The 55,473-nt window shown below is 48.0% G+C and carries 45 protein-coding genes and 1 pseudogene; 18 read left to right on the top strand and 28 right to left on the bottom strand.

What is annotated here, in order from left to right:
• Positions 1–160 precede the first annotated feature (160 nt).
• The 4 genes from WG89_RS32755 to WG89_RS23630 all read left to right on the top strand — a co-directional run bounded on the left by WG89_RS32755 (position 161) and on the right by WG89_RS23630 (position 3,388).
• Complete coding sequence (locus tag WG89_RS32755) at positions 161–286, top strand: hypothetical protein (RefSeq protein WP_281177669.1); 126 nt, start codon at positions 161–163, stop codon at positions 284–286.
• A gap of 33 nt (positions 287–319) precedes the next feature.
• Entirely contained in the window at positions 320–1,774 is a 1,455-nt protein-coding gene (locus WG89_RS23635; RefSeq protein WP_062270166.1) for an OTU domain-containing protein, read from the top strand.
• 26 nt (positions 1,775–1,800) lie between these two features.
• Positions 1,801–1,965, top strand: a complete 165-nt coding sequence (locus WG89_RS29650) for a DDE-type integrase/transposase/recombinase (RefSeq protein WP_079254010.1) — start codon at positions 1,801–1,803, stop codon at positions 1,963–1,965.
• 1,039 nt (positions 1,966–3,004) lie between these two features.
• Entirely contained in the window at positions 3,005–3,388 is a 384-nt protein-coding gene (locus tag WG89_RS23630; protein ID WP_153301789.1) for a reverse transcriptase family protein, read from the top strand.
• 175 nt (positions 3,389–3,563) lie between these two features.
• Here the strand turns inward: WG89_RS23630 and WG89_RS23625 are convergent, their stop codons facing one another.
• Positions 3,564–4,052 (bottom strand): Hcp family type VI secretion system effector, encoded by a 489-nt coding sequence (locus WG89_RS23625; protein ID WP_062270164.1) that lies wholly within the window; start codon positions 4,050–4,052, stop codon positions 3,564–3,566.
• Positions 4,053–4,884: 832 nt separating this feature from the next.
• Here WG89_RS23625 and WG89_RS23615 point away from each other — a divergent pair.
• The gene (locus WG89_RS23615; protein WP_062270162.1) at positions 4,885–5,097 is read left to right on the top strand and encodes a hypothetical protein; all 213 of its coding nucleotides are present in this window, start codon (positions 4,885–4,887) and stop codon (positions 5,095–5,097) included.
• A 73-nt stretch (positions 5,098–5,170) separates the two neighbouring features.
• Here the strand turns inward: WG89_RS23615 and WG89_RS23610 are convergent, their stop codons facing one another.
• The gene (locus WG89_RS23610; RefSeq protein ID WP_062270161.1) at positions 5,171–5,875 is read right to left on the bottom strand and encodes a transposase; all 705 of its coding nucleotides are present in this window, start codon (positions 5,873–5,875) and stop codon (positions 5,171–5,173) included.
• Between the two features lie 462 nt (positions 5,876–6,337).
• On the opposite strand from WG89_RS23610, the gene WG89_RS23605 reads away from it, so the two are divergent.
• Together WG89_RS23605 and WG89_RS23600 are read left to right on the top strand one after the other, a co-directional pair.
• Positions 6,338–7,291: a glycerophosphodiester phosphodiesterase gene (locus WG89_RS23605; protein ID WP_062270160.1), complete on the top strand. Its 954-nt coding sequence runs from the start codon at positions 6,338–6,340 to the stop codon at positions 7,289–7,291.
• 104 nt (positions 7,292–7,395) lie between these two features.
• A complete protein-coding gene (locus WG89_RS23600) occupies positions 7,396–9,348 on the top strand; it encodes a 7TMR-DISM family protein (RefSeq protein WP_062270159.1) in 1,953 nt (650 codons plus the stop codon).
• A 13-nt stretch (positions 9,349–9,361) separates the two neighbouring features.
• Here WG89_RS23600 and WG89_RS23595 read toward each other — a convergent pair whose 3' ends face one another.
• From WG89_RS23595 to WG89_RS23585, 3 genes are all read right to left on the bottom strand, one after another.
• A complete protein-coding gene (locus WG89_RS23595) occupies positions 9,362–9,640 on the bottom strand; it encodes a 4a-hydroxytetrahydrobiopterin dehydratase (RefSeq protein ID WP_062270158.1) in 279 nt (92 codons plus the stop codon).
• Positions 9,641–9,937: 297 nt separating this feature from the next.
• Positions 9,938–10,336, bottom strand: coding sequence for a hypothetical protein (locus WG89_RS23590; protein ID WP_062270157.1), 399 nt, complete (start codon positions 10,334–10,336; stop codon positions 9,938–9,940).
• Between the two features lie 252 nt (positions 10,337–10,588).
• The gene (locus WG89_RS23585; RefSeq protein ID WP_062270156.1) at positions 10,589–12,043 is read right to left on the bottom strand and encodes an aminoacyl-histidine dipeptidase; all 1,455 of its coding nucleotides are present in this window, start codon (positions 12,041–12,043) and stop codon (positions 10,589–10,591) included.
• 157 nt (positions 12,044–12,200) lie between these two features.
• Here WG89_RS23585 and aat point away from each other — a divergent pair, with 157 nt between their 5' ends.
• The 3 genes from aat (at position 12,201) to infA (ending at position 14,138) form a co-directional block, all read left to right on the top strand.
• Complete coding sequence (gene aat / locus WG89_RS23580; protein WP_062270155.1) at positions 12,201–12,929, top strand: leucyl/phenylalanyl-tRNA--protein transferase; 729 nt, start codon at positions 12,201–12,203, stop codon at positions 12,927–12,929.
• Entirely contained in the window at positions 12,916–13,626 is a 711-nt protein-coding gene (locus WG89_RS23575) for an arginyltransferase (RefSeq protein WP_062270154.1), read from the top strand. Before aat ends, WG89_RS23575 begins: the two co-directional genes overlap by 14 nt.
• A 293-nt stretch (positions 13,627–13,919) precedes the next feature.
• Positions 13,920–14,138 carry a translation initiation factor IF-1 gene (gene infA, locus WG89_RS23570; RefSeq protein ID WP_034842760.1) on the top strand — a complete coding sequence of 73 codons (219 nt, stop codon included), beginning with the start codon at positions 13,920–13,922 and terminating at the stop codon, positions 14,136–14,138.
• A gap of 37 nt (positions 14,139–14,175) precedes the next feature.
• Here infA and clpA read toward each other — a convergent pair whose 3' ends face one another.
• From clpA to WG89_RS23555, 3 genes are all read right to left on the bottom strand, one after another.
• Positions 14,176–16,476, bottom strand: a complete 2,301-nt coding sequence (gene clpA, locus WG89_RS23565; RefSeq protein ID WP_062270153.1) for an ATP-dependent Clp protease ATP-binding subunit ClpA — start codon at positions 16,474–16,476, stop codon at positions 14,176–14,178.
• Positions 16,477–16,496: 20 nt separating this feature from the next.
• Positions 16,497–16,880 carry an ATP-dependent Clp protease adapter ClpS gene (gene clpS / locus WG89_RS23560; protein ID WP_245662968.1) on the bottom strand — a complete coding sequence of 128 codons (384 nt, stop codon included), beginning with the start codon at positions 16,878–16,880 and terminating at the stop codon, positions 16,497–16,499.
• Positions 16,881–17,201: 321 nt separating this feature from the next.
• Entirely contained in the window at positions 17,202–19,433 is a 2,232-nt protein-coding gene (locus tag WG89_RS23555) for an NADP-dependent isocitrate dehydrogenase (protein ID WP_062270152.1), read from the bottom strand.
• A 270-nt stretch (positions 19,434–19,703) separates the two neighbouring features.
• Between WG89_RS23555 and mnmA the strand changes: the two genes are divergently transcribed.
• The 3 genes from mnmA (at position 19,704) to purB (ending at position 23,018) form a co-directional block, all read left to right on the top strand.
• Positions 19,704–20,852 carry a tRNA 2-thiouridine(34) synthase MnmA gene (mnmA, locus tag WG89_RS23550; protein ID WP_062270151.1) on the top strand — a complete coding sequence of 383 codons (1,149 nt, stop codon included), beginning with the start codon at positions 19,704–19,706 and terminating at the stop codon, positions 20,850–20,852.
• A gap of 105 nt (positions 20,853–20,957) precedes the next feature.
• Positions 20,958–21,569: a high frequency lysogenization protein HflD gene (gene hflD, locus WG89_RS23545; protein ID WP_062270150.1), complete on the top strand. Its 612-nt coding sequence runs from the start codon at positions 20,958–20,960 to the stop codon at positions 21,567–21,569.
• 78 nt (positions 21,570–21,647) lie between these two features.
• Positions 21,648–23,018 (top strand): adenylosuccinate lyase, encoded by a 1,371-nt coding sequence (gene purB, locus WG89_RS23540; protein ID WP_062270149.1) that lies wholly within the window; start codon positions 21,648–21,650, stop codon positions 23,016–23,018.
• 73 nt (positions 23,019–23,091) lie between these two features.
• On the opposite strand, the gene WG89_RS23535 is transcribed toward purB, so the two are convergent.
• From WG89_RS23535 to WG89_RS23530, 3 genes are all read right to left on the bottom strand, one after another.
• The gene (locus WG89_RS23535; RefSeq protein WP_062270148.1) at positions 23,092–25,266 is read right to left on the bottom strand and encodes a malate synthase G; all 2,175 of its coding nucleotides are present in this window, start codon (positions 25,264–25,266) and stop codon (positions 23,092–23,094) included.
• A 210-nt stretch (positions 25,267–25,476) separates the two neighbouring features.
• The gene (locus WG89_RS32750) at positions 25,477–25,608 is read right to left on the bottom strand and encodes a hypothetical protein (RefSeq protein ID WP_281177722.1); all 132 of its coding nucleotides are present in this window, start codon (positions 25,606–25,608) and stop codon (positions 25,477–25,479) included.
• A 175-nt stretch (positions 25,609–25,783) separates the two neighbouring features.
• On the bottom strand, positions 25,784–26,746 hold the full coding sequence (locus tag WG89_RS23530; RefSeq protein WP_062270147.1) for a LysR family transcriptional regulator: 963 nt from the start codon (positions 26,744–26,746) through the stop codon (positions 25,784–25,786).
• A gap of 226 nt (positions 26,747–26,972) precedes the next feature.
• Here WG89_RS23530 and aceA point away from each other — a divergent pair, with 226 nt between their 5' ends.
• Both aceA and WG89_RS23520 read left to right on the top strand, forming a co-directional pair.
• On the top strand, positions 26,973–28,244 hold the full coding sequence (aceA, locus tag WG89_RS23525; protein WP_062270146.1) for an isocitrate lyase: 1,272 nt from the start codon (positions 26,973–26,975) through the stop codon (positions 28,242–28,244).
• A gap of 201 nt (positions 28,245–28,445) precedes the next feature.
• Positions 28,446–29,444 (top strand): threonine ammonia-lyase, encoded by a 999-nt coding sequence (locus WG89_RS23520; protein WP_062270145.1) that lies wholly within the window; start codon positions 28,446–28,448, stop codon positions 29,442–29,444.
• A gap of 11 nt (positions 29,445–29,455) precedes the next feature.
• Here WG89_RS23520 and WG89_RS23515 read toward each other — a convergent pair whose 3' ends face one another.
• The 4 genes from WG89_RS23515 to ppsA form a co-directional block, all read right to left on the bottom strand.
• Complete coding sequence (locus WG89_RS23515) at positions 29,456–30,913, bottom strand: ATP-binding protein (RefSeq protein ID WP_062270144.1); 1,458 nt, start codon at positions 30,911–30,913, stop codon at positions 29,456–29,458.
• A 10-nt stretch (positions 30,914–30,923) separates the two neighbouring features.
• A complete protein-coding gene (locus tag WG89_RS23510) occupies positions 30,924–31,472 on the bottom strand; it encodes a heme NO-binding domain-containing protein (protein WP_062270143.1) in 549 nt (182 codons plus the stop codon).
• Positions 31,473–31,581: 109 nt separating this feature from the next.
• On the bottom strand, positions 31,582–32,064 hold the full coding sequence (gene rraA / locus WG89_RS23505) for a ribonuclease E activity regulator RraA (protein WP_062270142.1): 483 nt from the start codon (positions 32,062–32,064) through the stop codon (positions 31,582–31,584).
• Positions 32,065–32,284: 220 nt separating this feature from the next.
• Positions 32,285–34,648: a phosphoenolpyruvate synthase gene (gene ppsA / locus WG89_RS23500; RefSeq protein WP_079254008.1), complete on the bottom strand. Its 2,364-nt coding sequence runs from the start codon at positions 34,646–34,648 to the stop codon at positions 32,285–32,287.
• Positions 34,649–34,876: 228 nt separating this feature from the next.
• Between ppsA and ppsR the strand changes: the two genes are divergently transcribed.
• Positions 34,877–35,698: a posphoenolpyruvate synthetase regulatory kinase/phosphorylase PpsR gene (gene ppsR, locus WG89_RS23495; protein WP_062270170.1), complete on the top strand. Its 822-nt coding sequence runs from the start codon at positions 34,877–34,879 to the stop codon at positions 35,696–35,698.
• A gap of 83 nt (positions 35,699–35,781) precedes the next feature.
• On the opposite strand, the gene WG89_RS23490 is transcribed toward ppsR, so the two are convergent.
• The 11 genes from WG89_RS23490 to WG89_RS23445 all read right to left on the bottom strand — a co-directional run bounded on the left by WG89_RS23490 (position 35,782) and on the right by WG89_RS23445 (position 52,498).
• Entirely contained in the window at positions 35,782–36,513 is a 732-nt protein-coding gene (locus WG89_RS23490; protein WP_172806904.1) for a hypothetical protein, read from the bottom strand.
• Positions 36,514–36,873: 360 nt separating this feature from the next.
• A complete protein-coding gene (locus tag WG89_RS30615) occupies positions 36,874–37,584 on the bottom strand; it encodes a hypothetical protein (RefSeq protein WP_153301787.1) in 711 nt (236 codons plus the stop codon).
• Between the two features lie 475 nt (positions 37,585–38,059).
• Positions 38,060–39,373: an alpha/beta hydrolase family protein gene (locus WG89_RS23480; protein ID WP_062270139.1), complete on the bottom strand. Its 1,314-nt coding sequence runs from the start codon at positions 39,371–39,373 to the stop codon at positions 38,060–38,062.
• A 24-nt stretch (positions 39,374–39,397) separates the two neighbouring features.
• Positions 39,398–40,735 carry a phosphatidylinositol-specific phospholipase C domain-containing protein gene (locus tag WG89_RS23475; RefSeq protein WP_062270138.1) on the bottom strand — a complete coding sequence of 446 codons (1,338 nt, stop codon included), beginning with the start codon at positions 40,733–40,735 and terminating at the stop codon, positions 39,398–39,400.
• A 591-nt stretch (positions 40,736–41,326) separates the two neighbouring features.
• Positions 41,327–44,923, bottom strand: coding sequence for a hypothetical protein (locus WG89_RS23470; protein ID WP_153301786.1), 3,597 nt, complete (start codon positions 44,921–44,923; stop codon positions 41,327–41,329).
• A 474-nt stretch (positions 44,924–45,397) separates the two neighbouring features.
• Positions 45,398–45,559, bottom strand: a complete 162-nt coding sequence (locus tag WG89_RS30610; protein ID WP_153301785.1) for a hypothetical protein — start codon at positions 45,557–45,559, stop codon at positions 45,398–45,400.
• Positions 45,560–45,779: 220 nt separating this feature from the next.
• A complete protein-coding gene (gene prpF / locus WG89_RS23465; protein WP_062270136.1) occupies positions 45,780–46,958 on the bottom strand; it encodes a 2-methylaconitate cis-trans isomerase PrpF in 1,179 nt (392 codons plus the stop codon).
• A gap of 2 nt (positions 46,959–46,960) precedes the next feature.
• Positions 46,961–49,561 (bottom strand): Fe/S-dependent 2-methylisocitrate dehydratase AcnD, encoded by a 2,601-nt coding sequence (acnD, locus tag WG89_RS23460; RefSeq protein WP_062270135.1) that lies wholly within the window; start codon positions 49,559–49,561, stop codon positions 46,961–46,963.
• A 115-nt stretch (positions 49,562–49,676) separates the two neighbouring features.
• Entirely contained in the window at positions 49,677–50,804 is a 1,128-nt protein-coding gene (prpC, locus tag WG89_RS23455) for a bifunctional 2-methylcitrate synthase/citrate synthase (protein WP_062270134.1), read from the bottom strand.
• A gap of 110 nt (positions 50,805–50,914) precedes the next feature.
• Positions 50,915–51,754, bottom strand: coding sequence for an isocitrate lyase/PEP mutase family protein (locus WG89_RS23450; RefSeq protein WP_062270169.1), 840 nt, complete (start codon positions 51,752–51,754; stop codon positions 50,915–50,917).
• 54 nt (positions 51,755–51,808) lie between these two features.
• Positions 51,809–52,498 carry a GntR family transcriptional regulator gene (locus tag WG89_RS23445; RefSeq protein ID WP_062270133.1) on the bottom strand — a complete coding sequence of 230 codons (690 nt, stop codon included), beginning with the start codon at positions 52,496–52,498 and terminating at the stop codon, positions 51,809–51,811.
• Positions 52,499–52,755: 257 nt separating this feature from the next.
• Here WG89_RS23445 and pabB point away from each other — a divergent pair, with 257 nt between their 5' ends.
• Entirely contained in the window at positions 52,756–54,153 is a 1,398-nt protein-coding gene (gene pabB, locus WG89_RS23440; RefSeq protein WP_245662967.1) for an aminodeoxychorismate synthase component I, read from the top strand.
• Between the two features lie 7 nt (positions 54,154–54,160).
• Here pabB and thrH read toward each other — a convergent pair whose 3' ends face one another.
• Complete coding sequence (gene thrH, locus WG89_RS23435) at positions 54,161–54,772, bottom strand: bifunctional phosphoserine phosphatase/homoserine phosphotransferase ThrH (RefSeq protein ID WP_062270132.1); 612 nt, start codon at positions 54,770–54,772, stop codon at positions 54,161–54,163.
• A gap of 181 nt (positions 54,773–54,953) precedes the next feature.
• Here thrH and WG89_RS23430 point away from each other — a divergent pair, with 181 nt between their 5' ends.
• On the top strand, positions 54,954–55,235 hold the full coding sequence (locus WG89_RS23430) for a hypothetical protein (RefSeq protein WP_062270167.1): 282 nt from the start codon (positions 54,954–54,956) through the stop codon (positions 55,233–55,235).
• A 31-nt stretch (positions 55,236–55,266) separates the two neighbouring features.
• Here WG89_RS23430 and cysB read toward each other — a convergent pair.
• Positions 55,267–55,473, bottom strand: a pseudogene (gene cysB, locus WG89_RS31340) (HTH-type transcriptional regulator CysB); the annotation flags it as partial.

Raw genomic sequence — 55,473 nt, 5'->3', positions numbered from 1 at the left:
CTATATGATATTGGCAATGCCAAATGACATGCGTTAACTTTTCAAATCTACTCATGTTACTTCCTATCTCTAGTAGTTGTGGGGACAACTCAGAGATAAGGAGTAGCATGGGTAGTTCATGGCAGGCGAAGCCAACCATTCATGACCACGTCCATAGGACGTGGGTTTTCACGATGCACTAAAGGACAAAGCGGAAGCCATGACCGATAATGAAGCGGCCAGAAAGCTGCAACAAGCCAGAGAAATCCTGTTTCAATTAGTTCATGAGCGACAAGCCGAGGGTTAGGTAGTAGTACCTGCCTTCAGGCTCATTTCAGGATTGGAAAATACTCTGTATGGCGTCATAAATACGAATATTCAATTAACAAGCACACTGACTCCCATATTAAGCAAGGCATTAAAGTATCAGAATGAAGCGGTTGAATCCCTGTTGAACGACAGACATTACAAATGGACAAATTTTGATGCCGACACCCTCGATATCGAGATTGATTTTATCCAAGGTTCCATTGACTACCTTGAATTGATACAAGCTTCACTCCAAGACACTCATAGTATGCTAAACAAAATACTCTCTATACGGCAACAGTGGTGGGGCAGGCGAAAAGCCAACGAATCTTTTTTTGAAAAATCTCAAATATTTCAGTGCTCTATGAGGGGGGCAGGGTCAGGCAGTTTCCCTGTTCATGCCTCAGTCAAAGAATCCAGCCGATTGAGAAAAAAAGAGGCTGCCCAGGTTAGGCAACCGCCACAAAAAAGGAAAACGAAAGATTCTGGTGTATCGTTCAGAGAACTTTTAACCCAATTAAACGACTCAAAAGAAAAGGTCTTTGAAACTGGCTCGCAACTGGCCTTGCTCAATAGAGCCCAAGGCATTTTACGCAATCAGGCGAACAAGCATAAGGCACGCTCCCAATTTGCCGTTCAGAAAAAGGCCGATAACGATCCTGACGGCTGGCAGCTGGTCGGAAAAAAGAAACCCCCACCGAGAAAGCGTCGCTATAAACATTCTTCAGCAAAGCCAACAACCAGCCGGGACTATAACCCACTCCCCCCAGCATTACAGGATCATTATCAATTTCATGAGATAAGGGGCGATGGAAACTGCATGTACTCCGCCTTGGCACAAGGGCTGAGTTTGACAACCGATACACGCATGACCCCTGAGAATCTACGTATAGCTTTGCATAACATCCTTGCGCAAGTTGTGGCACAGATTGCACAGCAACCGAATGATGGTCAGGAGCAATTACTCCGAGAGCTTAACAGCATCACGGGCTGGTCTATAGAACAGATTAAACAAATGCTGGCAGATAATATTGTGGCAAGACCCTCTCAGCAAGCAACGACAAGTGCAGAGTATCTGGCAAGCTATGGGGAAACTGGCTTGATTCCATTGATGTCCTTAATCAGTCATGCACCAATCGGTGTTGTCACATATCATTCATCCACTGCTAACTGGGGAGATGTTGAGCGATACGACCTGAGCGCCTGGCAAAATCATGCTCCAAACCTGTATACACTGTTAAACTCCAATAACGCTTTCCATTCCATTCCTCCAGCAGAGGTGGAACCTGTCATTCCATTCATCCTACTCCACTCGACCGAGGGAAGTCACTTCAACCTGGCAGCCTATCAGCCACCCCCTTCCCCAATGTGTCCAGGAGACTCCTATGGGCTTCTTGACGAGAGTCAAAAGCCTGAAGCACTGACTTCTAATATGTTTATGATGCTCCTGTCCACTATATTATTGGCGACCAGTGCATGTAAATAAACCGATAGCAGGAGGGATTTATCCCAATGTTCAACCTGCTGGAGTTCCATTCAGATAACGGATCCGAGTTTATTAACCACAACGTGGCGGAGCTACTGAACAAGTTGAACATCCAGTTGAGCAAGTCTCGCTCCCGTCATAGCAACGATAACGCCCTGGTAGAAAGCAAGAATGAAAGCCATGACCGATAAAGTGAGTCGGGCTGAGTCGGGGACATCCACAAATTAAATCGAACAATAATGCCATTACACCCCAGTACTGGCACTCGCTCAATATTCTCTCCCGCACCGTGACCAGACCGAAAACCTGAAAAGAATTGAAGCGTTCTACAACCAGATCAAGCTCAAGCTGGGCCAGATCATTGCCAGCGAGAAAGCCGAAGCCCTGACCATTGACCCCAGAAAGATCAATACCGAACAGTTCCAGGAAGCCTGGGAAATCACCCAGATTATCTGGGACGACAAACAATGTAGACACTATTGAGGATTCGTCTGAAATGTTTTCCAGATTTACACAAGGATCTCGTTCACCCCGAGCTAGTCAAAAGGTGGTGGTATTGGGATTCGACAGGACCTACCCGAACGAGATGGGAAGACTTGAACAAGGACGTTATTTCAGGGAGTATCTAAAGACTAAAAGCGCGCAGGGCTAAACAGCCCTGCGCGCTTCTGATTCGTGCGCCGAGTATGGCGCGTAGCGCCATCAGGCGCTGTTCCAGTACGCATGGTGGCGGCTGGATGACTTGGTGGTGAAAGTCCACTATCAGCCCGACAAGGGGAATGATTAGCCGAACGGCAAGGGTGTCCATCGCGAGGTGGAATCTGAAGAAAGTCGAAGGCAAAACACTGACCTGACGTACAGAAATCGCATAGGAGGCGGTCGCAGTGGGTAAGAAGGCGAATATCTTCAAAGCCCGATACTTGTACGGAAACTGCGGTCGTAGATGCGGCGGGTATAAGTGGGAAGGTCACGCGCATTACCTCGGGAGGTCTGTCGCTCTGCCAAAGGCTACCAGTGTCGTGAGACATTGGGATGGGGCGACAGAAGTCAGCCGAAGCCATAGTAGGTTTGTTACCGCAAGCTGAAGGGCTGAACATGTGAAATGGATTGGGAGCCGAACTCTCGATGACGACAGGAGCAGCAGTAAAGTCTGGTGAGACACAGACACTCTGTGCAAAGGGGCGCGGACGGTATCCGTGTGAGTATGTGACAGAGGCAGCAAACGTCACGGTGGGAACGGAGCACTTCCATGAGGAGTCGCCAGATTTACTGGCAGCGGTATTAGACCGATCAAATTTGAAGCGAGCCTACGACCGAGTTCTGCGCAATAAAGGTGTGGCGGGCGTGGATGGAATGACGGTGGACGATCTAAAAGCTCACCTGAGATCACATTGGCTCAAACACAGGGAAGCGATACTCAACGGTTGCTATGAACCACAACCTGTACGCAAGGTAGAAATACCCAAGTCGGGCGGTGGCAAGCGGCAGCTAGGTATTCCAACGGTGCTGGACTCGATCACGGAATACCTTGAGAGCGTACTGAAGCTGAAAGTCAATCGCGACAAGAGCGATGTTGGACGGCCTTGGGAAAGAGTGTTCCAAGAAACTGTTTGATCGAATAGGTTTGATATCGCTGGTTGATTATAATCAGCGGCTCAAGTGTTTAACGTGAACCGCCGTGATACGGAACCGTACGTCCGGTGGTGTGAGAGGACGGCGGGAGCAATCCCGCCTCCTACTCGATCTGAGACACCTCCTGAGGAGGTGAATGCCCAAATGGCAGCAGGAATTATAAAGGCTCGGCAGTGGTCAGGTCGTAGCCCACCTTGAGGTTCTTCTTGTTCTTGTGATTCTTATCAGCGTGGCTCAGATCAGCAACGATTTTGGCAAAGCTAAGAGAAATGGTTTCAGTTGGAGCACCACCGGCTGAAGCGCCAATAGTGTATGAAGAAACCATGCACTCTTCGAGGGTGTAGCTGGCGTATTTCTGTACGGTATTTGCTCCAGTCTGAACGATGTCAATGACAACGGTCAGGCCTTCAGAACCTGTTACAGACTCCTTGAACAGACCACCGGAAGCAGCGTCAAGCAGTTTGGTTACAGAAACTTCACTCAGAGAAGGACGGCCCGCTTCACGGTTAGACATGGCGCCAGCTTCCATAGTGATGCTTCGGCCAACACCAAAGGAGAAAGAATCTACTTCAATCCAGTCTTCGTAACCTTTAGCAGTAACGTTACCTGCTGGTTTCTTGCTGTTGAAGTTCATGTAGATAGCCATTGATGAAATCCTCTTTCATTTTAGTTTTTAAATGCCCCGTAGGCATCTGGCTGTAAACGAAGCCAACAAAGAATTCCTCTGGATTTTCGCTAAACCGCTGAGGGCTCCGTTGTCGTCTGAGTGCATTAAAACAAATAGAAGTTCAGCTGCAAAGTCAAAAATTCAATTTTAAATTCCACTCTGACACTATTTAATTTTTTTCATTCACCCCTGAAAAACAGGCCTGTTACTCAATCCCTGCAGGAATAATGCTGTCTGTCCAGTTATTGGTCTCCTTGAGACATTTCCTCCCTTATTGACTCTGACACCAATTTTTTTGCTTTTTGCGTATTCTGGATTCACCCGACACTCTGTATTAATTTTGTTCACAACTCAGCTGCTCAAGATATTGTGTTGTTACCTGGGCCAGCTCCCCTACAATCAAGTAATCGAGAAAGGGGGATCTAACTATGGCCATAGAATACAAGCGGCCAACGGCATATCTGGAAAAGATGCACTCGATGCCTTTTCCAAAGCCTGCAAATTTCTTAAAAAGTCCAAACTCGCCAAAGAAATTATCAGCGACCTGAGAGGTCACAATAAGATTATTACTATCAAGGTAGGTCCCGGACTGGTTGATAAATATCGGCACCCTACTCAGCCTATACAGGCTCAGCTTTTGTTGGAACCGTAGAATGGGATCCCGGCTATGCTTTGAATGTGGTGGATAAAGTAAAATCCAGACCTCAACAATCTTGGGTACCTAACAAAAAAGAGTAAGCCTTTCTGGGCATGCTGTGGAACTCGAGCTCCCATTGACCACTATGGAACCATCCCCCCTGAGGTTTCCCTGATGCATGAGCTGGGACATGTTCTGCAGCACCTTTCCAATCCAGACGAGTTCAGGGGCTTATTCAGAAAGCCAGACGGCATGGAAAATGTACTGGGTAAAATGGAGGTAGAGGACATAAACACAGCTGCTGTTGAACAGCCTGTCATCCTGGAGTTGAGAGAAGCCGGTGTAAACATGGGCATCCGCTGGGATTATGACCACACAGCCGATTAGTAGACTCTGTTGAGTAACGTATTAGTCAGCTTTTAATGAAGAGCTCTTTTATCAAGAGCTCTCTTCTTCTACCTCAACTTTCTACCTCAACTTTCATCTTCCTGGGTCTGCCTCTCTTCAAAGGCCTGACTCGGTGATTTGCAATCTCTTCAATCTTTTCCTTAAAGGCATCGCCACCCAAAACCTGACCCATATTCACGGTTTCAGCAACATAATTCAGTAATCTTCGGTCAAATCGATACCGAAATGACTCATTGTAAGCGTTGCACCGCTCTTCCCTGTTATCACCCAATTGAAGAAACAGTCGATGGTCCTGAATAAGGTTACACACTTCGTTACCACAATGATGGTGATAACTTGACCAGCGGTACTCCCCCAGCTCATCTACAAGACCAAGATGCAAAGGCCTCAATTCCAGATATCGATAACAGGTCAGCAGAAAGTTTTCAGAATCAATCAGGCTGGACTTGAATCGTCCTTCCCAAAGTGTCCCCGAGCGTTTGTATCGATGATTAATGTACTGAACATAACGTCTTCCAAGAGACTGCATCATAGATGAAACCCCCTTGTCTATTCTGGGAGTTGCAATGATCTGAATAGCATTGGGTAACAGCACATAAGCATGAACCTGAACCTGATACTGATCAGAAGCAGCCCTCAGACTTTTCAGGTAGAACTCATAATCTTCATCATCAAAAAAACAGGGTAATCGGTTGTGTCCCTTCTGGACAATATGCTGGGGAATGCCAACAAGATTAATACGTGCTTGTCTCGGCATAAGTTAAAATCCTTTCTTACGGCATAGTGAGGCCAGATAGATCTGCACCCAAAAGTTCCTTTATTAACAAAAGTCCCTGAATCACTGGTTATTGTTATTAACCAGCTTTTACTAGCCTGAAATCAACCCTTCAGCTTTACTGTCACGATTGTTACAGCCGGGCTTGCTATTTAGTTTCTATGTTATTGTTTTCGATCATATGCCTCTAACAAAGACAGGTTATCCAATGTCTTCTTATTTTGTGCATTCATTTACAATCATCAGGCATATGACGATATCTGCTCATGATAATAAGCAAAATATCCATCCCTACGCAACGCCAAGACAAATGTATCTGAATATTTTTCTAGTGCTCCATGCTCACAAAAAATTCAGTGACCAGATTCTCAATTCTCCACATCAGCCAAGAAAATTCATTTTATTACGGTTAGTATCCCGCCTTTCGATTTACGGAATGCGATTGTGAACGGATTCTTCGCCCCCTCATCTACTCCCAGGGTACTTGGCCACCGGGGAGCTCCAACCCACTTTCAGGAAAACACCCTGGCTGGCTTCAGAAAAGCCAAAGACCTGGGCGCTCAAGGCATTGAACTTGATGTATTCATGACCCGCGATGAGAAGGTTGTCGTTTTCCATGATGAAGAGACGGAACGTCTTACGGGTGAGAAGAACCGTATCACTGATATGACCTGGGATGAAGTTTCCAGGCTTAGCATTCAGAAATCGATTGATCGGGGTGACGGTACCCATGTGAAGTACTCAGGCGAGCATAAAATTCCATTATTGGAAGAGGTTATCTGGGAATTGCCTGACGACTTTCTCATTAACATAGAAATGAAAGCCTATACCCTTGACTGGAGTCGGCGACATACCGGTACTCATGTTGCCGAGATCATCAAGAATACCGGGGCACATAACAGAGTCATTGTCACTTCTTTTGATTTTTTCATGCTCGAGTACCTGGAGAGGAACTGCCCTGAAATCCATAGCGGTTTCGCCTATGACGGCAGTATGTTAGGTGGTTTGGGAGAGTGGCTGAATCGTTTTGACTTTCAGCAGGACTCCGAGGCACAGAGGACAGTTTCAGACAATTTGCTCAACATGCTATTAAGAGGCAATACAGTAGGCCAGTTCATTCAATCTACTGTCGTTGATGCCCAACACACTCTCCTTGATTCAGAGACCGTGACAGCTTTTCATAACCGCAATATGCTGGTGGGAGCCTATACATTATTCCCTGAAGACAGGCGTTACTCTGACTTCAGGTCGCAAAACTCCGATGAAGAAGCCTTACGAGTGGCCAGTGCCGGAGTGGACTGGATTGAATGTGATGACATAGCAAGATTACTGGAAATTCTCAGCCATGAGAGACATAATGATCACCTGCCGAACAATTATATAAATAATGTCGTATAGATTGACTTTACTCTGACCTCAGGAGTCATCGATTTATCACCCCACCTTCACTAAAGGTGGATGAGATCGACAAGCAGGATGGATACATTTTTACAGGCACAATAATGAGCGCAGTCAAGCCAGGGATCATCACATCACTTCTTCTCTGCTTAATTCTTTCACTGTTCATAGAAAGAGCAGCAGCCAGCGTTTCTCTGAAAGCCGTTGAAGCACAACGCAACCTGGAATTTGTTGACCTGACTCCCTATCTGGAATTGTTCAGAACCAAGGACAAAAACCTAGACATCCATACCCTGGTCGACAATCCATTAATACACTTCACACCTGTGACGGATCAGTATATTAACCTGGCTTACAGCAATGATCACATCTGGCTCAAATTTAATGTAAAAAACGATACCGAAAAAGCCGTTGATTTATTCGTAGAGTCCGGCTTTTCCCGTCTGGACTTTGTCTCTTTGCATTTCAAGAATGACCTGGGCAAATGGCAAACACTTTCAGGGGGTGATCGATACCCTTTTGCACAACGCCCTCTCGACACTCAGCAGTTACTCTTTCCCATCACTGTGCCTGCTAAATCAGAGCAAACCTATTACATTGACATTCAGAGTTCCAGCTCACTCCATATTCCTCTGTTTATCACCAGTGCGCAGACACTGATTGAGATTGCTGAACAAAGATATTGGGCGGACGGGCTGTTCTACGGAATTTGCCTGATGGCCTTCCTGGTAGGCATTTCTGCCACCCTGATCTTCAAACAGAGATTGTTTGTTTTTTATTTCTTACAAGTCATCACAGTGACTCTGGCGATTATGTCGCTGGATGGCAGTGGTTTCTCTTTATGGCCGAACGCTCTGGAGTTTCAGGAAATTTCGGTGGTGTTTTTCCAGTGCCTCGCCGGTATTTTCATTACCCTGTTTGCCCGCTCATACCTGCATCTGAAAAAAGCTTTTCCAAGAGCCGACCTGATCAATCGCATTTTCATAGGTTATGCCGTTCTTGTCCTGATTTCCGCACCATGGCTGCCATACGTGGCTGCTTCGTTCGCTATTATTGTCGCAGAATCCATCATGGTCGTATGGATACTTGTTCAAGCTATATCTCGCGCCTTCCAAAGGTATAAACCAGCCTATATCTTTATTGCTGCCTGGACTCTGTTTGTTTCTGTCATCCTGTTTGTAACCGTCGCCAATCTTGGCATATCGCACAACTATTCAAACTCGACCTACGGTTTGAAAATAGCTTTTGCCAACCAGTGCATCATTCTGATGATGGGCATGGCCTATCGCCTCCATCTCTACAATAAACAGCAGGAACGGATTCGCCAGGCTGCCCTGGTCGCCAGAACAGAAAACAAAGCCAAGAACGAACTGCTGGCTAAAGTCAGCCATGAGATCAGAACCCCTCTGAATGGTATTATGGGAGTCGTTGACCTGCTTTCAGAAACCGGGCTGAATAAATCCCAGTTAGAGCATATTGCCACTGTTCAGTATTCCGGAAACGCCCTGTTACAAATCCTTAATGATATTCTTGATCATTCTAAAATCAGCTCAGGCAAACTGCAGCTTGAATATATGGAATACTCTCCCAGAGAAGTTGTTATCAAGGTGGTCGATATTTTCACTCCCCTGGCCAGCCAGAAGAATCTTGAGTTCATCGACTTCTTTGACGAGAGAGTGCCTGATACAGCCTGGGGAGACCCCTCTAGATTGAGGCAGGTTTTAATTAACCTGATAAGCAATGCCATCAAATTCACCGCAGAAGGTACTGTTCAAATGCGCGTGAGATTAAATACAGACATCAATAACGCCCAGAATCAAACGCTCAGATTTGAAATCGAAGATAATGGACCAGGTATTGCCGAAGAACTGGAAAGCAAGCTCTTTGACTCGTTTACCCAAGGCAGTTCATCCGTATCCAGAGAGCATGGCGGCTCTGGACTAGGCCTGAGTATTTCGAGACAGCTCATCGAGCTTATGGGTGGAGAAATAGGTTTTAAAAACCTGAAAACAGGCAGCCTTTTCTGGTTCAGCTTGCCCGTTCAAAAACAGTCATAACCAGAAACATCTTTTAGATCTGTTTGGCCTGTAAAAGCTCGAACAATTTATCTGTCTCTTCAGCAAGATGACGATCCCTAACGAGAACACCAGAACCTTCATCCGACTCATGAGTGCCCCAGGCAACCGTGACCTTACCCCACTCTATGACCATACGGGGATGGTGAACATAAGATTCTGCCAGACCGGCCACCGCATTGAGAAAGCAAAGAGACTTTGAATATTTCTTGAAAGTGTAGGATTTTTCAAGATGATCAATACCTTCATGCTGACATAGTGTCCAGTTACTCATAAATTACCCTCTTGATGGTTGTTCACTCAACTTAAGTCATCTATACAGAATGCAAAAGGAGTCTACTCAAATAACCCCAAAAGGATAAATGAATTTCAGGCGATGATCGAATCTATAAGTAGTAAATAGTCAGATTCAGTCTGAGCTGAATTATTGTAAGTTAAGGACAAGCAAATGTAATTTTCGGGAATCAGCAAGGGCTATACAGTATATATCTGTTCAAGACATAACTGCCTCATGGCGTGAGCCTCATATCCATACGCTGCACAGCCTGCTGCAACTTTTAAGAACTTGCTATCAGCTCTCTTCGCTTCCTTCCTGCTCTGCCTTTTCAGACTGAAGCTGTTCCAGCTCCTGCTTATTGGCATTGAGCTGCTGAGTCAGCTGCTTCTGCTTGGTCTTCAGTGTACCGTTTTCTGTAGTCAGAGTACGGTTCTGCTCCTGCAGTCGCTTGATCTGCTTCTTCATGCGATCAGGATTGCTGGCACGCAGATTTTTCAGTTCGTTATCAGCGCTCTTGACCTGCTTGTTCAGCTTTTCAGCCTTCTGTTCAGCAGCTTCAAGACGAGACTTCAACTGAGTCACTTCTTTGTCATGCTGATCAGTGATTTCAAGGAGAGCTTGCAGGCGCTGTTGCTCAATGATATCCAGTTCTTCATTTTTAAAGAAACGGCCTCCCGCGCTCAGGGTACCCATATAATTACCTACCTCCGGAAAGAGTTTTTAATGACAATAGGAAATAGCCCTCGCCAGCGCTGGGCATCCACACTTTGTTGGGGAATGTTTGATAAAGAGATGAATTGTTCTTCATTCAATGGCTGGCAAAAGCAGACTGACTGTAGACGGAGGCAAGTCTATTACACTTGCCTCCCATAGGAAAGCGCAATTTACACAATTTTTTGTAATGTTGCCACTTTATTTTCCAATTCTGCCCCACAAACCAGAAAATCAGGCTTCAGGGATAGCTTCCAGGGTTTTAATCAAGAAGTTCCAGAAGTTTTCAACGGCTGGAATGTGTACTTTCTCATCCGGTGAATGGGGAAACTGGATGGTAGGACCAAAGGAAATCATATCCCAGTTTGGATAGGCACTGCCCAACAAGCCGCATTCAAGACCTGCATGGATGACTTTGATCTCCGGCTTGAAGCCAAACATCTGCTCATGAATGACCACCATGGTTTTCAGAATGGCTGATTCAGTATTAGGCTTCCAGCCCGGGTAAGCACCCTGCTTTTTAACTTCAGCACCAATAATGCGGTAAAGCCCGGCAATACTTTCGGCGTGATCTTCTCGCGCACTGTCAATCAGGCTACGCACCATATTTTCAACGGCGATCTCACCCTGCTTGATTTTAATCACGGCCAGATTGTTTGAGGTTTCAACAACACCCTCAACACTCAGACTCATGCGATGAACACCGTTAGGGGAAACATGCAAAGTATCGAGTAATTGAACCTGATCCTGCTTGCTCATAGCCAGACTAAGCGTTTCAGCTTCTTCCATGGCCAATGTCAGACCCGGCTCAACCTCTGCAAGCTCAGCACGGAATACCGTCAGATGCTCATCCACCATACGCGCTGCTTCACCATTCATCTCAGACGGGACAGCAATATCAGCAAAGGCTTCACGAGGAATAGCATTTCTCAGGGTGCCACCTGAATATTCAGAAAGTCGGACGTCGATTTCTGAAAGAGCCTTCAGCAATCGAACCATCAGCTTGTTGGCATTGCCACGCTGGAGCTTTATATCAACCCCTGAATGGCCACCTCTTAAGCCCTTAAGGGAAACACGGAAGCTACTGTAACCTTCAGGAAGAGCCTCTTCCTTATAACGGTGAGAAACGGAAACATCTACACCGCCAGCACATCCTACGTAGAGTTCCCCTTCATCTTCAGAGTCCATATTCAGCATGATCTCGCCTTTCAGAAGGCCAGGCTTAAGACCATGAGCACCCGTCATGCCGCTCTCTTCGTCAATAGTGAACAGAGCTTCTACTGGACCATGAGGAATGTCTGCGGACTCCAATACAGCCATCGCCGCAGCAACACCGATGCCGTTATCCGCCCCCAGAGTTGTCCCTTCTGCCGTAACCCATTCGCCATCAACATAAGCATTAATAGGATCTTTGGTAAAATCATGATCCTTATCGGCGTTTTTCTGGGGTACCATATCCAGATGACTCTGGAAAACAACACCGCAACGATTTTCCATACCGACAGTGGCAGGTTTGCGGATAATCAGGTTACCTACTTCGTCAACCAAAGTTTCCAGACCAAGGTTATCACCGAATGCTTTTACGTAATCACGCACAGCTTCTTCGTGCTTGGAAGGACGGGGAATCTTGCAAAGCGCTTGAAAGTGGCGCCAAATGGGCTGAGGGGATAATTCAACAAGCTGGGTCACAGCTATCTCCTGTTGATGAGGGGGAGGGAGTGTATGAAAATAGACTCTGAGAGAGCGAACGCCCAGTAGTGAATACACCAATCAGAGCCAGAATTTTCCGTAATCATTACAATAAAGACCGAACCCACTTCTTATTATTAAACTGATTGTCCAGATAATGCGCAAAACTATACCGCTACTCGACCCTGAACAGCCATTATTCCCTCCTATTCACGAGGCGCTTGACTATCCCGATGGTCTGCTTGCCATGGGAGGAAACCTGGAATCGAACACTCTGGCCAATGCCTATCAAAAGGGCATCTTCCCCTGGTTTAATGACGGTGAACCCATTCTTTGGTGGTCTCCCAATCCTCGGATGGTACTCTACCCTGATGAGCTTCATATTTCACGCTCTATGAAGCGTTTCCTGAAAAAACACCCTTATCGAGTGAGTTTTGATGAAGCTTTTGATGACGTTATGACTGCCTGCTCACTACCCAGGAATAATCAGGATGGCACCTGGATCATCAGGGAAATGAAAGATGCATACTCTGAGTTATTCCACCAAGGTCTGGCCCATTCTGTCGAAGTCTGGTCTGATGACAAGTTAATCGGTGGACTCTATGGTGTGGCTATCGACAAGATTTTTTTTGGCGAATCCATGTTCAGTTTTGCCACCAACACATCAAAACTGGCCATGACTCATCTCTGCAGAGAGTTACAGAGCCGAAACTTCCAGCTGGTTGACTGCCAAATCCACAGCCCGCACCTGGAGTCACTGGGCGCCAGAATGATCAGCCGCGAAGCGTTTCTTGAGGCATTAAAAGACGGTTGCCGAACGCCTTCAACCAGTGCACACTGGAAATTAACAGGGCAATGGACGGCCGGACCCAATGAGCGCACTTAAAGATCTCAAATTCTATGCAACCCAGCCACACGATTGCAGTTACCTGGAGGACAAGCAGGCAATCACACTCTTTATGGATCCTGATAAGGACCTTGACCCTGCACTCTATCGACATCTCGCAGATATAGGCTTTCGAAGAAGTGGACGCCACATATACAGACCTCACTGTCAGGGCTGTAATGCCTGTATACCCGCAAGAGTTGTCGTCAACCTGTTTGAACCCAAAAGAAAACACAGAAAGGTTTTCAGAAAAAATGCAGACATTGTCGTAACTCGCACGGAAGCCGAATACGACGAAGAAACCTACCAGCTTTATAAAAAGTACATATCAACCCAGCACCGCGATGGTGACATGTACCCTCCCTCCATGGAGCAGTTCCAGTCTTTTCTGGTGGGCTGTCCTGAGTTCTGCTGTTACTACAAATTCTGGCTGGATGGAAAGCTCGTTGCCGTTGCGGTGACGGACAGTCTCAGCAATGGACTTTCAGCCATTTACACGTTTTATGACCCTGAAGTAAGCCAATCAAGAAGCCTGGGCAGTTTTTGCATACTCTGGCAGATCGAAGAGACGAAAAAACTTGGACTTAAGTACCTTCATTTAGGCTACTGGATCAAGGACTGTAAAAAGATGAACTACAAGATCCAGTACAGACCTCTGGAAGTCTATGTCAACAATCACTGGGTCACCCTGAAATAGCATCAATTTCCAGAGCTCTCTATAAAAACACCAGAGACTCCTGAATCATCTATCTTCTTAACAGGCATTTATCTTTGGATTTATCAAGGCAAATGCCTCATCATCAGATGGCAATAGAGAAAACATTACCACTCCAGATGCTTTAGATCAGGAAGTTTATTCCGCAAAGAGCATCAAACGGGTGTAATTTTCAATCGATTAATTCCGGATCACTTTGCTTTAAAGCAGGTTTTCAGGCAGAATGCCTGCCAGATTTATTCTGCTAACGCTCAATTTCTGAGGTCAACCACTGTATGGCGAAAGAAGAAAGTCTTGAAATGGAAGGTGTTGTCATCGACACACTGCCTAACACCATGTTCCGTGTAGAACTGGAAAACGGCCACGTTGTGACCGCTCATATTTCAGGAAAAATGCGTAAGAACTACATTCGTATTCTGACAGGTGACAAGGTCAAAGTTGAACTGACTCCTTATGACCTGACCAAAGGCCGTATCACCTACCGTTCCCGCTGACAGGGGCCCTTTGCCCCTGTCCACCTCCTGGCATTATTCAGCTCTGCTCACCATCCACCGCTTCAAGATCTGAAGCCCGGCTTTTAGCAGGTTCGAATTTCAGGAACAGCTCCCCTTTCTTGACCGTCACACGGACAAATCCGCCGTTTTCAGACAGCTTGCCAAAGAGGATCTGTTCTGCCAGGGGCTTCTTGAGATGCTCCTGGATAACCCTACCCATGGGACGAGCACCCATCATACGGTCATAACCCTTCTCTGCTAGCCACTCTCTGGCTTTGTCATCGACATCAATCTGAACCATACGCTCATCGAGCTGCGCCTGAAGTTCTGTCAGGAACTTATCGACAACATGCTTGATAGTGTCTTCTGTCAGAGATTCGAAAGGAATTATAGAATCCAGACGGTTTCTGAATTCCGGTGTAAAGGTCTTCTTGATAGCTTCCATACCATCTGTCGTATGATCCTGCTCGGTGAAACCAATAGAGCTGCGAGTCATGGTTTCTGCACCAGCATTGGTGGTCATGATCAGAATCACATTCCTGAAGTCTGCCTTACGACCATTGTTATCCGTCAGTGTACCGTGGTCCATAACCTGCAAAAGGAGGTTAAATACGTCAGGGTGACCCTTTTCAATCTCATCCAGCAGAAGTACACAGTGCGGTGTTTTGTTAATAGCCTCTGTTAACAGACCACCCTGGTCGTATCCTACATAACCAGGAGGCGCACCAATCAATCTTGAGACAGTATGAGCTTCCATGTACTCGGACATATCGAAGCGAACCAGCTCAACCCCCATGGATTTAGCCAGCTGACGACATACTTCGGTTTTACCTACACCCGTTGGGCCTGAGAACAGGAAGGCACCTACAGGCTTGTCTGGCGCTTTCAAACCGGCTCTTGATAACTTGATGGCGGTAGATAGAGAAACAATTGCCTCATCCTGACCAAAGACCACCATCTTGAGATTTCTCTCAAGCTTGGAAAGTAACTCTTTATCAGAGGAAGAAACAGACTTAGGCGGAATGCGGGCAATCTTGGCCACAATGTTTTCTACATCACTGACCTCAATAACCTTCTTGCGATCAGCTTCAGGCAATAACCTTTGGTAGGCACCGGCCTCATCAATAACATCAATAGCCTTGTCCGGCATGTGACGATCATTAATGTAGCGGTTCGCCAGTTCAGCTGCAGCTTTCAGCGCATCATCAAGATATTCAATAGCATGATGCTCTTCGAAGCGACTCTTGAGTCCCCTGAGAATATCGACGGTGTCATCCACATTAGGCTCACCGATATCGACTTTCTGGAAACGACGGGCCAACGCCCTGTCCTTTTCAAATATTCCACGGAATTCCTGGAAGGTGGTTGAACCAATACAACGCAGATCACCGGAAGTCAGGAGAGGCTTGAGAAGATTGGAAGCATCCATCACACCACCGGAAGCTGCACCCGCTCCAATAATGGTATGTATCTCATCGATAAAGAGAATGGCATTATCAAGCTTCTTCAGTTCACTCAGTAACTTCTTGAAACGCTTTTCAAAATCACCACGGTACTTAGTACCGGCCAGCAGTGAACCAAGATCCAGCGAGTAAACGACAGCTTCAGAAAGCACTTCTGGCACTTCACCATCAACAATCCGTTTAGCCAGACCTTCAGCAACGGCGGTTTTACCCACGCCTGCTTCACCGACCAGTAATGGATTGTTTTTACGACGACGCGTCAGGATCTGGGAAACACGTTCAACCTCTTCTGCACGCCCCACCAGAGGATCGATCTTGCCCATTCGGGCCTGCTCATTCAGATTGGTGGCGTAGTTTCTGAGAGGATCTTTACCTGCAGATTCTGAGTCTGAGCTTTCTTCCATCAGCTCGCCACCCAGTTCTTCCAGCTCATTCCCTGGCATTTTGGAAATACCATGGGCGATGTAATTCACCACATCTATTCGAGCCACATCCTGCTGCTTCAGAAAATAAACAGCCTGACTTTCTTGCTCACTGAAAATGGCTACCAGAACATTAGCGCCGGTGACTTCTTTCTTTCCTGAACTTTGTACATGAAAAACAGCACGTTGCAGTACTCTCTGAAAGCCTAATGTAGGCTGGGTTTCACGCTCAGTATCATTGGCGGGAATTAAAGGTGTCGTTGAATCAACAAATTCAATCAACTCCTTTCTAAGTTTGTCCGTCTCTACACCACAGGCCACCAGGACCCGGGAAGCAGATTCGTTATCCAACAGTGCCAGAAGCAGATGTTCAACGGTCATAAATTCATGCCGTTTGCTTCTTGCATCACGAAAAGCACTGTTAAGCGTAAGTTCGAGGTCTTTATTGAGCATATGATATTACCCTGAGAACACTAATCGGCCTTAATTGTTTTGCACAACAGGGGATGCTGGAATTCTCTGGAGTACTCGTTGACTTGCCGGGCTTTGGTTTCAGCTACATCTTTGCTGAATATTCCACAAACTGCCTTACCCTGCGTATGAACCATCAGCATGACCTGTGTTGCCTGTTCAGTACTCATGCTGAAAAAATTCTCCAGGACCTCAACTACAAAATCCATCGGTGTAAAATCATCATTCAAGAGCAGTACCTGATACATAGCGGGCGGTTTGACTCTGGCTTTAGCTGGTGCCAGGGCGACATCATGATCGCCTTCCTGCTCTGTCCCTTCATTCTCTAAGCTTAGACGAAGCCACTCAAAATTACTCATGTATTGATGAACTGCTATCTGCTGCATTGCACTCGCTTCCAGGTGAATTTACAGCTGAATTAACCAGGCTCTGGACCGCCCATAACCAGGTGTCGACTGACGTACAAACGTCAAAAGCACAACGCCCTGATTACCATTCTAAACACGCCGGGAGCAAAGAAAAACAATTTACGTCACTCACCACCTTAAAAGCTGATGGATTCATGAATTTATTCGGCAGACTCATCAACCAGACCAGTCAAAAAAACAAAAATATGACAACTTGAAAGCGCAGCAAGAAAAATAAAAAAATGGCCGCAGACAAAAACCGCCTGCAGCCATTTTTCAAGAAGGATTAACAGTCAGAGATTAACTCAGGCCATCAATCGAAGTATTAAAGGTAACACTTGGACGCATAGCCTTGGCAGCCAGCTCCGGGTTTGGCTCATAGTAGCCACCCAGTTCAACACCTTCGCCCTGACAATCATTCAGTTCAGAAACAATCTGAGTTTCCTTCTCTACCAGTTCTTGAGCCAGACCAGCAAACTTGCCGCTCAACTCCTGATCACCGCTCTGGGAAGCCAGGGCCTGAGCCCAATACTGAGCCAGGAAGTAGTGGCTGCCACGGTTATCCAGTTCCTTCACTTTACGGGAAGGTGACTTGTTGGCATCCAGATACTGACCAATGGCAGCATTAAGAGTGTCTGCCAGAATCTGAGCCTTGGCATTACCGGTCTTAACCGCAATATCTTCCAGGGAAACACCAATGGCCAGGAACTCACCCAGAGAATCCCAACGCAGGTGATTTTCTTTCACAAACTGCTGAACATGCTTAGGAGCAGAACCACCCGCACCGGTTTCAAACAGACCACCACCGGCCAGCAGAGGCACGATAGACAGCATCTTGGCACTGGTGCCCAGTTCCAGAATCGGGAACAGGTCAGTCAGGTAGTCACGCAGAACGTTACCGGTTACGGAAATGGCGTCTTTACCTGCCTTGATGGTTTCCATGCTCAGACGGCATGCATCAACTGGAGACAGAATACGGATGTCCAGACCTTCAGTGTCATGGAACTTCAGGTATTCATTGACCTTGGCAATCAGGTTAGCGTCATGAGCACGGTTTTCGTCCAGCCAGAACAGAGTCAGTGAACCTGTAGCGCGAGCACGGTTAACCGCCAGCTTCACCCAGTCACGGATAGGCGCATCTTTGGTCTGGCACATTCTCCAGATATCGCCTTCTTCAACACTGTGTTCGAACACAGTACTGCCAGACTCATCAAGTACACGAATAGTACCGTCAGCAGGCGCCTTGAAAGTCTTGTCGTGAGAACCGTACTCTTCTGCTTTCTGAGCCATCAGGCCAACGTTGGAAACGTTACCCATGGTAGTGACATCAAACGCACCGTTCTTTTTGCAGAACTCAATGACTTCCTGGTAAACACCCGCATAGCAGCGATCAGGAATCACAGCCTTGGTGTCATGCAGCTTGCCATCTGACCCCCACATCTGACCGGAAGAACGCAGAGCTGCTGGCATGGATGCATCGATAATAATGTCATTAGGGACATGCAGGTTGGTAATACCCTTGTCAGAGTCAACCATGGCCAGCTCTGGACGGGAAGCGTATACCGCCTGGATATCCGCTTTTACTTCTTCCTGCTGTTCCGCTGGCAGTTTGGCAATCTTGGCGTAAACATCACCCAGACCATTATCTGGATCAACACCCAGCTCAGCGAATACGGAAGCGTGCTTTTCAAACACATCTTTAAAGAAGACAGTTACAGCGTGGCCGAACATGATCGGGTCAGAAACCTTCATCATGGTCGCCTTCAGGTGCAGCGACAGCAGAACATTCTGCTCTTTGGCTTCCTGGGCAGAAGCTTCGATGAAGTTTCTTAGAGCCTTAACATTCATCACGGCGCTGTCGATCACTTCACCGGCCAGCAGACTGGTACTCTGCTTCAGTACGGAAACAGCGCCGTCCTTGCCAACAAATTCAATTCTGACATCGGTCGCTTCAGGCATCACAGCAGACTGTTCGCTGGAGTAGAAATCTCCAGTGTCCATGTGTGCGACATGAGACTGGGAGTCTGCACTCCATGCACCCATGGAATGAGGATTCTTCTTGGCGTACTCTTTTACAGGAGCCGCTACACGGCGGTCTGAGTTACCTTCACGCAGAACCGGGTTTACCGCGCTGCCAAGCACTTTAGCGTAGCGAGCCTTAACCGCTTCTTCTTCAGCATTCTTGGGCTCTACTGGGAAGTCAGGGATATCGTAGCCATGATCCTGCAGCTCCTTGATCGCGTCGGTCAGCTGAGGAATGGAAGCACTGATATTAGGCAGTTTGATAATGTTAGCTTCTGGTGTCTTGGCCAGCTCGCCCAGTTCGCTCAGGGCATCGCTCTGTTTCTGCGCTTCTGTCAGCTTTTCAGGAAAGTTGGCAATAATACGGCCTGCCAGTGAAATATCCTTGGTATCAACAGCTACGTCAGCGGCCTGAGTAAAGGCCTTGACGATGGGGAGAAGAGAGTATGTGGCTAAGGCGGGAGCTTCGTCGGTAATGGTGTAAATAATTCTGGTTGTATCTGTTGTCATGTTATCTCCAAAAAACAACTGGCTGTGGTGCCTCTGCGGAGGGGTTTGAGTGGAGCTTGACGACCACTGTTAATCACGTTATAAGCACAGCCCCATAACGCTTTTGGCGTTATCGCCTATAAGATATACCAATGAGCGTAAGGAATAAATGTAGTTTTGCTACATAATCCTCTGTTTGTTAAACGTAGTCTTACCTAATAAAGACTATATAGAAGTGACTACGCCAGACAGGTACAATGTCCGGCTTCCTGATTCAGCTATACAAATATCATGACAGACTCCCCTGAAAGCTTATCCGTCAAAAAACCTCAGGATACCCGTGTAATCGTGGGTATGTCCGGCGGTGTAGACTCCTCCGTTTCCGCTCTGCTCCTTAAACAGCAGGGTTATCAGGTGGAAGGTCTGTTTATGAAAAACTGGGAAGAAGATGACGGTACTGAATACTGTACCGCCATGACCGACCTGGAAGACGCCCAGGCCGTTTGCGACAAAATTGGAATTAAACTACATAAAGCCAACTTTGCCGCCGAGTACTGGGATAATGTCTTTGAACACTTCCTGGAAGAGTATAAGGTCGGCCGCACCCCCAACCCGGACATCCTTTGCAACAAGGAAATCAAGTTCAAGGCCTTTCTGGACTATGCCCAGACTCTGGAAGCCGACTTCATTGCCATGGGCCACTATGCCCGTAAAGATGTGGTAGACGGCAATGCCTGCCTCATGAAAGGGCTGGATGCCAACAAGGATCAAAGCTACTTCCTGCACCAGGTAGGTTCAGAGCAGCTGGCAAGAACCCTGTTCCCGGTAGGTGAAATAGAAAAGCCTGAAGTACGCCGCATCGCTGAAGAGCACGATCTGATCACACACAATAAGAAAGACAGCACTGGCATCTGTTTTATTGGTGAGCGACGCTTCCGTGACTTCCTGAAACAGTATCTGCCTGCTCAACCTGGCGCTATCGTAACCGACGAGGGAGAAGTCATTGGTGAACACTCCGGACTCATGTACCACACCATTGGCCAGCGTCAGGGTCTCGGTATCGGCGGTCTGAAAGGCGCTTCGGAATCTCCATGGTATGTGGTCGAGAAAGACCTGAAAAACAACCAGCTGATTGTTGCCCAGGGCAACAATCATCCGATGCTGTTATCAGAGGCATTGAGCGCTTCTGACATTTTCTGGATTTCAGGAACAGCTCCTGAACTCCCTGCCAAGCTGCGAGCCAAAATCCGCTATCGCCAACAGGATCAGTCCTGCCACATTGAGCAAACCGACGATGGACGATATCTTGTCATTTTTGATGAGCCACAAAGAGCAGTAACACCCGGCCAGTCCATCGTTTTCTACCAGAATGACATCTGCCTGGGCGGCGGCGTGATCGAAACCCGACACAGCTCATTAAACGACATCCAGAATCCCTGAGACCCAATAGCCAGACCCTTCCCAGTCTGGCTCTACAGCTTTCTTTCTGTGAGCAGGCAACCTCACAGACAAGAAATGAATGCACGCAGAAGGTAGAGAACACAGGTGCAATACACAGTAAAGGAACAGGCAGCAGCACTGTCCGCAGTTTTTCAGGCTGCAGGATTGGTCGAAGGTCTGGCAAAAAACGGACAGATCAGTGATGAAGAATTCGAACCTCTGATTCACAGCCTGTTTGTCACCTCTCCTGACAATGTTGAGGCTGTATATAATGGCTACCAGAACCTCTTTACCGGCCGAAAAGTCCTCAAGGACGTTTTGCAACGACAGGCTGACGCTATACAAGCTGACACTGTCCGCTACGCACTTACCCTGATCCATCTGGAACGAAAGCTTTCCAGAAACAAGAAGATGTTGGGAGAAATCTCTCAAAGGCTACAGCGCTGCCAGGAGCAGGCAGACCACTTTGGCCCTATGCACGAAAACGTTATAGGCAGCCTGGCCAGCATCTACCTCGATACCATCAGCACATTCAAAACCAGAGTACAGGTTTCAGGAGACCTGAGACACCTGCAAATTCCCGCTAACGCCAACAAGATCCGCGCCATTTTGTTCGCCGGGATTCGCTCCGCCATACTCTGGCGACAGACCGGCGGCAGTCGCTGGCAACTGCTGCTGAGTCGCAAAAAGCTGCTTGAAGGTCTCAACCAGCTGTAATTAAGAATCATCCACCCTGCATCCTCACCGGTTTTCCGGTATGATGCGCCCTTTCTACGAGCATAAGGCATGTTAAACATGGAGCTGTCTGCACTGACTGCTGTTTCCCCTGTCGACGGTCGCTATGGGGACAAAACCCAAAGCCTGAGAAGCATTTTCAGTGAATATGGCCTGATCCGCTTCCGCGTAACCGTTGAAGTTAAATGGTTACAGACTGTGGCCAGTCATCCCGATATCAGCGAAGTTCCCGCCCTCTCCGCTGAAGCCAACGCCCTCCTTGACCAGCTGGTATCCGGCTTTTCTCTGGAAGACGCCCAGCGAGTCAAGGATATTGAACGCACCACCAACCACGACGTAAAAGCGGTTGAATACCTGATCAAGGAAAAGGTTCAGGGCAATAGCGAGCTGGCAGCCATCAGTGAATTTGTTCACTTCGCCTGCACCTCCGAAGACATCAACAATCTCTCCCACGGCCTGATGCTCAAAACCGGCATGGAAGAAGCTGTTCTGCCGCCTATGCAGAACATCATCAAAGAGATTGAAGCCCTGTCTCACCAGCATGCAGACCAGCCCATGCTGTCCAGAACCCACGGCCAGACAGCCTCTCCCACCACACTGGGTAAAGAGATGGCTAACGTGGCGTATCGCCTGCGTCGTCAGGTTGAGCAAATCAAGAAAGTTACGCCGCTTGGCAAGATCAACGGTGCCGTAGGCAACTACAACGCTCACATTTCTGCTTACCCTGAAGTGGACTGGCAACAGCATGCTGAAAAGTTTGTCACCAGCCTGGGTCTGGAATGGAACCCCTACACCACCCAGATTGAGCCACACGACTACATTGCTGAACTGTTTGACGCCATTTGCCGTTTCAACACTATTCTGATCGACTTTGATCGTGATATCTGGGGTTATATTTCCCTGGGCTACTTCAAGCAGAAGACTGTTGCTGGTGAAGTGGGCTCATCCACCATGCCTCACAAGGTAAACCCGATTGACTTCGAAAACTCTGAAGGCAACCTGGGTATTGCTAATGCGGTGATGCAGCACCTGGCCATGAAACTGCCTGTCTCCCGCTGGCAGCGTGACCTGACTGACTCTACAGTACTGCGTAATCTTGGTGCTGGTCTTGGTTACAGCCTGATCGCCTATGCTTCCACACTGAAAGGTATTGGCAAGCTGCAGGCAAACGCAGATCGCCTGAACGAAGACCTGGATAATTCCTGGGAAGTTCTGGCTGAACCTATCCAGACAGTGATGCGCCGTTACGGTATTGAACAGCCTTATGAAAAACTCAAGGCTCTGACCCGTGGTCAGGACGGTATCACAAAGGCGACTCTGGAAGCCTTTATTGAAAACCTGGAAATGCCAGCAGAAGTAAAAGCTGAACTGAAAAAGCTGACACCTGCCAACTACGTTGGTAATGCTGCTACCCAGGCCAAGGCTATCTGAATTTAATTTCAGTTTGAAAGCCAAAAAAAAGCCCTCAACTCGAGGGCTTTTTTATTACTTACTGAATTCAGGATTACTTCAGACTTTCCTTAAACTCACGCCTTCTGGCATGAAGCACTGGCTCAGTGTAACCGCTGGGTTGCTGACAACCTTTTAACACCAGATCACACGCCGCTTTAAAGGCTACACTGGCATCAAAGTCTGCCGCCATTGGTCGGTAGTTTTTATCTCCAGCGTTCTGCTCATCAACCACTTCGGCCATTCTTTTCATGGCATCCACTGCCTGCTGCTCTGAGCAGATACCCTGCCTCAGCCAGTTAGCCATATGCTGACTTGAGATTCGCAGGGTTGCACGATCTTCCATCAGGCCAACATTATGAATGTCCGGCACTTTTGAACACCCTACTCCCTGCTCAACCCAGCGAACCACATAACCCAGAATACCCTGAGCATTATTATCCAGCTCCTGCTGAATAGCCTCTGCAGATAGAGCGGATACATCCTCCAGTACAGGAATCTTCAGAAGGTCGTCAATACTGGCCTTCTGTCGTTCAGCAACAGATTCCTGGACAGAAGCAACATCAATTGAGTGGTAATGAGTAGAATGCAAGGTAGCAGCGTTAGGAGATGGCACCCACGCAGTATTAGCTCCAGATAGAGGATGACCTACCTTGGTCGCCAACATCTTCGCCATTTCATCCGGCATGGCCCACATACCTTTACCAATCTGCGCCTTACCTGCCAGACCACAGTCCAGACCAACCTCTACATTCTGATCTTCATAGGCATTGATCCAGGCTGACTGCTTCATATCACCTTTAAGGATCATCGGACCCGCTTCCATACTGGTATGAATCTCATCACCTGTACGATCCAGGAATCCGGTATTAATAAAGACCACACGCTCACTGGCAGCACGGATGCAAGCTTTCAGATTGACCGATGTACGACGCTCTTCATCCATAATACCGACTTTCAACGTATTACGAGCCAATCCAAGAACATCTTCAATCTTACCAAACAGCTTATTGGTGAAAGCCACCTCTTGGGGCCCATGCATCTTCGGTTTTACTATGTAGACACTGCCAGTGCGGGAATTTCGGATCTTACCCTGATTTTTCAGATCATGAATCGCGATCAGGGAAGTAAACATGCCATCCATGATCCCCTCAGGAATTTCATTACCTTCCCGGTCAAGGATGGCGTCTGAGGTCATTAGATGACCAACATTCCTGACAAACATCAGACTGCGGCCGTGCAGGGAGAAAGAATTGCCTGCAGGATCGTTATAGTCTCGATCAGCCACCAGCTCACGGGTCAGCGTCTTGTCACCTTTAACAAAGGTTTCCTGAAGATCGCCTCTCATCAGGCCAAGCCAGTTGCGATAAACCAGCGCCTTATCTTCAGCATCAACAGCCGCTACTGAATCCTCACAATCCATAATAGTGGTCAGCGCTGCCTCAACCACCAGATCTTTGATACCGGCTTCATCGGTCTTACCAATGGGCGACTCACGATCAATCTGGATTTCAATATGAAGCCCATGATTTTTAATCAGAATCGCTTCAGGCTGATTTTTATCGCCTCGGTAACCGGCAAATTTTTCCGGTTGCTCAAGCGCTGTTACGCTACCATCCTGCAGAGAAACAGCCAGCTCACCCTCTCTGACGTCGTAACCCGCTACCTGAGAATGACTGCCTTTTACCAGAGGAGCTGCCTGATCCAGCAAAGCTTTACCAAAAGCGATAACCTTCTGGCCACGAACCGGGTTATAACCTCTACCACGCTCCGCTCCATCAGCCTCAGGAATAGCATCCGTTCCATAGAGCGCGTCATACAAGCTTCCCCAACGAGCATTAGCCGCATTCAATGCAAAACGGGCATTCATAACAGGCACTACTAACTGAGGGCCAGCCTGAACCGCTATTTCAGAATCAACATTTTCTGTCGAAATCTGGAAATCGTCACCCTCTGGCAGCAGATAACCAATCTCCATCAGAAATTGTTTATAAGCAGGAGCATTATGAGCTTCATTACGATGCTCTCTGTGCCACTGATCAATACGATTTTGCAGAGACTCCCTTCTGGCCAGCAGCGCATTGTTTTCAGGCACACATTCATCCAGGACTGCCTCAAACCCTTTCCAGAAAGCAGCAGGCTCTACACCTGTCCCTTCTATAGCTTCAACTAACAGATGATGGATAGGGGCTGCAATCTGCAGGCCTCCAATCAGGATACGATCCGCCATGTGCCTTCCTTCTATATGCTGTTATTTTCGAGACTGCCGAGTTGTTAAGGCTTTCTGACAGTCTGCTCCTGAGGCTATTTTTATTGATCAGGGGATTAATGACCAATTCAGAAGGGTTATATACGACATTCCTTGAATAAATAGCAAACATTCACGAATTTTATGCATAAAAAAAGCCGCACAAGGCGGCTTTTCTAAAATCGGTTGAGCTCAATCGTCCGGGTGAGACTCTTGCTTCTGCTCAGCGATGACCAGGTAGTAACTCTCTGCCATATTCTCGATGCATTCATCGGCTACTTCGTAGAGAGAGTGTTCGGTGTTCAGTTGTGTTAACCAGTTCATTTTATTGTACCTTCCGGTGGATCTTTATAGTGGTAAGACCAAAACCGCACATCATCGTTGGACAATCAGAGCTGTCGACATACGTCATTGCTCAAAGACAAACGTAGATTAACATCGCTTAACACTCAAAACCAAGCTAATTCTCAACTATTTTCACACATGTTAACACTGGTTATCATGCAACCACAGCCATTGAAACAGAAGACTGAACAGTAGCTTCCGACTTAATCACCTGCCTCAACCAGTTATGACCCGCATCGTGATGCAATAATGGACTCCAGGCCATCCGCAATTGAATGGGAGGGATTTCGAAGGGAGGCGGTAAAACCACCAGCTCTTCTTTATGCTGGTGCAACTCAGCCAGTTTACTAGGCAGCGTTGCAATAAGGTCATTCTGGGAAGAAAGCAACATCGCCACTTGGTAATGCCTCGTCAACACCCTGATATCACGCTTGTGACCGATTTCGGAAAGCGCCTCATCCACCCAACCCAGCTGCTGGACATCTTTTGGATCGATACCCACCCCCACACCCATACCGGTTTTACTCGCCCAGATATGCTGTGAAGACAAATAATTTTCCAGGGTGAAATCATCAATCACAGGATTGTCCCTGCTAAGTACGCAGGAGAATGAGTCTTCCCAAATTAATGACTGGTGAAAAGATTGCGGCATATTACTAAAGCGGTTGATCGCCATATCAACACGACCATGCTCTACATCATGAAAGGTAACGTCACTGGGTGTCAGTATATCGAGCGTAATACCCGGTGCTTCTGCCCTGAGTCGCTTCAATACCATGGGAATCAAAGTAGATTCGGAGTAGTCACTGGCCATGACCCGAAACACACGAGTACTTTCACCTGGATTAAAAGCATCCCTGGGAAGTACTGCCTGTTCGAGCAGCTTTAAAGCATCAGCTATCTGAGGTTTGAGAGCCAGCGCCCTCTCAGTAGGCGACATCCCCTCACTGGTTCGCACCAGTAAAGGGTCATTAAACAGACTCCTGAGCCTTTTGAGACCATTACTCATGGCAGGCTGCGTAATGCCCAGCTGCTCGGCAGCCTTGGTCACGCTCCTCTCTCTCAGAAGAACATCCAGATAAACCAGCAGGTTCAGATCAACACGAGCCAAATTCATATTTTTATTCACGTCCTGAAGCGGTTCGCCAGAGACTCAAGAATAGAGAGAAGCCTGCCGCAAATCAAACAAGTGTTTGATTTTTACCGACAAAAACCGAGCCAATGGTGGATTCATTACAGAAATAACCATCATAACGATAATAAATTATCAACTTTGTGAACTTTTGTTATAGATTGAAATTGCCTTGACAAACAACCGTTTGAATTTCAGGAGAGGCGATACAATGTCTACTTATAATCGCGCTGAAGAGATTGCCCGTATTCAACAGGACTGGTCAGAAAATCCTCGTTGGGCCAATGTGAAACGCACCTATAAAGCTGAGGATGTTGTCCGTCTGCGTGGTTCCATCAAGGTAGAAAACACCTTTGCCCAGATGGGTGCCGAGAAACTCTGGAATCTACTCTATGAGGACAAGTCTCGCAAGGGCTATGTAAACAGTCTTGGCGCATTAACCGGAGGCCAGGCGCTCCAGCAAGTCAAAGCAGGACTGGAAGCCGTTTACCTTTCTGGCTGGCAGGTAGCTGCAGATAACAACTCTGCCAGCGCCATGTACCCGGATCAGTCACTCTACCCGGTTGACTCTGTGCCAGCTCTTATAGAAAGAATGAACAACAGCTTTATGAGAGCCGACCAGATTCAGTGGAAAAACGGCATCGGACCGGGTGATGAAGGCTACATCGATATGTTTGCGCCTATCATGGCAGACGGAGAAGATGGCTTTGGCGGTGTTCGCAACACTTACGAATTAATGAAAAGCATGATTGAAGCCGGTGTGGCAGGCGTTCACTTTGAAGATCAGCTGGCTTCAGTCAAAAAATGCGGTCATATGGGCGGTAAAGTTCTGGTCCCCACTCAGGAGGCCGTCGATAAACTGATTTCTGCTCGACTGGCTGCAGACGTTGCTGGAGTTCCCACTCTATTGATGGCAAGAACGGATGCCAGTACCGCAGATCTGATCACCTCAGATATTGACGAGTATGATCGACCATTCATGACCGGAGAGAGAACCAAAGAAGGCTTCTACCGCACACGCAAAGGGATTGAACAAGCCATTGCCCGAGGTCTGGCCTATGCACCATACGCTGACCTGCTCTGGTACGAATCAGAAACACCTGATCTCGATGAAGCCAGAACCTTTGCCCAGGCCATCAGAGCTGAATACCCGGATCAGTTACTGGCTTACAACTGCTCCTCTTCCTTTAACTGGAAGAAGAATATGGATGATCGGACCATTGCCCGATTCCAGGATGAGTTAAGTGAAATGGGCTACAAGTTCCAGTTCATAACGCTCGCTGGCATACACAGTATGTGGCACAACATGTTTGACCTGGCTTACCACTACGCTCAGGGTAAAGGCATGAAGCACTACGCAGAAATGGTTCAGCAGCCAGAGCAGGCCGCTTATGAACGAGGCTACACCTTTGTATGTCCACAAAAAGAAGTAGGTACAGGCTACTTTGACCACATAACACACGTAATCCAGCAGAACCGATAACCCCTCAAGAAGCCTGACCGAACTGTCTATTCCCGGTCAGGCTCTTAACATCGGTTGGCACCTGGTAGTGGGAAATGCTGCAGTATTCCCACTTTTACCTTTCCTCTTGGTAGTAACAACACCACAAAACCTATACATAATGGAACTCCCGGGCTGTGATCCCTGTCTATCCTGTACTGAGCTGTACAAGATGGAAGCCCGATGCCTACCTCACCTTCTGTAACCCTGCCCGAGCTGAAAGAGCTGAGAGCGATTTACAACGTCCAGAAACCTTATACCCGAGTGACTCCTCTCATCCCACTGGAAGATCTGAGCAATGAAATACAAGGTAAGATTTATTTAAAGGCCGAATCCCTGCAAAAGACTGGTGCCTTCAAGTTCCGCGGGGCAATCTATCGGTTATTACAACTCAATAACAATGAAAGGGCTCGGGGCGTTATCGCCTATTCGTCAGGCAACTTTGCCAGGGGTCTCGCAGCCGCAGGTGAAATATTGAATATTGATGTTCACCTGGTCATGCCTGCTGACGCCCCAAAAATCAAAATACAGAGTGCAGAGGCTCATGGAGCCAACATCAAGCTCTGCCATGAGTTTGAACCCACCCGGGAAGAAGCTGCCGCCCAACTGGCGCATCAACTTTCTCAACAGCACGGCCTGACCCTGCTACATCCTTTTGACGATCCTGAATTAATCAAAGGGCAATCCGCCGTTGCACTGGAACTCTCCGATCAACTCAAAGAACTTGAGATAAGCTGTGACAACCTGCTCTGCCCAACCGGTGGTGGCAGTCTGATCGCAGGTTCAAGCATGATCTTTGACGATAAGAGTACCCAGCTCTTTGCGGTAGAAGCAGAAGGATATGAAGGAATGACGCTGTCCATCGAGAAAGGTGTCAGGGCCAGAGCCCATGGCAAAACCATCAGCTCTTGCGATGCCCTTCAGGCTATCAGCCCGGGCAAAAATAACTTTGAAGTCATTCGACATACTGAAGTAATTGGACTGCCCGTAAAAGAGTCGTACATTAATCAAGCCATCCAGCATGCCGCCAGCCATTTAAAACTGATCCTTGAGCCCAGTGGTGCCATCAGCCTTGCAGCGCTTTTTCAGTATCCGGAAAAGTTCAGGGGGCAGACCACCGTGATCATTGCGTCAGGGGGTAATATCGATATTGAGAGATACGCTGACATAATCAGTCATTAGTCGAAAAGGTATCAATGACCCAGCCAACGCTTTAGGTGGTCCAACAGCAAACTGGTCTCTACGGGCTTGGAAAGATAGTCATCTGCCCCGGCCGCCCTGCACTTTCTCTCATCTTCAGGTGCCGCACTGGCCGTTAACATTACTACCGGCAACATTCTGAGATCGACACGACTTCGGATCTGCCCCAATGCCTCATAACCATCCATGGTTGGCATCATAAGATCCATAAGCACCAGATCAACAGAGGCATCTTCATTGAGCATTTCCATTGCCTGAGAACCATCTTCAGCCAACACTACATTCAGCCCCTGCTTCTGCAAGAGGCAGGACAAGGCGAAACTGTTCCTGAGATCATCATCCACCAGCAGAATGGTTTCATTATCAAAGGACTTCTCCTCTTCCTTACCCCCATCCAGGAAAAACTCATTTTCAACATGATCAAGATGATCCAGCGGCTCATCCGTCAACAATGCTTCAGGCGGTAATACGAGAGAAAAAGTCGAACCTTGATCCACCTCACTTTCAAGACGCAGATCGCCGCCCATCAGATGAGCCAATTTCCTGGAAATAGCCAGTCCAAGCCCCGTCCCTCCATACTGTCGACTGGTGCTGCCATCTGCCTGCTTGAACATCTGGAAAATGGTTTCCTGCTTTTCTTTTGGAATACCTATTCCCGTATCAATGACATCGAATCGCAACCCCTCAGAAGTGTATTGATCATCGGTATTCCAGACACTCTTGGATATACTGAGAACCACATTGCCTTCTTCAGGCGTAAACTTGAAAGCATTGGAAATAAGATTCTTCAGCACCTGCTTGAGACGTTTGCGATCCGTATGAACCCACTCTGGCAGATCGTCCGCACACTCAATACTGAAATTAAGCTTTTTCTCCATGGCCAACGGATGAAACTGATCTTTAAGACTCAATCGGATATCTGACAACCTCAGATCTTCTTCATGCACGCTGAGCTCACCCGCCTCAGCTTTGGACATATCAAGAATATCTTCAATAATCTCCAGTAACTCATTGGCGTTGTTATAAATAATACTGATTGAATGAAGATCTTCTTCCGTAAGATTGCCATCACTGTTTTCAAGAAGAAGCGTGGCAAGAATCATCAAACTGTTGAGGGGTGTACGAAGCTCATGGGAAACATTGGCTAAAAATTCAGATTTGTACTGGCTGACTTTCTCAAGCTCAAGCGCCTTTTCTTCAAGCGCTTTATTGGCCTCCTGAAGCATGGCTTGCTTCTTCTTTAACTCATCCCTGTTTTCCTTCAGAGATACATTCTTTTGCTCAAGCTCAGACGTACGGGCCTTGACCTGCTCTTCCAGGCTTTCGGCCAGGACGGTCAATTCCTGGTTGCGATAAAAGATTTCGCGAGTTTTATCCTCGGCGATTCTTTCAGCCGCTTTTCGCGCTTTTTTCTCACGCTGATAACGCTTCTTCCAGGCTTCGGCATCCATGCCAGTTTCCTCAGGCGACCTTCACCAGATGAAAACGGGCTTCAGTCCCGGGACCCGTACCTGGAAGGTCCTCCTGGGAAACTTCAATAGTCTCATTAAACCAGGCGGCACAACCTTGAATAAGCCCCTTGGCCAGGGGAGCAAAAGGTCTGTGAGAGGCATAGTGAAGCATCATTTCATTCTCATTGATGCGATCACAGCTTAATTTGGGGGGCGTTGCTTCCGGATAGAGTTTCTGAACTTCAATGTGAATGTAATCCTCTACCTTCATCATAAAGTCCAGAGAGCCCGGTACATTCTCAAAAAAGTCAGCATGCACATCTGCAAAGCGTCCAAAAAGGTACTCCCCAAATGCCAGAACCAGATCTTCTACCCTGACACCACTGACCTTACTCAGACAGGTGACAAGATTAAGTACTTCAGCGTGAGAATAGGTTCCCAGCGATGTGTACGAGCCGCCTGAAGGCAGGTCAGCGAGTTCAAGAATCTCTTCCGCCACATCCTCCGAAAAACGGTCTTCGACCATTTCCATAAACTCAGTAAAAATAATCCCTTTCATAAACCCTGTCCTGTTTGATCCTCTACTGATTGGTAGCGGCCAGAAACAGGCTTTTTTGAACAGGAAATCAACTCTTAAACCACGAATACAAGAGTCAGAACATAAACACTCAAATCAGTCGCTCTTGAGAGAACAGAATGCCATTATTATCCGCATAAACATAACCCTCAGGTGCAAAGCGCACACCCCGAAATGTCACGGGCACATTACTCTCGCCAATCCCTTTTTTATCGGTCTTCATGGGATGACTCCCCAGAGCCTGAACACCCAGTGGCAAACCAGCAATAATATCAACGTCTCTGATACAGCCATAAATGATAATGCCTGCCCAACCATTGGCTACAGCACTCTCTGCCAGCTGATCACCCAGCATTGCCCTTCTCATCGAACCACCACCATCAACCACCAACACCAGGCCCTCACCCGGCTGATTCACCCACTCTCGTACCAGAGAATTATCTTCAAAGCATTTCACCGTCACGACCTGACCATGAAAAGCATCAACACCACCAAAATTACTAAAGCCAGGATCCACCACAGAGACCTGTTCAGGAAACTCATCACAAAGATCCGGCGTCGTGAAATCAGTCATTGTTATTCTCCCTGTCGACTTGCGGGTTCAGTTGAGCAAACAGCCTTGAGCGGAAAATGCCGCTCAGCCCAAAACATGGAAATGGCTAAAGTGCCTGCTAAAGCTGCATTTCCGGAATGAAAAGTCTACAGGAATCAGAACATTGAAGAATGAAGGAAAAGTGAATAGTGAATATAAATAGCAGTGATAGAGCCCGCCGAGGCGGGCTCATATAGAAGGATCAACTGTCAGCCAGGTACAACCAGGTTTCCAGAACAGAATCCGGATTGAGAGAGACGGTTTCAATGCCTTCTTCCATCAGCCACTTGGCAAAATCAGGATGGTCACTGGGCCCCTGACCACAGATACCGACGTATTTACCCTGCTTTCTGCAAGCCTGAATGGCCATGGACAACAACTGCTTAATGGCAGGATTACGCTCATCAAACAGATGGGCAATCAAGCCGGAATCCCGATCCAGACCCAGTGTCAGCTGAGTCATATCATTGGAACCAATCGAGAATCCATCAAAGTACTGAAGGAAATCTTCGGCCAACAATGCATTGGAAGGCAGTTCACACATCATAATGACACGCAGACCATTTTCACCACGCTTGAGACCGTATTTCTCCATAATCTCAATGACTTGTCTTGCCTCATCCGGCGTCCGTACAAACGGGACCATCAATTCGACATTGGTCAACCCCATTTCATCCCTGACTCGCTTCATCGCCCGACATTCGAGTTCGAAGCAGTCCTGAAACTCCTGAGAGATATAACGGGATGCACCTCGAAAGCCCAGCATTGGGTTTTCTTCGTGGGGCTCATAAAGATTTCCGCCCACCAGGTTAAAGTATTCGTTGGATTTAAAGTCAGAGAGCCTGACAATCACTTTCTCAGGAGCAAACGCTGCAGCAATGGTAGAAACCCCTTCCACCAGCTTCTCAACATAGAAATCTACAGGACTGCTGTAACCAGAGATCCGCTCAGAAATCTGGCGCTGAACATCCTGAGGCAGTTTATCGAAATTCAGCAGAGCTTTAGGATGCACGCCAATCATCTTATTGATGATGAACTCCAGCCTGGCCAGACCTACACCCCGGTTAGGCAGTCTGGAGAAACTGAAGGCACGATCCGGATTACCCACGTTCATCATCAGCTTGAAGGGTAGATCTGGCATTACATCCAGATCTCTTACCTGATGCTCAAAATTGAGAAGACCTTCATAGATAAAACCGGTATCACCTTCAGCACAGGAAACGGTGACTTCCTTACCTTCCTTGAGCAGTCGGGTGGCATCACCACAACCTACAACAGCAGGAATACCCAGTTCACGTGCAATGATGGCCGCATGACAGGTTCTGCCACCACGGTTGGTGACGATGGCAGAAGCACGCTTCATCACCGGCTCCCAGTCAGGGTCGGTCATGTCTGTGACCAGAACATCGCCTTCTTGAACCCGGTCCATTTCATCAATGTCTTCGATCAGGCGAACTTTACCCTGTCCAATCTTCTGACCAATGCTTCGACCTTCTACCAGCAGTTCACCCTTTTCTTTAAGGATGTAGCTTTCCAGCTTTCGGTTGCTGCTCTGACTCTGCACAGTTTCAGGACGCGCCTGAACGATATAAATCTGCTGGTCATCACCGTCCTTTGCCCACTCCACATCCATTGGGCAACCGTAGTGCGCTTCAATGGCCATGGCCTGACGGCACAATTCGGTGACATCTTCGTCATTTATGGAGAATTGACCACGAGCTTCCAGATCAACGTCCACTGTTTCAACAGAACGGCCGGTTGAACCTGCTCGGCCATAAATCATTTTGATTGCTTTACTGCCCAGAGTCCGCCTCAGAATACCCGGACGCCCTTCTTTAACAGCAGGCTTGTAGACATAAAACTCATCAGGATTCACAGCGCCCTGCACTACCGTTTCGCCCAAACCGTAGGAAGCTGTAATAAAGACTGCCTGATCAAAACCGGACTCGGTATCCAGAGAGAACAGTACACCAGAGGAGCCGGTTTCGCTGCGGACCATTCTCTGAATACCGGCAGAAAGGGCAACATTTCTGTGATCAAACCCCTGGTGAACACGATAGGCAATGGCGCGATCATTGAAGAGGGAAGCAAAAACTTCACGCACCGCAATCAGAACATTTTCAGCGCCACGAATGTTCAGAAAGGTTTCCTGCTGACCGGCAAACGAGGCATCAGGAAGATCTTCTGCCGTGGCCGACGAACGAACCGCAACGGGCAACTCATCCCCACCATCAGAGAGCAACCGGTAAGCCTTGATAATGGATTCTTCCAGCTCAGGCCTGAATGGCTCTTCCATAATCCAGCGACGGATCTTGGCACCGGCTGTGGTCAGCGCACGAATATCATTGATATCCAGATCATCCAGCAAGACATGAATGCGCTCATAAAGATTATTTGACTCCAGGAAGTCCCGATAAGCCTCAGCGGTTGTCGCAAAGCCTCCAGGTACTTTCACTCCGGCCTGACTCAGACCACTGATCATCTCTCCCAGAGAGGCGTTCTTCCCGCCGACTTTCTCGACGTCGCCCATGCCCAGAGTTTCCAGGCCAACTACAAAATTATTCAAAGCAGCAATCCCCGCTCTTTCTATCTGCTTATGGCTGTTTCGGTTTGCCAGGTGTGCTTGTATGCTCAGGCTGTCTTAGCTCTTTGCTGCTGATGAGCGCATGGCTATTTTTTGTAATACAGACAACCATCTGGTATACCGGAGCCAGTCCGGCCTATCGGTTCCGTGATTCGGTAGCCATACTATGTTAGATTTTGTTAGAAAATGAAATACCATGAAGGAAAAAAAGTGCAAAGAACGGTATTTTTCGTCTCAGACGGTACAGGAATCACTGCCGAGTCGTTCGGCCAAAGTCTTCTCGCGCAGTTTGAAGGCTATGAGTTTCAACATGTTACCTTCCCTTATATAGATTCCACTGTAAAAACCATTCAGCTGATAGAAAAGATTCACAACATTCACAAAGTTGAACAAATCCGCCCTGTCGTCTTCATGACCGTCCTCAATGAAGAAGTCAGCCACATGCTCCATGCCAGTGGCGCCTATATAATAGACCTGTTCCAGACATTCCTGCCGGGACTTGAGCATGAGTTTGGTCAACACCCGCTGTACAGAACAGGGAAAAAGCGCTCCACAACCCACAGCCACAGCTATCATAGACGCATCGAGGCGGTACAGTTCGCACTGGATAATGATGACGGTGCAAGAACAAGAAATTATGACAAGGCCGATATTATTCTGCTGGGGGCATCACGGAGTGGTAAAACCCCGTCCTGCATCTACCTGGGTCTTCAATTCGGCATATTTGCCGCCAACTACCCCATTACCGAAGAAGATCTGGATGAACCTCTAAAACTGCCAAAGCCATTACAACCCCATAGAGAAAAGCTCTTTGGCTTGACTATTCACCCGGGACGCCTTGCAGGTATCCGACACGAAAGACGCCCGAACTCTCGCTATTCATCCAGCCAGCAGTGTCAGTTTGAAGTGCATACCATCGAGCAGATCTACCGCAAGGAACGCATTCCTTACATCAACAGCACCGATTACTCTGTTGAAGAGATATCGACTCGTATTATGGATCTGGCACACCTGAAACGACGACTGAAGTAACAGATTAAATACTTCAATGGATTGACCGGGCAGGACTGCAATACTTCAGGAAGTCCCTGCAGTCTGCCATCATCCAAGCTTCTCTATCCCTTCTTTACAGAGATGAGCCACAGCTTGCCACAACCAAACCCTGAAGACATAAGTGCTCTCAACCTTTTCATAACATCAGGAAAAGAGTTGTAAGAATGATCATTAAGATCTGGCAGTGAGAGCACCTGCATATGCGAACTTTGCTGAACCAGAACATGGACATTCTCGACTTGCTCGGAATCAATAATAATAAAAGTATGATCCCCTCCCGAAGCCATCTGCTCTTCGAGATTTGCCACCAGGTTAGCAGCTGACAAAAACTGGTGCTGAATGGTTTGATAGGTCAGAAGCATTCTGATCAGATAGACCAGGTTCTTGATTAGAAGAGAGCCATCCCCCAAAGGACGAGTTTCCTGTATTCCAGACAGCTGGTTAAGAATCGATGAATGACTCCCATACTGTATGTACAGCAACCAGTAAATAACGATCTCAGACTGCATGAGTGGTACCACTAGCTGCTCATTCAGACAATGAATAACCTGAATAAAAGATGTCATATCACATACAGGTAGCAGTCTTCTTTCAAGTCTTCGTAAGACTGATTCGCTCACCCCCAGTCGCATCAGGGCACCTGCCGCTTTCCCAACTTGATCCAGAGCAATTCTCTGAGCAGAGTTTCTGGAATCAAATGCTCGTTGAGCAAGCCATTGAGGCCTGAACACCTGATCCCCTATCGCCAAACCATTCATTTCTATACCTGCCGGTATTCTTCCAGAACTATCCATAGCACAAGCCCCGGAAGAGCTAGCTTCCATTGAGCAACTGTATGGTAGCGAAGCACTTGGAGAAGGCTCTGGTGTTGCTGTAATCGTCTGTATTGTTGTGCCTGATGTATTACTTACCAGAGATGCTGTGCAACGTGTTGGCTTTATCTGCTGGGTTGACCGGTACGGTGTATCGGATGCATGACAAGTCACTGCAAAAACAAAACAGACACCCCAAAGGAAAAACTCTTGTAATGGTTTCATTGGATCCGATGAATGTAATCATAAAACCCAAACCAGAATAGACGAAGATTCATTCAACATCTGACCAATCAGTAAAATTTTTTAAAGCCCCAAGGACTGTTGAATCTTACCTACAACCTAACCCCTTCGTTTCAGGTAAATTCTTATCAATGTCACGGGTAACAATGGGTCATTGTCACTGACAAACCTTATTGACGCCCTGACAGTTTCCAGCTCTGACTCGGCACAATGATTATAAGTCACAGCGGGTAATAAAAGATGATAGACATGCTCGCCCGTCTGCAAAAAAATCGAAACCAGATTATGCGCATTGGAGAACGACAGAATGGATAACACATCGGTCGCACCGGCTGGAGCACTCTCAGACTGAACCACTTCATTAAAATGCAAGATCTGATCCGCCACTTGTGTCAAAACAATCGACTCTTCTTCAACAAGCAATACTTGCATCCCTGTGACACCCTGCATGGCTTCGAGTAAAGTCGTTTGTAATGAGTATCCTGCCGTAACGGGATTTGACTGAAATCGTCTGGTTTGATGGTCACTCCTGACATTGCCTTCGAGCCAGAGGAGAATTAAATCAGATAAATACACGGGCCTTCCAAGTGCAACAGATAGCTGACTGGCCCGATGTGCAAGTGCATTATTCCGATAAAGCAACCTTGGCATTTGGCAGCAAGGTACTGTTAGCCCTTCCAGTTCCCCCCCCGGCATGACAGGGTTACAGAACTCATCCATCAAAAAGGCCCCACCAAACAAACAGATACACCCCGGGATACAGGCCAGTGTCGGCATTAATCTTGGATAATGAGAAAACATGTACTCCATATCAAGCCAACGCTGCTCAGTAGTACAACAACGCCTTACAGGTTCAGAAATAGAATGCTGGAGCCCGGCTGGGCGAAAAACAGAATTATTGACTCGGGTACTGCTCACACCAGGCTGAACCGATATCACCTCTGGCTCATTGCTGACCTCTGGAGTAACAACAGGTCCAACTACATAAGCACTGAATTCTGACTGGGCAGATAAAACAGCTGTAAACGAAACAATTTCTACTAAACAGCTAGCAGGCTCTATCTGCTGGGTACTCGTAAACGAGACCGTTGTGGTTGCAGAAGCGGATTGAGACATAAAACAGATGAGATACAGCAATAAAAGCTGAAACAACTTTATACAAACCTGCAAAACAACATACACCTTGAGAGGTTTTTATTCTTGATCTACTGCGAAGCAGCACGGATCACTGAGCGCGGGTAAGTATAGCTATATATTTACTTACATTTATTTTTGGCAACGGCATTCAGTAACACCAGCTCTTCTCATTCCTTCGAACCCAGGCTTTCTTGAATTCTGCTGTCTGCTCTGAAGTCAGGCGTTGATAACGGGTGTTTTTAATGAACTCCCACCCTTGCCTCATGGAACGGTATGGCATGGTATGCCCCCGATTCTGCTGGCACACCATAACCTCGTGGAATCCACGCCACTCCAGATACCCCAGCAGGCTTTCACTGGTATCGGCAAACTCCACCAGTGGGACTTTATCTTCCCCCCGGGTTCCATAGGTGATGTAGGCTCTGTAATAGTTGTCAGGAGCTTGGCTGAAGAGCAAAGAAAACCAAGGCAATTGCCCACCCGAATAGCTGGCTATGGCGGCTATGTAGTTTGAACGCAGCCTGCCCATGGCAGCACTTTGAATACCTCCGGCACTGAAGCCCATGCTATAGATACGTTCTTCATCAATATCGTAGAGCTGTTCAGCACAAGCCGCGATTTGATCCGCCAAATAGTAATCGTTTTCCAGACCCGTCGTTGCCGGATTCATGATATACCAGGGTAAAGCGGCAGGCGCACCGGCATGAGGGGCAACGACGATCCCGCCTTCAGAGACTATTTCATCAATGACAGAGTGACCCAGAACACGGTAAATCTGTGACCAGTCTTCATTGGAACCGTGCCAGTAATAAACCAGAGGCCCTTTTTTCGCCTTGGCTTTTTCCGGATCAATGAAAATTCTTACATCACGCCAGTAGAGCCAGCCGTAGCGAACCGTATTGTCCTTATCATTAATAAAGTCGTAACAGCTCCAATAAGGCTCAGGCAAGATCGGGCCTGTATCATTATTTTGTGAGTTGATGGCTTGTAATGCCTGACTATCGGGATTCCACTGGTGCATATAGTTAGCCAGCAACTCCTCTGAAAGACGACCTGAAGAGCATTCCAACGAACGGGTCACACACCACTGGTTAAAATCTTCCAGAAACACTTCTCTGTGATTCAGAATTTTTCGTCCCCACTCAGTATCCCTGAATTTTTTCAATACCCGATCGAATAACATCTTCAGACGAATGTCGGCATCATTCTTATTGATGATTGTGACAAAGGCAGCCAGATCATGAACACTCAGGAGTTCAGGATTACATTCAGACTGCTCCATACACCAGGCCTCAATACCTGTAATCACCTGCTGACGATATTGCCCCAACTGCTTTGCCAGCTGACGGTCTTCCATATTTCCCAGCAGCTGATCAATTCGGAACTGTATTTTCTCCTGGGCAAAAACCGATGAAGCCAGACAGACGCCAGCCATCAATACACTCCGTATAAATCTGATCATTTATCCCTCCCTGGACAGGTTGCTTCAGAGGCCTAGCTGCCTGATGTTTTCCTTCATACAGGTGTTGTACAGATCACCGTCTTCCGGAAAATCCTGAAGAATAATGTTGGCCTTTCGGCCAGACAGAAGCGCTGCGTTATTAATGTATTGAAACTGTCCTGACGGGTACTTGATGGTAGCGATTAACTGCCTCAGGTTTTGCGGCCAGCCAGGCAATAGCATGGTTTTAAAATCACTCTCTGCCGGTGTCAGAATCAGCTGGGCAACATGAAACTGAGAGTTACTTCTTCGTCGAATCTCGTCTGCGACTTTATCCAGCAAAGGATAAGGCTTGTTCTGGTCGTGCCAGGGATTACTGAGAGCGCCCCATTTGGACCAGTTTGGAAACCCTCGACTCCAGAAACCAGAAACAAAAATCACCTGATAACCGTTATTCTGGAACTCACTAATGGGCGTTGATGGAGAAAGAGATGACGGCGCAAGACGACCGGAAAAGTTGGCATCCATAAGTGCAAACAATTCCTGCTCATCGGTCTGGGTCATACCATGGGAGTCATGGACATGAAAAATAACGATTTCACCGGGCCTCTCATCAAGAAAACGCTTCATATCCGCTACAACGGAAGCCATTGAAGCGCCCTCTAGACCGTGTGCCGTTACCAACTTGCCATTTATCTTCCTGGCACGAATATCAAGATAACGCGCCCCTGAAACCAGCTGGTTATAAACAGTCACTGACTGGGTGATTCCCCACCATTTCAATACTTCTTTCACAGGAAGGGATAAAAGCACACCGATCTTGTCAAAGATCTCTTTGATCGGTTCGTCCATATGTGGATCTTGGGCAGACAGTAATGAAATCGAATAACTGCCCGCATTATGGGTGCCCAACATACAGACCTGATTGAGAGGCGTGGATTTGTTGGTATAGAGATCCGTCATCCACCGCGAAGAATCTGGAATACCCTGAGTATCAGCGGGTCTTGCCACCAGATTGATACCATAATCTTCATCGTATCGTCCCGCTTGCTCCAGTCGGACATCAATGGCATTCAATAATGGCGTGGAGAATTTTTTCCTGCTATTCCAGCTTCCCCAATAGGATGCTTCATGAATAATCAGCTCTTCACCCTTTGCGATTGCTCGACACCAGCTACGCCCCCAACCCAGTTCATGTGGCTCACCGGACTCAGGAAAAACAACCCGACCATTTTTTTCAACGGTCAAACCAATACTGATGTAATTGACGACGGCGTAGAAAACACCGTAGAGGTTGTTTTCAACACAGAACTCGCCTCTTTGGGCAGCCTGACTCTTAGTGATGAAAACGCTTAGAAGAATTCCTGCAAGAACCCGTCTCATTTCCTGACCTGTTAACCGTTCAGCTGTCAGGGTTATCGGCCAACAATGGTGTATTTATACGAAACAGGGTGATAGATCGGGATAGGGCGTAGCCTCACAGCTACGCTCCTCCCACACCACGCAGCGCACGGGTCCGTACTACGCGGTTCGGTCAGTTAAGCAACCAATAACCTTATCAAACCTAATTCATCGAACCCGCTATTCGGCAGTGCCATATGCAGTGCAAGGCTCCATGCTCCCTGTAAAAGAGCCATATAAAAAGCAGAGCCTGCAGCTTCCCCTGTCAACGCTTAACCATTGCCATTACTGGCTACTGCCCATGACTCGGGGTTCCGGCGGTTTGCTAGACCTTACCGGATGAAGGGCTTTCACCTTCGAGAGTAAGCGACAGAAGAAAAGGAAATCTGATCGTTATTTTTAAATGGTGAGACCGCCCAGAAATGATCTTGGTCTCACTTTCTCTAGCTGGATTCATGATTCAAGACCTGACTCCTTCGTCTTCATGATTCAAGACCTGACTCCTTCGTCTTGAAGACGTTAGTGCCAGCAGCCACCAGCTTGGCTGGAAAGGGGCATCTTTTGGCCAGATTATTACAGTTCGGGAATTTTCCTGCCTTTATAGAAGCTCATGAGCTCGACGGTACCGTTACGAAAGAACTCTGTCATAAAGGTGCCTGTCTGTGACCCCTGTGGTATAACAACCCGACTGCCATCATCCGAGATATTGTCACCAGTTAGCTCTATCCAGGCTAACATCCCCACCGGAGTCATTGCTGAGAATCGGTGCTCATCAAGGCTCGCTTCCGGATCATAGGGAAACTCGACTTGAGCGGGCCGGGATGAATCAAAGAACAGGTGATGCCCAGGCTTACCGTTATTAATCAGCTGTGCGACAGGTAACAAACTGCAGGTTAATGACTCACTATCCGGATCAATAAAATATATAAACAGAGGCAAATAGCGCACGAAAAAACCTTCACGCTCTGGCTCTGGTGCGGGCGTTTCTGCCTTGGCGTATTTCAGGGCATAATCGTCCTTGCTACCTGGGACAACCCTGTCAGGGTTATAGAAGTTCAGATAGCAGTGCTTTGCCGCATCAAGGAATGGAATGTACCCGCAGATTCTCAATGTCTTAACCATCTGCTCAATACTACCGGCTTCTCGGCGATAATAACGATCAGCCATGGCATAGACTCTTATTAGCTGTTTGATGTAATGCCGTGGCAGAGTGTCGAATCGAGATAATTTCCTGAATCCCAGGCTCACCTTCTCTCCAGAATATTTAATGACCCTGGCCGTCTCCCGTGGAACTCTTTCGAAGCGGCCGTTACCATCCTGATCTTGTGTGACCCGCTGATACACTGGTATTTCCAGATCGGGATACCGGGAAAGTAGCTGATGTACAGCATAAGCCGTCGGTATGTTGTCGCTCAGGTCGTGACAGAGTTTAGAACCCTCAATCCCCAGTTGATCGCAGTCAACGCGCCATCTCTTGTTCAGGGAAGTTTCTGACAATGCGGAACTGGGAGCCACCAGACTGTTCTGGTCTACTACAGCGATATGATTATGATGTTCATCCACTGCCTGACTGACTGCCCCCGCCTGGTAATTAAAACCATCCTGGGTAAAGTCCCAGTGCTGAGTTTGCCGCCATCTCAAGCTGGGCGTTAGCACCTTCAGCTTCTCCATCCTGGTGATTCCGAGGTGTGACAGAGGGAGCCGAAGGCCATCTTTCTGCTGTCGCCTCGGATGCAAAAAGGTAAATGAGTGGCCCGTCTGGAGAACAGGTATCAGCTCCGGAATGCTCACCATGCTTTTTTTTCCGGTCACGGGCCAGCTGGGAATCATTATCCAGTTTTTTACTCTGGTCGGCGCCCGCATGGTTATATAACTGTCGTGTAATGCCCGAAAGCTCGGCTTGATATGCCATAGCTCGTTCTTTAACAGGTTGCCAGCTTTCTCATAGCAATGCAGGGCAGCCGTTGGCTGGTCAGGCATGCCACACAGCAGCATCAGCCATTGAAACGCATCAAGAATACGAAACTCTGAAGGTGCACTGGTTTCCGGAGCCATCAGGGACTCCTCCTGCTCCTCATAGCTCAACTGCTGATAAACCGATTTAATCGAGGGAGCCATGGTTTCAAGAAGGTGTTTTTTTTCATGGAGAGGCAGTTCTGAAAATCTCAGAATTTTTCCAAATGGAATAAAATTGAGCATATGGTTCTCACGGGTAAAATCCTCTCTGCGATAGCTATCCGTCAGTTTCCTGAACTCCTGCGTCTCGTGAAACTCCATCTTCTGAAATCTATAGCGGTGAATGGTCGGGCGCAATACCACCTCATCCAGGTCAAACAGCTCGTTGATTAATTCCTTCATAGGCCGATCAGTGAAATAGTTCAACAGCTGCTCCTGCTGACTGAGCCGACCCAGCGTCGCCAGAGGCGACGGGGCCGCCGATGCTTGCGAAGAGCGGGAAACCGGGTTGGCTTCTTCAGCCGGTTTCATGCTTTTCTTTGGCAATGTCGCTAACTGAGGGCGACGACTATCGCCAAATAACAAGTAGTGAGCCCCAGCAACAACTATCGGTATCATTGCCAACGCGGTCAGGGGCAAACCTATAAAGTAAAAACGGCTATAGCCGCTATGCTGAGAGACAGCCGTATCTCCCCCTTTCTCTGGGGAGTTTTTATCAGACTGAGGCAGCGCACGCCTCCCACGTTGCTGTCTGCCTCTGCTCCCACTTTCGTCTGGAGCATTGCCCCTTCCTTCATCAGGGTCCCCTTGTTCTGGCGTCTTATCGGGAGGAACAACAATCAGGGTATAACTGGTCGTGGTTAGGTGAATATTATTAATCGTATTAAAAACGAAATTGGTCGGGTGCACTGCCTGAGGATTATACTGCTGCCCTACAGTGGGCAGAGCCATTTCTCCAATCTGAGTGGCAGGTTCCGGGGCGGAAGCAGCTGGTTTATTATTCCGTTTCTTTTTCGCCTTTTTCGGCTTCTGTTCTTGCCATCCAGATTGCCCTGCATGGCCTCTGCCTGTGGCTGCAGGAGCTATATTCGGACCAGCAGCCGCCGGAGCAATATTTCCTGGAGGGAGACCCGCTACCTGAACCATAGGTTCTTGAATAGGAGCAAAAGCAAATCCGGTGATGCCTTCAACCCCACCTACAGATACGAGCAGGTAGTTGGCCACGCCCCCTGGATTGTTCTGGAAAAACTGACTGGCCGCATTATGGGCCAAAGCGAGCAGGTTCAGGTACATATCTTGAGTAACAGGGTGCGGGCAGAAAATGGTTCCCTGATAAACCACCACATGATGTTGGCTTAAATAGAATCGGATCTGCTCGTGAACGTGCGAAGGGATATTTGGAATACTCTGTGCGCTCTGAGTATCTGGGGCTGAGAAAACACCTGCCGCATTTCCCACAGAGGGAAAAGACATGCCCGGCGGAGGAATCATATGGGCTTCCCAGTGAAACTGCATGGTATTAGCTTCAAGAACATGCACCCAGACGTACTGAGGTGAACTAAACTGAGGATTCAAGGCCAACTGCTGGAAATATTCAGTGGAAATGAGCCATTGAAGTTCTGGTGTGAATGGAAGAGAAGGGGGAACATTGATAAAGCCGTTGTACACAACAACCAGCCTCTGGTTATTCAGATGTTGTACGAACGCTCTGGCATTGCCCCTCCTTATTTTACTAGGATCACCTACCGGAAGTGTTGGCGGTATGGGTTCCATCTGGGTTGGGGCCGCAAGAGGAAAGCCAATCCCTGCTCCAGGTCCAGGTGCTGCTTCCGGGGTTGCCTCAAGAGGTTGGGGCGGCGGAGAAGCAGCCGCCGCTGCACCCATTAAAGGCCATTGTTCCGTATTCGCTGTATCTGGGGGTGGCTGGGGAGGTTCAGCAGTAAGCAGTGGATAACTATTCAATGGCTGCAGATGCATGTTAGGAGAAGAGTTCACTATAAAGATCATCGGGTTCACAGGCGCATGATTCGGCATACTCGCCAGTATCCAACCAGGTATCTCTGCAGCGTCGGCGATATTCCGATAAAAAATAGCATCCCCGAAGGCCACCAGATGACCTTTTTCGTAATGATATTTTACTTCTTTGGAAGTCATCCCATCGGAAAGGTCTTCGTCAATATCCCCTATCTTCCACACAATTGAAAAGGCGTTCATGCTAACACTCAGTAGAAGCAGGGCAGAAACCCAATTAAGCTTCTTCCAGATAGAGTCAAGCAGGAACAACACAGGATTTCTCATGCAGCTGGCTCAATGTTTATTAGTGAACGCCTGTACTTTCCTGTACTTAAAGGCACTGATAACAGGCATCTAAGCCTAGGACAGTTTCACTATTATCGCGATGTATAATCTTGAGCAACAGTCTGCTCCAATTCTCTCCGGATAGTCTGGCCAGAAATGGTGTCGACATAATTCAGCTCAACCATGCGATCCGCCAAGAGCTTTAATGTCCAGTGGGAGTTACCTTCCGGAGGTTCGGAGCAGGTGAGTGCAACAAGTTGCGCTTGCTCATCCCTGAAGCTTTCTAGGTCGGGCTATACCATTGCGCTTACTATTTACAGCTATTTCCAAGCCTTCAAGCACACAACGCTTTCGATTTCTTTGTACTGTTTTCGTTGTAACACCACAGGCTCAAATGGTCTGCAGTTCTGTAAGTTTTGGCCCATTCTCGTCCAAAGCTAAAATGATTTGAGCATGAATGCGTTTATGTTTTGCGATTTTGGTTTGGTGAATGATGTCCTTGAGCTGTTGTTGCTCATCAGAGGACAAAAGAATGCGATAGCGGGCTGGCATGAGTAAAGTCCTGAACAATGTCAGGGAAGAATGCCAGAGTCAAAAATTCCGGTATTGATATAAGATAAGTAAATTGTTTTTCAGTACTAGTCCTTCGCCCTCATCTGGCTGGACAGGGGACTTTCACCCCCAAGCTGTGCAACATGCTCGGCACACATTGAAGCAAGACTGCAGGAAACCCCTGCAGTCTTTGGGATGGAAAGAGAAAATCAAAAGGTAATTAGAAAGAATCTCCGGGTACTCTAACCCAGCCTTCCATAAGCACACGGGCACTGCGGCTCATAATGGCTTTTTTGGCAGCCCACTCACCGTTTACTAACTCAGCTTCTGCGCCAACACGCAGCGTGCCAGAAGGATGGCCAAAGCGAACGGCATTACGCTCACCGCCACCGGTAGCAAGGTTCACCAGGGTTCCGGGAATGGCAGCCGCAGTACCAATGGCAACTGCAGCAGTTCCCATCATGGCGTGGTGCAGTTTGCCCATAGACAGGGCACGAACCAGAAGATCAATATCTTCAGTCGTCACCTGCTTACCACTGGATGAAACATAATCCGTGGGTTTGGCTACAAACGCGACCTTCGGGGTATGCTGACGCTTAGCGGCTTCATCAATATGATCAATCAGCCCCATACGAACAGCACCGTGAGCACGGATGGTTTCAAACTTGGCCAGAGCGGCTTCGTCACTATTGATAGATTCTTGCAGTTCAGTGCCGGTATAGCCAATTTCTTCAGCGTTCAGGAAGATGGTTGGAATACCGGCATTGATCATCGTAGCATTCAATGTTCCAACACCTGGAACTTCCAGATCATCCACCAGATTCCCGGTTGGGAACATGGCACCGTCACCATCGGCAGGATCCATAAACTCAACCTGGACTTCTGCAGCCGGGAAGGTCACACCATCCAGCTCAAAGTCGCCGGTTTCCTGTACTTCACCATTAGTGATCGGTACATGAGCTACGATGGTCTTTTTGATATTGGCCTGCCAGATACGAACCACTGAAATACCATTCTCAGGCACACGACTGGCATCTACGAGACCTTTACTGATCGCGAAAGCACCCACAGCAGCGGTCAGGTTGCCACAGTTACCGCTCCAGTCCACAAAAGGCTTATCAATGGAAACCTGGCCAAACAGGTAATCCACATCGTGATCAGGTTGGCTGCTTTTGGACAGGATAACCGTTTTACTGGTACTGGAGGTTGCCCCACCCATGCCATCGGTCTGTTTGCCATAAGGATCAGGACTGCCAATCACACGCAACAACAGGTTGTCCCGGGCTTCGCCCGGAACCTGTGCGCGCTCAGGGAGATCTTCCAGAGAGAAGAAAACACCTTTACTGGTACCGCCACGAAGATAGGTAGCAGGCACCTTGATCTGAGGCACATGAGACATTCTTATTTGCCCTCCAGGAAGTCCTTGGCAAAGCGTTGCAGTACACCACCGGCAGCATACACAGAAATTTCTTCTGCGGTATCCAGACGACAAGTTACTGGCACTTCCAGAGTCTCGCCATTGGCACGGTGAATCAGCAGTGCCAGAGTAGCTCTGGGTGTACGTTCACCGATAACGTCATAGGTTTCAGTACCGTCCAGACCCAAAGTCTTACGGGTAGTACCTTCCTTGAACTCAAGAGGCAGAACCCCCATACCGACCAGGTTGGTACGGTGAATACGCTCAAAACCTTCAGCCACAATGGCTTCAACACCGGCCAGGCGAACACCTTTTGCCGCCCAGTCACGGGACGAACCCTGACCATAATCCGCACCGGCCACGATGATCAGCGGCTGCTTGCGATTCATGTAGGTTTCAATCGCTTCCCACATGCGGGTTTCTTTACCTTCAGGCTCGATACGGGCCATGGATCCCTGCTTCACTTCACCCTTCTCATCCAGACACATTTCGTTCAGCAGTTTAGGGTTCGCAAAGGTCGCACGCTGAGCAGTCAGGTGGTCACCACGGTGAGTAGCGTATGAGTTGAAGTCCTCTTCAGGCAGACCCATTTTCGCCAGATATTCACCAGCGGCACTGCTGGCCAGAATCGCGTTGGAAGGTGACAGGTGATCAGTAGTAATGTTGTCACCCAGAACCGCCAGCGGACGCATGCCTTTCAGGGTACGCTCACCGGCCAGGGCACCTTCCCAGTAAGGAGGACGACGGATATAGGTACTTTGTGGACGCCAGTCGTACAGAGGACTTTCGGCTTCTGTCGCTTTACCCAGATCAAACATCGGAATATAAACTTCGTTGAACTGCTCAGGTTTCACGCTGGATGCAACAATAGCGTCGATTTCTTCGTCACTTGGCCAGATGTCTTTCAGGGTGATGGCATTGCCATCCTTGTCAGTACCCAGAACATCTTTTTCGATATCAAATCGCATGGTACCGGCAATGGCATAAGCGACAACCAGAGGCGGTGACGCCAGGAATGCCTGCTTGGCGTATGGGTGAATACGACCGTCAAAGTTACGGTTACCGGATAGTACTGCTGTAGAGTACAGATCACGCTCGATCAATTCTTTCTGGATTTCAGGGTCCAGGGCACCACTCATACCGTTACAGGTGGTGCAGGCATAACCTACGATACCAAAACCCAGTTTTTCCAGCTCAGGCAGCAGCCCGGACTCTTCCAGATACAGCTTTGCAACTTTGGAGCCAGGGGCAAAGGAAGACTTAACCCAAGGCTTGCGAACCAGACCCAGTTCATTGGCTTTACGGGCAACAAGACCTGCAGCCACTACGTTGCGCGGGTTACTGGTGTTGGTGCAACTGGTGATGGCCGCAATAATAACGGCTCCGTCTGGCATCAGGCCTTCTTTCTCTTCAGCCTGGGCTTTATCCAGATCAACAGCTATGCCACGCTCAGCCAGATCTGAAGTAGGCAGACGACGATGTGGGTTAGATGGGCCTGCCATGTTGCGAACAACAGAAGACAGATCAAATTTAAGAACACGCTCGTATTCAGCGTTCTTCAAATCATCTGCCCAGAGACCGGTCAGCTTGGCGTAGTTTTCTACCAGCTCAACCTGCTCAGGCTCACGACCGGTCAGCTTCAGATAATCAATGGTTTGTTCGTCGATATAGAACATACCTGCTGAAGCACCAAATTCTGGTGTCATGTTTGAGATGGTGGCTCGATCACCAATGGTCAGGTCTTTTGCACCTTCACCAAAGAATTCCAGATAGGAGGAAACTACACGCTCTTTACGCAGGAACTCAGTGATGGCCAGAACAATATCTGTGGCGGTGATACCTGGCTGACGCTTGCCTACCAGTTCAACACCAATAATGTCTGGCAGACGCATCATGGAAGGACGACCCAGCATAACCGTTTCAGCTTCCAGACCACCGACACCGATGGCGATAACACCCAAAGCGTCTACATGGGGAGTGTGACTGTCGGTACCGACACAGGTATCCGGATAAGCCACGCCATCACGAGCCTGAATCACCGGAGACATTTTCTCCAGGTTGATCTGGTGCATGATGCCGTTACCGGCAGGGATTACATCAACGTTTTTAAAAGCGGTTTTGGTCCACTCAATAAAGTGGAAACGGTCTTCGTTACGACGATCTTCAATAGCACGGTTCTTTTCGAAAGCTTCTTCATCAAAGCCTCCATGTTCTACCGCCAGGGAATGGTCAACAATCAACTGGGTAGGTACTACCGGATTGACTTCAGAAGGATCTCCGCCCTGCTCCGCAATCGCATCACGCAGACCCGCGAGGTCAACCAGGGCAGTTTGTCCGAGAATGTCATGACACACTACACGGGCAGGATACCAGGGAAAATCGAGATCACGCTTGCGGCCAATGATCTGCTTCAGGGAATCCGTCAGAGTCTCAGGATCACAACGACGAACGAGTTGTTCCGCCAGGACACGGGAAGTGTATGGCAGAGTGGCATAGGCACCAGGCTGGATGGCTTCGACGGCTGCACGAGTGTCGAAATAATCCAGCTGGGTGCCCGGTAAAGGTTTGCGATGTGCAGTGTTCATAACTTCAGGAACTCATCGAAAAGTATTAACAAGACAGTCAGCCAGGGCCAACTGTCTCTTTTTTATTCTTATAGATAGTCTGATCAAGCGATTCTGCCCGATCAGACGTCAAGCTTTATGGACGATCTTCGATCGCTACCCACTCAGCCGTTTCTGGACCGGTATAATCGGCAGAAGGACGGATAATACGGTTGTTCGCACGCTGCTCCATAACGTGAGCAGTCCAGCCAGATACACGTGAGCAAACAAAGATCGGTGTAAACAGTTTGGTAGGAATACCCATGAAGTTATAGGCAGAAGCGTGGAAGAAGTCAGCGTTACAGAACAGCTTCTTTTCACGCCACATAACGGCTTCAACACGCTCGGAAACAGCGTACAGGTATTCATCACCGACCTGATCAGACAGTTTCTTGGACCACTCTTTGATAATGGCATTACGTGGGTCGGACTCACGATAGATGGCATGACCGAAGCCCATGATCTTATCTTTACGAGCCAGCATACCCATGATGTTTTCTTCCGCTTCATCGGTAGAGCGCCAGTTCTCGATCATTTCCATAGCGGCTTCGTTGGCACCACCATGCAGAGGACCACGCAGGGAACCGATAGCACCGGTTACACAGCTGTGGATGTCTGACAGTGTGGAAGCACAAACACGGCCGGTAAAGGTAGAAGCATTGAATTCATGCTCAGCATACAGAATCAGGGAAGCATGCATTACCTGAACATGCAGAGGCTCAGGTTTCTTGTCATGCAGAGTCCACAGGAACTGTTCGGCAATGGAGTCTGCATCTGTCTCAACATTGACTCGAGTACCATTGTGACTGAAGTTGTACCAGTAGTTGATCATGCCCGGGAAGATGGCCAGCAGACGATCGATATGATCCAGCTGTTCTGAGAAATCACCTTCAGTTTCCAGATTACCCAGCATGGAGCAACCGGTACGCATCACGTCCATTGGGTGAGCGTCTGCAGGGATCTGTTCCAACACTACTTTCAGGGCATCCGGCAGTGAACGCATACCTTTCAAGCGGGTTTTATAAGCGTCAAGCTCAGCCTGATTTGGCAGCTTGCCGTAAAGCAGCAGATAGGCGACTTCTTCAAACTGGGCCTTGTCAGCCAGTTCCTTGATGTCATAGCCACGATAAGTCAGGCCAGAACCGGTTTTACCTACGGTACACAGTGCGGTTTCACCAGCAGACTGACCACGCAGGCCAGCACCACCTAATTTTTTCTCTGCCATGATAGTTCTCCGTTCTTCTTATTGAATGAGTTTGTCAGGTAGATGATAAAACTCATTGTGGTGATTAAATGTTTTTCATTCGCTATGGGCATTAACTGCTTCCAATGCAGTTAAGGATTCAAAAACTCTTTGGTCTTAACCAGCAGCTCACGCTCCTGGAATGTCATCATGCCGTCAGCGATGGCTCCGCTGTTACCGTCACGCTTGATCACGTCCAACACTTCACGCATAGCCGTTACCGCTGCACGCTGAAGATCAGAAGGAATGATGATCAGCTGATAGCCCATGGCTTTCAGATCGTCTGTAGGCACCAGAGGCGTCTTGCCACTGTAGAACATATTGATCAGTTTCGGGCCCGGGGCCTGCTTGGCAATCTCTTCAATCTGTTCAATCGTTTGAGGCGCTTCAACGAACAGCATGTCAGCTCCAGCTTCAACATAAGCCTTTGCACGCTCGATCGCATCGTCAAAACCGGTTACAGCGATCGCATCAGTTCTGGCGATCACGGTGACATTGCCTGCGTATTTGGCCGCAACAGACACTTTCTTGCACATTTCTTCTGTAGAGACCAGAGACTTACCGTCCAGGTGACCGCAACGCTTTGGAAACTCCTGATCTTCCAGATGGAAGCCACAAACACCGGCACTTCTGAACAGTTCAACCGTACGCTTAACGTTCACCTCGTTACCAAAACCTGTGTCAGCATCGGCAATAACAGGCAGTGACGTGGCTTCACAAATTTGACGAACTCGATCCACCACTTCCGTCAGAGTGAGCAGGCCGATATCGGGTACACCGGTACTGCGGGCAATCGCACCACCACTGCCGTACAGAGCGGAAAAGCCAGCTTCTTCACCCAGACGAGCGGAGATACCATCGTATACACCCGGAGCAGTAACAATACCTTCTTTGGCAATCAGTCGATTAAGGGCGTTGTCTTTATCGCTCATATCACTTCCTCTCTTCTTATCATGGGTCATGAGCCTGTCATTGATGCCGCAGGCTCAGGACTGTTTATCGGGGTCGATAAATTGTTCGATCTCTCTTCTCGCCCTGGCTATATGACGGCGCATCAACATCTCTGCCAGCTCGCCATCGCGGTCCTTTAGGGCTTTAAAAATCATTTGATGTTCAATCAACGCTTCTTCGGGTCGCGCACGGCGCCCGGACGTTTTTCTGTACATTTGGATCAGGTGATACAGTTCATCACAGAGCGAACGTATCAACCTCTGATTGCAGGACCCCTTGATCACCCGGTAGTGGAAGTCCAGGTCACCTTCCTGATCAAAATAGGCCTGACCCTCATGATCCTGGATGTAACGGGCATGGGTATTGAGTAAAGACTCCAGTTCGTGCAACTGTTGGTCGGTCATATGAGTAGCCGCCAGTTTTGCAGCCATGCCTTCCAGCGCTTCCCGAACGGCAAACATTTCAGATAATTCAGTCTGGGTCAGGGTAACGACACGAGCACCGACATGAGGAGCCCTTACCACCAGCCCAGCCCCTTCAAGTTTGAGAATGGCCTCTCGGAGTGGACCTCGCCCTACTCCGTACTGTCGGGACAGCTCAGGCTCAGAGATTCGTGACCCCTGGGGTAACTTCCCTGAAATAATGTCTCCAATAAGAAGACCTGCTACTTCCTGAGCTTGTGTTCCGACACGATGGGTATCGTTGTTTACATTCGTTTCTGTCATAAAGATTGTTTACAATCTTATTATTTGAGGCCTTTTATACCTCAAACACATCAATAATTACAAATTATTGTTAACAATTCAGGTTTTCGCAATGTTTAAGCACCCAGATTATGGTCTCTCCTCTCATTCAGATACCCAACTTAGTTGGAGCAACCTGTTCACAATCTCGCTGAGAGCGCGTTAAAACCTCTGAAAAGCCCATAGCACCCATGCCACTCTATAGGTAGAATGCGCGTCTGATGTGACCCGGGATTTTTATGCCTTTTATGAACGAGCTATTCATCGTTGAACTGGACTACCTTGCCGATTCCAGCCCCTATTTTGAACCTTTTAGCGAGCAACCCTGGGCATGCTATCTGGACAGCTGTTCTTCTTCCCTGAAAAAAGAACAACACAGTCGTTTTGATATTATTACTGCCATCCCCTGGGCGGTTGTCACTGTCGATGATCAGAGTGTTATAAAAGTTACCAATCAAGTCACAGGGGAAACACAGGTTATATCAGAGCAGTCTCCTTTCAATGTTCTGGATGAACTTCTCTCGACCATGACCCCCGTAGATGAGCCAGACCTTCCTTTTACGGGCGGAGCCCTGGGTTTCTGGGGTTATGAATTATGCAGCCTGATTGAACCGGAAAGAATTCAACCTCGCTCTCTGGAAACACCCTTGATGAGCGTAGGCCTGTATCACTGGGCCATTATTTCTGACCACCACCTGAACAAAACTCTATTTGTCAGCCATCCTGATATGCCTGCAGAAAACAGGGAGCAGGTACTGGATCAAATCAGAAGCAAAACTGACTCACTGGGAGCAAGGTTTCAGCTGCAAGAAAAGTTTTCTGCCACCATCAGCGAAGATGAATACAAGAGCGCTTTTGACAAAGTGCAACAATACATTCTGGCCGGTGACACCTATGAGGTAAATCTGACCCAGGAATTCACCAGTCGCTATAACGGTGATTGCTGGCAAGCTTACAAGCATTTGAGAACAGTAAGCCCTGCACCCTACTCGGCTTATCTTTCCCATCCCGACGTAAAAATTCTGAGTCATTCTCCGGAACGGTTCATAAAGGTCACCGAACGTAAAGTTGAAACGCACCCAATCAAAGGGACTCGCCCCAGAGGCAAAACGCCTGCTGAAGATCTTGCCCAAGCAGAAGAACTGCTTTCGAGCGAGAAAGACCGTTCTGAAAATCTGATGATTGTTGATCTGCTACGGAATGATCTCGGTAAAGTCTGCAAGGCCGGTAGCATCAGTGTTCCCAGATTGTTTGAACTGGAAAGCTACGCCAACGTCCATCACCTGGTTAGTACAGTAACGGGTGAACTGAGCCCTGAACACAGTGTACTGGAATTAATGGAAGGTGCTTTTCCGGGCGGCTCGATTACAGGCGCCCCAAAAATCAGATCTATGGAAATCATCAGAGAACTGGAAGCTTCGGCCCGGAATGTCTATTGCGGTGCCATTGGTTACATCAGCTGCAATGACAAGATGGATTCAAGCATCACCATTCGAACACTGATTGCACAGAACCACAAACTGCATTGCTGGGGAGGCGGCGCCATTGTTGCCGATTCTGACTGTCACCAGGAATACCAGGAATCCATTACCAAGGTAAAAAACCTGATGACAGCGCTTGAAACTTTCTGCGAGTGATCAGCCGCTACTGATTATAAGTACTGGCTTTCAGGAAAGCGTCATACAACTCATCGTATTCATTCAATGCAGAGTACTGGGGAAATTCCCTGATCACATTGTCCGGCGCATGGAACAGAAAACCTGCGTCGGCTTCTTCCAGCATGGTGGTATCATTGTATGAGTCACCTGCCGCCATCACATGATAATTCAAAGCCTTTAATGCTTTCACAGACTGCCTTTTAGGATCCTTCTGCCTGAGCTTGTATCCAGCCACCATCCTCTGATCGTCTATTTCCAGCTTGTGGCAGAAAATAGTAGGACGATTTAACTGAGCCATTAATGGATCTGCAAATTCGTAAAAAGTATCGGACAATATTATGAGTTGAAAACGTTCTCGAAGGCGGGCAACAAAGTCAGCAGCACCAGGTAGAGGAGACAGAGTAGCAATCACTTCCTGGATTTCTTTCAGACCCAGATTATGCTTTTTAAGCACATCAAGGCGCATGGTCATCAGTTCATCATAATCAGAGATATCCCGGGTGGTAGCCCTGAGCTCTTTTATCCCGGTATGCTCAGCAAATTCGATCCAGATTTCAGGAATCAGCACCCCTTCCAGATCCAGACATACAACATCCATCGTATTTTCTCCCCCCTGAGCAGAGCGAACTTATTATTAGAGCCCGGAAATATAGCATAAACACCTATAAATATATGAAGTTATTATCAATAGGAATATCAACAGCTGCTAAAATCTGTCAGGACAAAATACAACGTGTTGAATGACAGCAACCGGAATTTATAGCCAGTGGAGCTTCCTGATGAAAATCACAATGGTCAAAAAAATAATGGCAGACGGCAGCCTTTGTAAAAAGTGCAGTGAAGTACAGGAACGACTGGAAAGCTCAGGCCACATTGATCGAATCGACCAGGTGTTGATTGCTAAAGAAGGTGAAGCTGGCAGCGAAGGTGCTTTATTGGCAGATTTCTATCAGGTGGATAAAGCCCCGTTCTTCGTCGTGGAAGAAGAAGGCAAGGAACCCAGGGTTTATACCATTTACTTCAAACTGGTTAAGGAAGTACTGGACCGGCAGGCGGCTTAAAACCCCTGCCATGACCCATTAATGGAAGCTATCAGTGATCTGGTAGCTGCACACCAGAAAACAGCTCATCAACTTCTGCTTTATTGTGCCTGGAGATAGCTTCCTGAACGACATCTTTCGTTAAGTGGGGAGCAAACTGCTGAATAAAGTCATACATAAAGCCCCTCAGGAATGTCCCTCTGCGGAACCCAATCTTGGTGACACTGGGCTCGAACAAATGATCGGCACTCAGTGGTAC

Origin of the sequence: Endozoicomonas arenosclerae, assembly GCF_001562015.1 — a bacterium.
In the GTDB taxonomy this organism is placed as follows: Bacteria; Pseudomonadota; Gammaproteobacteria; order Pseudomonadales; family Endozoicomonadaceae; genus Endozoicomonas_A; species Endozoicomonas_A arenosclerae.
The sequence above is the reverse complement of the archived record's forward strand: the minus strand, read 5'-3'. Positions and strand labels throughout refer to the sequence as shown.

What these genes read in the sequence shown, in the direction of transcription:
- WG89_RS23555 (WP_062270152.1), bottom strand. Translation starts at nt 19,433, where the DNA reads ATGACAACAGATACAACCAGAATTATTTACACCATTACCGACGAAGCT.
- purB (WP_062270149.1), top strand. Translation starts at nt 21,648, where the DNA reads ATGGAGCTGTCTGCACTGACTGCTGTTTCCCCTGTCGACGGTCGCTAT.
- aat (WP_062270155.1), top strand. Translation starts at nt 12,201, where the DNA reads ATGCGCAAAACTATACCGCTACTCGACCCTGAACAGCCATTATTCCCT.
- WG89_RS23445 (WP_062270133.1), bottom strand. Translation starts at nt 52,498, where the DNA reads ATGACAGAAACGAATGTAAACAACGATACCCATCGTGTCGGAACACAA.
- WG89_RS23610 (WP_062270161.1), bottom strand. Translation starts at nt 5,875, where the DNA reads ATGCCGAGACAAGCACGTATTAATCTTGTTGGCATTCCCCAGCATATT.
- thrH (WP_062270132.1), bottom strand. Translation starts at nt 54,772, where the DNA reads ATGGATGTTGTATGTCTGGATCTGGAAGGGGTGCTGATTCCTGAAATC.
- clpS (WP_245662968.1), bottom strand. Translation starts at nt 16,880, where the DNA reads ATGCAGCAGATAGCAGTTCATCAATACATGAGTAATTTTGAGTGGCTT.
- WG89_RS30615 (WP_153301787.1), bottom strand. Translation starts at nt 37,584, where the DNA reads ATGGAGTACATGTTTTCTCATTATCCAAGATTAATGCCGACACTGGCC.
- WG89_RS23450 (WP_062270169.1), bottom strand. Translation starts at nt 51,754, where the DNA reads ATGAGCGATAAAGACAACGCCCTTAATCGACTGATTGCCAAAGAAGGT.
- WG89_RS23615 (WP_062270162.1), top strand. Translation starts at nt 4,885, where the DNA reads ATGCATGAGCTGGGACATGTTCTGCAGCACCTTTCCAATCCAGACGAG.
- acnD (WP_062270135.1), bottom strand. Translation starts at nt 49,561, where the DNA reads ATGAACACTGCACATCGCAAACCTTTACCGGGCACCCAGCTGGATTAT.
- WG89_RS29650 (WP_079254010.1), top strand. Translation starts at nt 1,801, where the DNA reads ATGTTCAACCTGCTGGAGTTCCATTCAGATAACGGATCCGAGTTTATT.
- WG89_RS23430 (WP_062270167.1), top strand. Translation starts at nt 54,954, where the DNA reads ATGAAAATCACAATGGTCAAAAAAATAATGGCAGACGGCAGCCTTTGT.
- WG89_RS23530 (WP_062270147.1), bottom strand. Translation starts at nt 26,746, where the DNA reads ATGAATTTGGCTCGTGTTGATCTGAACCTGCTGGTTTATCTGGATGTT.
- clpA (WP_062270153.1), bottom strand. Translation starts at nt 16,476, where the DNA reads ATGCTCAATAAAGACCTCGAACTTACGCTTAACAGTGCTTTTCGTGAT.
- WG89_RS23480 (WP_062270139.1), bottom strand. Translation starts at nt 39,373, where the DNA reads ATGATCAGATTTATACGGAGTGTATTGATGGCTGGCGTCTGTCTGGCT.
- WG89_RS30610 (WP_153301785.1), bottom strand. Translation starts at nt 45,559, where the DNA reads ATGCCAGCCCGCTATCGCATTCTTTTGTCCTCTGATGAGCAACAACAG.
- WG89_RS23515 (WP_062270144.1), bottom strand. Translation starts at nt 30,913, where the DNA reads ATGGATGCCGAAGCCTGGAAGAAGCGTTATCAGCGTGAGAAAAAAGCG.
- mnmA (WP_062270151.1), top strand. Translation starts at nt 19,704, where the DNA reads ATGACAGACTCCCCTGAAAGCTTATCCGTCAAAAAACCTCAGGATACC.
- prpC (WP_062270134.1), bottom strand. Translation starts at nt 50,804, where the DNA reads ATGGCAGAGAAAAAATTAGGTGGTGCTGGCCTGCGTGGTCAGTCTGCT.
- WG89_RS23535 (WP_062270148.1), bottom strand. Translation starts at nt 25,266, where the DNA reads ATGGCGGATCGTATCCTGATTGGAGGCCTGCAGATTGCAGCCCCTATC.
- rraA (WP_062270142.1), bottom strand. Translation starts at nt 32,064, where the DNA reads ATGACTGATTTCACGACGCCGGATCTTTGTGATGAGTTTCCTGAACAG.
- WG89_RS23625 (WP_062270164.1), bottom strand. Translation starts at nt 4,052, where the DNA reads ATGGCTATCTACATGAACTTCAACAGCAAGAAACCAGCAGGTAACGTT.
- prpF (WP_062270136.1), bottom strand. Translation starts at nt 46,958, where the DNA reads ATGTCTCATGTGCCTCAGATCAAGGTGCCTGCTACCTATCTTCGTGGC.
- WG89_RS23575 (WP_062270154.1), top strand. Translation starts at nt 12,916, where the DNA reads ATGAGCGCACTTAAAGATCTCAAATTCTATGCAACCCAGCCACACGAT.
- WG89_RS23470 (WP_153301786.1), bottom strand. Translation starts at nt 44,923, where the DNA reads ATGAACGCCTTTTCAATTGTGTGGAAGATAGGGGATATTGACGAAGAC.
- WG89_RS23600 (WP_062270159.1), top strand. Translation starts at nt 7,396, where the DNA reads ATGAGCGCAGTCAAGCCAGGGATCATCACATCACTTCTTCTCTGCTTA.
- WG89_RS23510 (WP_062270143.1), bottom strand. Translation starts at nt 31,472, where the DNA reads ATGAAAGGGATTATTTTTACTGAGTTTATGGAAATGGTCGAAGACCGT.
- aceA (WP_062270146.1), top strand. Translation starts at nt 26,973, where the DNA reads ATGTCTACTTATAATCGCGCTGAAGAGATTGCCCGTATTCAACAGGAC.
- WG89_RS23475 (WP_062270138.1), bottom strand. Translation starts at nt 40,735, where the DNA reads ATGAGACGGGTTCTTGCAGGAATTCTTCTAAGCGTTTTCATCACTAAG.
- pabB (WP_245662967.1), top strand. Translation starts at nt 52,756, where the DNA reads ATGCCTTTTATGAACGAGCTATTCATCGTTGAACTGGACTACCTTGCC.
- WG89_RS23490 (WP_172806904.1), bottom strand. Translation starts at nt 36,513, where the DNA reads ATGGATAGTTCTGGAAGAATACCGGCAGGTATAGAAATGAATGGTTTG.
- infA (WP_034842760.1), top strand. Translation starts at nt 13,920, where the DNA reads ATGGCGAAAGAAGAAAGTCTTGAAATGGAAGGTGTTGTCATCGACACA.
- WG89_RS23595 (WP_062270158.1), bottom strand. Translation starts at nt 9,640, where the DNA reads ATGAGTAACTGGACACTATGTCAGCATGAAGGTATTGATCATCTTGAA.
- WG89_RS32750 (WP_281177722.1), bottom strand. Translation starts at nt 25,608, where the DNA reads ATGAACTGGTTAACACAACTGAACACCGAACACTCTCTCTACGAAGTA.
- WG89_RS23520 (WP_062270145.1), top strand. Translation starts at nt 28,446, where the DNA reads ATGCCTACCTCACCTTCTGTAACCCTGCCCGAGCTGAAAGAGCTGAGA.
- WG89_RS23590 (WP_062270157.1), bottom strand. Translation starts at nt 10,336, where the DNA reads ATGGGTACCCTGAGCGCGGGAGGCCGTTTCTTTAAAAATGAAGAACTG.